The following is a 55,538-nucleotide window of genomic DNA, read 5'->3' as shown; positions in this document are numbered from 1 at the left end:
TCCCGCAAAGGAAACTGCCTGGATAATGCGGTAATAGAAAACTTCTTTGGAACTTTAAAATCTGAAATGTTCTATACTAAGAAATTTAAAACCATTGATGAGCTCAAAAAAGAAATAAAGAAGTATATCAATTACTATAATAACGACAGGATAAGACTTAATCTAAAAGGAAAGAGTCCCGTACAGTACAGAACTCTTTCATATAATAATATTGTTTAATTTTGTCTAAACTTTTGGGTGCAGTCTATCAATGAGCGGATTTTTTTATTTTGATACTGTATGTTTTTAATTAATCTCCATCTGAAAACATTGAGTTGGCCAGAGAGGTTACGACTGATAACAATATACTGAAGATGAATGCCCACCAAAAGCCATCTACCACCATACTGTCTATGAAATAATCTGCAATCAGGACGATTCCGGCATTGATTACCAAAGCAAAGAATCCTAAGGTAAGAATGGTCAGCGGAAGACCAAACAGGCTTAAAATAGGCTTTACAAATATGTTAAGAACCCCAAGTACAATAGCAAATATAATGGCTGAAGAAAATCCTTCAAAATGTACTCCCGGTAAGATTGTAGTTAAAAGATAAGCAACAATTGCTGTTATCAATAATCGGATAATTAAGTTCATTGAGTTATTTTTTAATGTTTATGGAGTATAAGGAGCAAAAGCCATTCCATTCCGGAAAAAAGAATTTCTTTAAAACCCTTTATTTAAGGAATATTTTATCTTTTATTTCCCTTAATATCTTATTTTATTTTCATCATGGTTACTAATGAAGTGGCTACATGACTTTCAGAATCAGAACCTTCGCTCTGAACGTAGATTTCCGTTCTCACCACAACAATTTTCCCTCCACCTTTGATGACATAGGATTTTGAAACCAAGGCATCTCCCATGGCAGGGCGAAGATAATTCACTTTCAGCTCCACGGTCACTACATAACAGTCTTCCGGATAGTGGCTCACAGCTGCATACCCTGAAGAAACATCTACCAAAGAGGCAATCATTGCACCATTGAACATTCCTGCTTTTCTGGTCATCATTTCCATTTTAGGAATCTTCATCGATATAAAATCGGTTTCTACTTCCAGCAGTTCTGCTTTATAGAACTGTAAGGTTTCCGAGCGGCCAAAGCTGTCTGTAATGAGTTTCTTTTTTTCTGGTGTCATGAATTTTATTTTAAACAAAGGTAAGTGCTATAGCGTTTTTGATCTCAATAATCCTAAAAATTTTTATAAAAAAACCGTTTCATCCCTCATGAAACGGTTAAGTTCAGGTTTTGAAGCCTGCTTACACAACAAGTGTTAATTTTTCTGATGAATCAGATGCTTTCAGATGATGATCTTCTTTAATCATATCAGCAGCTTTTTCACCAATCATAATGGTAGGCGCATTGGTATTTCCGGAAACCACATCCGGCATAATGGATGCATCGGCTACCCTTAATCCTTTTATTCCATATACTTTCAGTCTTGGATCCACTACAGACTGGCTATCGGTACCCATTTTACAGGTTCCAGTCATATGATGGTAAGTGGAACATGATTGTTTGATATAATCAATTACTTCTTCTTTTGTTTTTCCTTCTCCGGGATAGATTTCACCGTCATTCCATTCTTTCATTGCTTCTGTTTTTCCCATTTCACGGCATATTTCAACGCATTGATAAAGTGCCTCCAGATCAGATTCTTCAGAAAGATACATGGGATTGATTTCTGGTGATACAGCAGGATCAGAAGAAGTCAGTTTGATATATCCTTTACTGGCAGGTCTGATAAATCCGGCACAGAATGTAAAAGCGTTTTCTGGCCCTGTGAATCCAGAGCTATAGTAAGGAAGTCCCATAAATAAAGGCTGCAGATCCGGGAAAGCCATTTCTTCTTTGCTTTTCCAAAATAACTGAGCTTCCAATAGATTGGCTTGTGGGGCCGGGATCTCTTTTTTAGCTTTAAAAATAACACTGGTTAAAAGGTGATCCTGAAGATTTTTTCCAACTCCTTTCAGGTCTTTTACCACGGTGATTCCTACAGATTCCAGTTCTTGCTTTTCGCCAATTCCTGAGAGCATCAGAAGTTTGGCAGATTCTATCGTTCCACAGGATACAATCACTTCTTTTTCAGCTTCTGCTTCTACTAATTCACCATCTTTTAAATATTGGACTCCAATACATTCATCTCCTTCAAAAATTAATTTCTGAGCTATAGCATTGGTATGAATGTGCAGATTGGTACGTGATTTCACAGGATCTAAGAAAGCCTTGGCTGTTGAGCATCTTTTTCCGTCTTTTCCTGCAGTCAGATGATTAAGACCAGCGCCCCAGATTTCTTTATTAAAATCATCTGTCAAAGGGTAGCCCAATTCTTTACACGCTTCAATAGCACTTATTGAAATGGCATTTGGATGTTGAATGCGGCTCACAAAAAGCGGTCCTTCTCCACCATGAGTTTCATCTCCACCACCTTCATGGGTTTCAGATTTTTTAAAGTAAGGTAAAACACTATTCCAGTCCCAGCCCAAACATCCTTTATAAGCCCAATTATCATAATCCTGCTGGTGACCTCTGATATAGATCAATCCGTTGATAGAGCTTGAACCTCCCAATGTTTTACCACGGGGCCAGTACTTTGTATTTCCTCCTGCGTATTCCTGAGGAACGGTATGATAGGCCCAGTCTCTTTCACTGTTCCACGCAGCGGGCCATCCTGACTGTTCCTGTACTTCAGGAACTTTATCATGGGGTCCTGCTTCCAGAAGGAGTACATTAATATTTTCATTTTCACTTAGTCTGTTGGCTATTACAGCTCCTGCCGAACCGGATCCGACAATTATAAAATCGTATTTCATGTGTTTTTTTATTTGTTTTATTTTTTGATACTGATTACTTTAGGAACGGTAACGGCTTTCAGTCCTTCAATTCCGAATTCTACTCCATAACCGGATTGTTTTGCACCACCAAAGGGCACAAACGGGTTAATCGCTCCATGCTGATTGATCCAGACTGTTCCTGCTTCCAGTTGCACTGCTACTTTCTGAGCTTCGTCAAGATCATCGCTCCAAACAGAAGCTCCCAGTCCGTTTTCTGAGTCGTTGGCTTTGCTGATGGCTTCTTCCAATGTTTTGTATTTAATAATTGGCAGCACCGGACCGAATTGTTCTTCGTCTACAATTCTGTCTCCGTTATCTACATTCCCAACTAAGGTTATCGGAATAAAATATCCTTCCAGATCAGGTTTTTGTCCTGTAAATATAAAGTCAGCTCCGATATTTTCAGAATCAAGAATCAGCTCCTGAATTTTATTGTACTGCATTTTATTCTGGATAGGTCCCAGAACACTGGCTTCATCTGCGCCGTTCCCCATTGGAATATTGGAAGAATAATCTGCCAAAGCCTGAACTACTTTTTCATAATCGCTTTCATGAACGTATAGTCTCTTTAAACAGGCGCAGGTTTGTCCCATATTCAGGAAAGCACCCCAGAAAATATTATCAATATGCTTTGAGACATCAAGTCCCGGCAAAATAATTCCGGCATCATTTCCTCCGCATTCAAGGGTTAAACGGGCCATATTTTGAACAGAGGCTTCAATGACTTTTTTTCCTGTAGCAATGGATCCTGTAAACATAATTTTCCCAATTTCAGGATGTGAGGTAAGATACCCTCCTACTTCTCCTCTGCCGGTAATCACCTGTAAAACATCTTCAGGAAGTACAGTATTAATCACTTTTATCAATTCTAAACTACAATAAGTAGTATATTCTGAAGGCTTGATGATCACTGTATTTCCCATTCTGAGTGAAGGAATAATCTGCCAGATGGCAATCATCAAAGGCCAGTTCCAGGGAGCAATAGCAGCCACAATTCCAATCGGGTTTCTATATAAAACATCTTTTCTGGTTTCGTCTTCAAAAACAATTTCTTCTGGTAAGTCCAGTGATGCCGGAACTTGGGTCCAGCCTACACAGGCTTGCATTTCAAAATTGGCTCCCGGACCATTAAGTGGCTTTCCCTGCTCGCGGGTGATCCATTCTGCAAGGTGTTTTGAATTTTGCTGTAAAGCTTCTGCTACTTTTAATAAAATATCTTTTCTTTCTGAATCAGGTCTTGCTGACCATAGCTTTTGGGCTTTTTTTGCTTTCTCAATTTTAGCATCAATCTCTTCACGGGAAGTATTCGCTACTTCCCCTATAACTTCTAAAGTAGAAGGGTTTAATGATAAAAATGCGGTATCTGGAGTATGGGTTTCTTTGGCTACTGATATATTTTCCATTGTTTCAAATTATTTTGTACTTTTCGTAATTCGAAAATGGCAATAACATGATATAAATCATTTATCTATTCTCTATTTTTTTAACCTAAACTCTACCTATCATGGAAAAGATCGAAGAAAGAACTGTTTTCAGCATTCCTTTTGGTGAACTGAATGTATTTGAAACAAATGTAGTTTGTCATGATTTTCATTTCTTTTTTGAAAAGCCTGTCATCACGCTTATGCTCAGTGGCAATAAGATCATCCGCAGTGAGGAAGAAACTTTTGAGTTTAATGAAAGAAGTGTATTTATTCCACCCTGCAATAAGGAATTGAGTATAGACATCCATCCTGTTTTCAAAGAACCCACCAAATGTCTCGTATTAAATATTGAACAGGAATATATTGACAGTGTATTCTCTGAGGTTATTGAGAACTGGCATCCGGAATGGGACCGAACGGGAATTATGATGAAAGAGAATGCAGTGAAAAAGTTTGTAAGCTCAGATGAATCTTTGTGGAGAAGCCTTACCAATCTTTATAACAGAAGAATTGACGGAAGTCTCCATGGTACTTCAGATTTTCTTTTAAGCTTAAGCCTTAAAGAACTTATTTATGAGTTAATGAAGACCAATGCAAAACATATTCTTTTGTATTCCGACAAGACTGGAAATGGGCAGAGTGGATTGCAGGAAGTCGTTCATTTTATTAAGAACAACTACAAAGAGCCGATTACAATTAAGAAACTTGCAATGACTGCAGGAATGAGTGAAGCCAATTTGTTTAAGAAGTTTAAGCATTCTTACAACTGTACTCCGGTAGAATATATTATCCAGCTGAGAATAGAACATGCCAAGCAGCTTTTGATCAGCAACCCTGAAATCGGGATTAAAAATATATGCTTCGAATCGGGTTTTAATACGCTGGAATATTTTTATAGAAAATTCACCCAAATCACCGGAAAATCTCCGAAGAAATTTAAAATAGATTGATAAGGGGCAGAAGCTGGAAGCGAGAAGATGAAGTTACTACCATTCTTTTTATTGATGGTAGTTATCCTTATTAAATAAAGTAATTATCTTATGTACTGTAAAAAAGCATTCATTGTTTTAAGTTTTCTGTTATGCTGTATTTTTCATGCGCAGACGCTGCATTTGTATGGCGGTGCAGATCAGAATCAATATCTGGGATGCTTAAACTGTGATAATTTTGATAAAAATTCGATATGGAATAAGTTCAGTGATTATGGAAATGTCTTTAGTTCAAAATCTATCTGGAACACTTATGGAAATTACGGAGGTACATACAGTGCATATTCTCCATGGAATGCTTATGCTTCTTATCCTCCGGCAATTCTGGATCAGGATGGTAATTTCTTTGGGTTTCTTACGTTGAATCCTTATAAGTCCGACAGGTCTGAACTGGAACTGGCTATGATTTTATGCAAGCATCATGAGGAAATTAAGAAGGATGTTGCGAGTTGGTATGAGAGATTGTTCCGGTAAAACACCCCGTCAAGAATTCGCAGAAAAATGTAAGTCCGGATTCCTGCGGAATCTATGCATAGATGGGTTGGAAAACGCAAAGACGCAAGTTATTTCCTAAGCTTTATGTTTTAAGGCGCTAAGATTTTATCTCCGATAAAATAGCTTACTGTTACATAGTAGCTAGAAAATTAAAAGACGGGATTCTTTCAGAATAACAAATATAACGCTTAGTTTATCCGTACAGTTTGTCACTCCGTAGGAATCCAAATATGATATAATCTATACGTTTGGATAGCAGTCAAAAGACCACGGGTTCGAATCCCGTATTCTCCACTTGATAATTTTAATTAACTTATTTTTCCAGATAATAATTGACGATTTGGGTCCAAATATACTATTGATTAGCTCAGCTGAATCTGAAAGTCATCGCTTAAGCTCAAAACACCTTCTGTAAGAGCTTCCGGATGAGTGGCAAAGCCTTTCAACTTTGAAGTTTTTCCTTTTAACACCAGATCTAAAAGCTGTTTATCTGATAATTTTTTACCAAAAATTTCGAATGTAATTTTAAAGCCACAGTTTTTAAAATCGGAACAGCCTACGGCAGTTTTTCCTTTGATCAGATTGTGTTCTTTACATTTCGGGCATTTCGTTTCTTCCCAGGACTGAAGTTCTTTTTTCTGTGCAGGTTCTCTTTTTTTCTTCTCCTTTACTTCTTCTTTTTCTTCTTCCTGAAGGGTAATTACTTTTCCTTTCCCGTACACCACTTTTTCCGTAAGTTCTGTAACCATCTGAATGAGTTCTTCTTTGAAAAGATTGGCTTCATACTCTCCTTTTTCAATTTTACGAAGTTTTGATTCCCATTCTCCAGTCAATTCCGGGCTTTTCAACAACTCATCTTCAATGGTATCGATTAGCTGAATTCCGGTTTGGGTAGCGATGAGGTTTTTCCTTTTCTTCTCGATGTATTTTCTTTTGAAAAGGGTTTCGATGATGTTGGCACGGGTAGATGGTCTTCCGATCCCGTTGTTCTTCAGCATTTCACGCAGTTCTTCATCTTCTACCTGTTTTCCGGCAGTTTCCATGGCTCTCAGCAGTGTTGCTTCGGTGTAAGGTTTTGGAGGTGTTGTTTTTCCCTGGTGGGTCATTGGATCGTGGGGCCCGGTTTCTCCTACAGTAAATTCCGGGATGGTTTGTTCTTCCTCTTTTTCTTTTTCCTTATCGGTGGATTCTTCTTTGGGTTCTTTGGCGTAAACGGCTCTCCATCCTGCTTCAAGAACCTGTCTTCCGCTGGTTTTGAAAGGAATAGTTCCCACTTTTCCTTCTACCAAAGTATTGGAAATTTTACATTCCGGATAGAATACAGCAATGAAGCGTTTTGCAATCAGATCATAAATCAGTTTTTCTTCCCTGCTCAGATTCTGAGAAGGTGGAATTTCTGTAGGAATGATCGCATGGTGATCGGTTACTTTTGTATCATCGAAAACGGCTTTTGATTTCGGAATCGGAGCTTCCAATAATGGTGCAATCAAGTCCTGATAAGGATACATTTTTTGAAGAATACCCGTTATTTTCGGATATAAACTCTCGGATAGATAAGTTGTATCAACACGAGGGTAGGTAACGTGTTTCTTTTCGTAAAGACTCTGGATATAATTCAAGGTATTTTCGGCTGAATATCCGTATTTTTTATTGGCTTCTACCTGAAGACCTGTCAAATCGAAAAGTCGTGGATTTTTTTCTTTTCCTTCTTTAATTTCGAAAGAAACGATTTCAAATGGATTTACTTTAAGATATTCCAGTCCTTTTTCTGCACGTTCCAACGTTTTTAAACGATCAATCGCTGCATTGAAAATAACGTCACGGTATTTGGTTTTCAGTTCCCAATATTCTTCTGTAGTAAAGGCATCAATTTCTTTCTGACGCTGTACCAGCATCGCCAATGTAGGAGTCTGCACTCTTCCAATGGAAAGAACCGCTTTATTCCCTCCAAATTTCTTAGTGAAAAGTCTGGTTGCATTGATTCCCAATAACCAGTCTCCTATAGCTCTGGCATTTCCGGCCAGATACAGATTTTTATAATCTTCTGCTGGTTTTAAGCTCGCAAATCCTTCTTTAATGGCATCTTCCGTTAATGAAGAAATCCATAAACGCTGAATCGGTTTGTTGCATTTTGCTTTCTGCAATACCCAACGCTGAATGAGTTCTCCCTCCTGCCCGGCATCCCCGCAGTTAATGACCTCATCACATTCTTCGACCAGTCTTTCAATCACTTTAAACTGATTTTCAACACCTTTATTCGGGATCAACTTGATCCCAAAACTGTTGGGAATAATCGGCAGTGAAAAAAGATTCCAGGATTTGAACTGTGGACCGTAGTCGTGGGGTTCTTTCAGGGTACAAAGATGTCCGAACGTCCATGTTACGCAATAGCCGTTTCCTTCCATATAGCCTTGCTTAGGCGTGGTAGCGCCCAATACTTTGGCGATATCTCTGGCAACACTGGGTTTCTCGGCAATACATAATTTCATGAACTCGGGTTTATTGAAGGAGTGCAAAAATCGGGATTTTTTTTGACTTTTCAAATTTCGTTGAGGATTGGGGGCTTAGAGTTGAGAAAGAGTGAATTAAGTTTTGTATTCTAAAGATATAAATTTTTACAATATATTTTATCAATTTATTTAAACGCAAAGTTTTCATTGTCAACTATGCATATTTTAAGTAGGCTAAGATTTGAATCAACAAGTTTATTCGATGAAGCTTCTTCCTAAAATAAATTTATATGCTTTTAATTCTTTATGTTTTAATCTTAATTCAAAATTAGCACCTTTATAAAATATGACCGATGATCTATGATAAGTTCGGAAGTACTCCTTCTATTTTCTCACGCATTCCTTCGTATTGAACGGGAAGTTTCAGGTTGGTTCCCAATTCATTCAATGGTTCATCCACAGTGAATCCCAGATTATCTGTTGCTATTTCAAATAGAACACCTCCCGGTTCACGGAAATACAGTGAGTAGAAATAATCTCTGTTGATCTTCGGAGTGATGCTTAGTCCTGCAGATAAAGCTTTCTCACGATATTCCATCAACACATTATCATCTTTTACTCTGAATGCAATGTGGTGATTGGTTCCTGCTGCATTTCTACCTGCCGGAATGGTATCGTTTTCAATAATATCAACAATATTAGCCGTATCAATGGCATCTGTTGCCAATCTATATCTTTCCCCCTCGTGTTTCTGTAAATCATATCCTAAAATATCTGTCAGAACTTTGATGGTAGGATCAGCTTTCTTTAGAGTTAAAGTTACATTATAAAAACCTTTTAATGCGTTTTCATCTTTTATATCATCTGTTGTCCATACTTTTCTGTTGTCTTGAGTGGATGGCTCTATCAACTGTAACTGAAGTCCATCCGGATCTTTAAAAGAAATCATTTTTTCTCCAAATATTTCCCCTTCTTCTGTAGCAACATTCAAACTCTGCAAATGATTTTTCCAGAAGTCAAGACTTCCTTTGGGTACTGAATATCCGATGTGAGTCGCCATTCCGCTTCCATTAGTCCCCTTTCCTATTCCTTCCCATGGAAAGAAAGTAAGAATTGTTCCCGGAGTTCCGTTTTCGTTTCCGAAGTAGAAATGATACGTTCCCGGATCGTCAAAATTTACCGTTTTCTTTACCAGTCTCACTCCTAAAACTTTGGTATAAAAATCTAAATTTCTTTTGGCATTGTCTGCAATAGCAGTAATATGATGCAGACCTAATATTCTCTTGTCCATGTCTTTAATTTTGATGCTAAATTACAGTGAACGGAAATCCTGCACATTTAACTAGTTTAATAAATGTGAAAGCTCCATTTCGGGCAAAATCTTCAGTCCAGATTTGCATAATTATCAAAAAATTCAATTTATTTTATGTTTTTCACAACACCATAAACCATTCAATTTCTACATTATTTGAAGTAAAAAGCATAAAACATTGATAAACAGTTTTAAATAAGCAAAAATTAAAAACACATAAACAACTCAAATACAATCAATTAATTCATTAACGATAATTTAATATTCAAAAAGCCTACTTTTTTAGTGGACTAATAAAAATTATATTATATATTTGCAAACGTATTCAGGAAATAAAACAAAATGAAGGCAGAATTAAAATATAATTCAATAAAGAAACACACCATCAAAAATATGATGAAGGATATCTGTATGCCTATACATCAAGAATACTGTGGTTGACCTTACTTTTATTTAGATATATTTTCAAAGGCTTTACCACGTGGTAGAGCCTTTTTTCATTGAACACAACAACATTAAAAAAATAAAAATGAGCAATTCTAAAAACAAATGGTTAATTCCATTGGCGTTTACAAACATCTATGTGATATGGGGAATTACGTTTTTAGCTATTTCATTTGGCTTAAAAGGTTTTCCGCCATTCATCCTTTCGGGATTAAGATTTCTGGTTGCCGGAATTCTGATGATCAGTTATCTTCTTTCTAAAGGAGAAAAAGCAAATTCTCTGATCAACTGGAAGAAAAATGCCATTACCGGCATTCTTATTCTTACCGGAGGAACCGGACTTGTAGCCTGGGGAGAACAATATGTAACGGCTTCTGAGGCGGCTATTTCGATTGCAACCGGCCCCTTCTGGTTCATTGCTATTGATAAAAAGAACTGGAAATATTATTTTTCGGATAAATTCATTCCCATAGGATTGGTGATTGGTTTCGTAGGATTAGTTATGTTTCTAAAAGGAAGTGTAAACTCAAATGCTCATGCAATGGCAGACGGAAACCTACGGATTACAGCATTTATCGTTTTAGGATTAAGCTCCATCGCCTGGGTATTGGGTTCTTTATATTCAAAGAAAAATCCGGCTTCTCAATCTACGTTTATGAACATTGCACAACAGCTTATCGTAGCTGGATTAGCTTCTTTTTTAATCGCTTTTTTCAGAAAAGAATGGACTGATTTTTCAGTTTCTGCTGTTCCGTTATCGGCATGGTTTGGGGTTCTATTTTTGATCTTCTTTGGATCGATAGTCGCTTATTTGTCGTACATTTGGCTTCTGTCCGTAAAACCCGCTGCCTTGGTAAGCACCCATACCTACATCAATCCTATTGTAACAGTGATTGCAGGCTGGATTGTTGCCAACCAAAGCATCAATGGAGGTCAGCTGTATGGTTTATTCATCATATTGCTGGGAGTACTTCTAACCAATGTCACCAAGTATTTCAGGCTTTCAAAACGGTCCAAGGTCAAAATCAGAAGAGTAAGAAGATTTTTTAACAGAACAGGCAGACGATATCAGCCTATTTAAAAAAGTATATAAAATCAGAATGATAGAAATCAGAAACATATCAAAGACATTTCATCAGAAAAAACAGTCTTTCAAAGCACTGGATAAGGTGAGTCTTACTATAGAAAAAGGAGATATCGTAGGAATCATAGGATTTTCGGGTGCCGGAAAAAGTACCCTGATCCGTACCGTTAATCTATTGGAAAGACCAGATGAAGGACAGATTATTATTAATGAAAAGGATTTTACCAAGCTTAGCTCCAAACAACTGGCTGACGAACGTAAAAAAATAGGAATGATCTTTCAGCATTTCAATCTTCTTTCTTCGAGAACTGTTTTTGATAATGTAGCCTTACCTCTGGAACTGGATCATACCAGCAAAGACGAAATCAACAGAAAAGTAAACGAATTGCTGAAGATTGTAGGACTCGAAGATAAAGCCAATGATTATCCCAAAAGCCTTTCAGGTGGACAAAAACAAAGAGTAGCTATTGCCAGGGCTTTGGCCAATGATCCTCACCTTCTGCTTTGTGATGAGGCAACCAGCGCACTGGATCCGGCTACCACACAGTCAATTTTACAGCTTTTAAGAGATATCAATCAAAGACTGGGAATTACCATCCTTTTAATTACCCACGAAATGGAAGTCATCAAAGCGGTCTGCAACCATGTTGCTGTGATCAACAAAGGAAAATTATTAACAAAAGGAACTGTAAGCGAGATTATTTCGGACAAAGAAAACCCGATCATCCGCCAGTTCATCAATTCAGATATTATGACCCTGCCACAGGAACTCATCAACAGACTGCAGAAAGAACCTAAAGAAGGTTTATTTCCGCTGGTAGAAATAGAACTTAACGAACACATTAGTGTTGAACAAATACTTTCAACACTCTATAACCAATATAAAATCCCTTATAAATTGTTAAAGGCAGATGTAGAATATTTTGGAAATTCCAATTTTGGTAAACTACTTTTGCAACTTCAGGGTGAAGCTGAAGAAAACCAACAGGCGATCTATTTTTTCAACCAAAATAAAATTCAAAATACAGTAAAAGGATATGCTTAGTGATACAGTAATTGCCCTTTTGGCAAAAGGAACCTGGGAAACGGTTTACATGACATTTTTATCCGGATTTTTTGGATTCGTATTGGGACTTCCGGTTGGGATTATGCTGTTTTTAACCCGAAAAGATCAACTGTTGGAAAATCCATATTATCATAGAGGATTGTCTATTTTGGTTAATATTTTCCGCGCCATTCCTTTCATTATTTTAATTGTATGGATGATTCCTTTCACCAGAATTCTGGCAGGAACTTCTATTGGAGTGAACGCTGCTTTGGTTCCTCTAAGTGTGGGAGCTGCCCCTTTTATTGCAAGACTTGTAGAGAACAGCCTTATTGAGGTTCCTCATGGTCTTATCGAAACAGCCAGAGCATTGGGAGCTTCACCATTACAGATTATCAGAAAAGTATTGCTTCCTGAGGCACTTCCTTCATTAATCAATAATGCTACTATCACTTTGATTACTTTGGTAGGTTACTCTGCAATGGGTGGTGCTGTAGGAGCTGGCGGACTTGGACAGGTAGGTTACCAGTACGGATATATCGGGTATGATATTGTTATTATGAATACCGTTTTAATTTTGCTTGTTCTTTTGGTGTTTATCATCCAGTTTATGGGAGACAGATTGTCAAAAAGATTTGATCACAGGTAGTTTTGAGTGAGAGGGTTTGAGAGTTGGAGAGTCTGAGTATTTGAGATTCGGGGTACGAGTTTCGGGATATAGGGATGGAAAATGTAAAAACTTTTGGCTCTTTCGCTTCAATAGTATTTAAATAAAAAATAGAATGAAAAAAATAAAGATTTTTGGTGTATTGGCTGCAGGAATTTTGTTATTCAGTGCCTGCTCGGGAAGAAAAGATGATCCGAATTTTATCCGCGTAGGAATTACTTACGGACCGGAACAGGAAATTGCTGAAGTGGCAAAAAAGTAGCTAAAGACAAATACAATCTGGAAGTAGAACTCATTCCTTTCAATGATTATGTAGTTCCCAATGAAGCTTTGACCAACGGAGATATTGATGCCAATGCTTTTCAGCATATTCCTTATTTAACGGAGCAGTCAAAGCAGAGAGGCTACAACCTTGTACCTGTAGGAAATACATTTGTTTACCCTATTGTAGCTTATTCAAAAAAGATTAAAAATATCAGCCAGTTACAGGAAGGTAATACCATTGTCATTCCCAATGACCCTACCAACGGAGGACGTTCTTTACTTCTTCTGCAGAAAAGTGGTTTGCTGAAATTAAAAGCTGGTGTAGGGCTCCTTCCTAAAGTCACTGACATTACAGAAAACCCGAAACAACTGAAAATTATGGAAATTGAAGGCGCTCAGATTCCACGAGTTTTGGAAGACAGGGACGTTGTTGTAGGGATTATCAATAACAATTTTGCTGCTCAGGCAGGCTTGGATCAGGAAAAGCAAGGTGTTCTTGTAGAAGACAAAGATTCACCGTATGTAAATGTGGTAGTTGCCAGACAGGACAATAAAAACAGCCAGAAAGTAAAAAACTTTGTAAAAGCCTACCAGTCTCCGGAAGTGGAAAAGAAAGCCAAAGAAATTTTCAAAGGAGGAGCAGTGAAAGGATGGGATTGATGTGTGTTGGAGGGTTTGAAAGTTAGTGAATAAGAGGGTTTGAGTGTCAGAGTGTAGATTTCCTTCGGAATGGACAAACTACACGCTGTACCTATTATACTTCCGCCTTGTCATTTCGTAGGAATCTAGACACTATTAGGAGTGTTGGAGGGTTTGAAAGTTTTAGAGTTTTTACAGTGAAAGAATCTAGTTTTGGGTTTGGGATTTTGAGATAGGAGATTTCCGGATTCGGATTTTCGCTTTTCACTCGCTAGATTCTCTACACTTTTTTCGCCATTCCAGATAAAATATTTACTCATAAGCTGTCTGCAAATAAGCAGGCAGCTTTTTTATTTGCTGATTTTTTATTTTCTCAATTTGAGATAATAAAAATTTTCTTTATTTTTGCTGTAAATCAAATAGAAAGGCATTATGTTAAAGAAAACCGTCATTATAAGTTTACTCACCTTTATTTCTGCTTCTTATATGGCTCAGACCAATACTACCATACCCGTTTATTTAGATGAATCCAAATCTGTAGAACAGCGTATTCAGGATGCATTGTCAAGAATGACACTGGAAGAAAAAGTGGCTATGCTTCATGCACAGTCGAAATTTAGTTCACCAGGTGTTCCAAGATTGGGAATTCCTGAATTCTGGACAACAGATGGCCCTCACGGGGTACGTCCTGAAGTAATGTGGGACGAGTGGGATCAGGCCGGATGGACGAATGACTCTATTATCGCCTACCCTGCCCTTACAGCTTTATCCGCAACCTGGAACAAAAAAATGTCATGGAACTATGGGAAAGCATTGGGTGAAGAAGCCCGCTACAGAAAAAAAGATATTCTTCTGGGACCTGGGGTTAATATTTACAGGACTCCCCTGAACGGAAGAAATTTTGAATATATGGGGGAAGATCCTTATCTGACCTCAAAGATGGTGGTTCCTTATATCAAAGGAGTGCAGTCTAATGGCGTAGCCACTTCTGTGAAACATTATGCTCTGAACAACCAGGAAATGTTCCGTCATACGAGTAATGTGAATGTAGATGACAGAACTCTTTATGAAATTTACCTTCCTCCTTTTAAAGCGGCGGTAACAGAGGGTGATTCATGGACAATTATGGGAGCTTATGATATGTACAAAGGCCAGTATGCCAGCCAGAATCAGTATCTTTTAAATGATATTTTAAAGAAAGAATGGAATTATAAAGGGGTTGTGGTATCCGACTGGGGTGCTGTAAACAATACAGAGCAAGCCATCCACAATGGTCTTGACCTTGAATTCGGATCGTGGACCAACGGCCTTTCTAAAGGAACTAAAAATGCCTATGATAACTATTATCTGGCAAAACCTTATCTTGATTTGATTAAAGCAGGAAAAGTAGGCACCAAAGAATTGGATGACAAGGTAACAAGGTTACTTCGTCTTGCTTATAAAACGACAATGAACCGCAACAAGCCTTTCGGAAATATTGCTTCTGAAGAACATAAAGCTGTTGCTAAAGAAATTGGAGAAGAAGGAATTGTTTTATTAAAAAATCAGGGAAATGTTCTTCCGATTGATATGAACAAGGCTAAAAAAATAGCCGTTATCGGAGAAAATGCTATTAAAATAATGACTGTTGGCGGTGGTTCTTCTTCATTAAAAGTGAAATATGAAACTCTTCCTTTAGACGGAATTAAATCCAGATTCGGAAAACAGGCAGATGTACAATATGCGAGAGGTTATGTAGGAGATATCGGAGGTGAATATAACGGCGTAAAATCCGGACAGGACTTAAAAGACACCCGTTCTGAAGCTGAATTATTGAATGAAGCTGTAGAATTAGCTAAAAAATCAGACTACGTAATTTTCGTAGGAGGTTTGAACAAAGCAGACTTCCAGGACAGCGAAGGAAACGACAGAAAAAGCTATGGATTACCTTACAGCCAGGATAAAGTGATTGCTGCTCTTGCAAAAGCCAATAAAAATCTTGCCGTAGTATTAGTTTCAGGAAATGCTGTTGCAATGCCTTGGATCAAAGACGTTCCTACTGTTTTACAAGCCTGGTATCTAGGTTCTGAAGCAGGAAATTCAATTGCAGCAATTTTAGCAGGTGATGCCAACCCATCAGGAAAACTTCCGTTTACATTCCCGGTAAAACTTGATGACAATTCAGCCCATCAGCTTGGAGAATATCCTGGACAAAAAGATGAGTTGGCAGCAGGAAAAGGTAAAGATCAGAAAAACCCGATCAATATCACTTACAACGAAGGTATTTTTGTAGGTTACCGTTGGCATGATACTAAAAATATAAAACCTCTGTTCAGTTTCGGACATGGGTTGAGCTATACCAATTTTGAATTCGGAAAAGCAAAAGCAGACAAGACCACGATTTCACAGGATGGTAAAATTACATTTACAGTAACTGTTAAAAATACAGGTAAAAAAGCAGGAGCAGAAGTTGCCCAACTTTACATCAGCGATTTAAAATCATCCGTTCCGCGTCCAACAAAAGAGCTGAAAGGTTTTGAAAAAGTATATCTGAATTCAGGAGAGCAAAAAGAAGTGAGTTTCACGATTGATAAAACGGCTTTAAGCTATTTTGATGCTCAGAAACATGATTGGGTAGCTGAACCGGGAGACTTTGAAGCACAGATTGGAAATTCTTCCGATGCCATTAAAACGAAAGTGAAGTTTACGCTTAAATAACTGATCTATATAAAAAAATATAAAGAGAGGCTGTCTTATAAGAACAGCCTCTTCTCTTGAAATACCCACAGAAGCATACCCAGTGCCAGACTGAAAAGCCTATTAAATTCAGCCATGGCTACTCCTGTTATGAAAATCTTTAATGATTTCTCTTCAATTTCCACGTGATGTTGAAATGTGGAAGTCTTATTTTCTATTTCGGCTCTTCATATCATTCATCAAAGAATCTTCTTTTTTGATTTCCTTTAATTTCTGATTACCAAACGTCCAGTATAATCCCAGTCTTATACCTCTGGTATCGTTATAAGATGAGTTTTTATATACTATAGGGTATATTGCTTCATCATAATTTTTCTGACCTCTCAGCAAATCTGTCACAACAAGATAAGTGGTAAGATTAAGATGAGGAATTTTCTTCTGTAAAGTAATGCTTAGATTGTTTGTTTTTCCATGTTTGAAAAATCCATCATAAAAATCAGTTGAAAAAGAATAAGAAACCTCCGCAGCATATCCTTTTTTAAGGATAATCCCCAAAACAGTTCTGTTATCAAAAGCAAAATTGGTTTTCCCTTTCTCAAAACCTTCAAATTCCATGATCGGAAGATAGTTCACATTCGAATAGTTTTTAACAATATACTTATTATTGAAGACTTTGTTTAGAGCAAGACTTGCATACAGTGTCATCATTTTAAAATTGTTATATTCCTGCACCAGATAATCACCGCGTTTTACAATCAGAGTACTGATATAATTTGGAGAATAATTCATTCCCACAGATAACATCTGGTTTTTGTAGTACAGGGAGAGATCCACTTCATGCTCTATCTGCGGTCTCAGGTTGATATTTCCTGAAGTGTAAAGCATACTGTCATCACTATTCTTTCTTCTCAATTGATTCAGTAGAAAATAGTCTGGCCTGATAAGTGTTTTTTTATAACTGGTTTCTACCTGAAAATTATCTGAAAAGCTGTGCTGAACCAAAACATTTGGGTAAAATCCATCTATTTTGAATGAATTTGAAGTAATTCCTTGATCAAAAAAATTAGTAATATTACTTTCATAACGCATTCCCAGTCTTATATATGTTTTATTAAATTCTTTCTGTCCTTCTAAAAATAAAGCATATTGCTTTTCACTGTAATTTTGTACACTTTCCTGTGAATCAACATCATTTACCGTTATATTAATGGGATTATTGATGTCACTGTATGAAAACCTTCCTCCTGCAGACCATATTCCCCATTTTTTGTTTGTAGAGTATAATTGGCATTCCCAATATACATATTGATATTTCTCGAAGAGGAATCATCTATTCTGTTACCATCAAGGTAATAAGATTGCTGGTAAAAATAATTTCTGAAGCTGTTGTTTGTTTTTCTATTGGCATTTAAATATTCAAACTGAATATTAAGCTTTTGGGTAGCAGAATCATTTTCAAATTTATAATTAGCCTGAACATTTGTACTTCGTCCCAAATCTTTAAACATGGAATTGTATTTAAAAATAGAATCCTTTCTGGAAACCCTTTCTGCTGTTGGCAATCCATTATCTGCATTAAGCTCGCTCTGTGTATTGACAGGATTATACTCTCCATAAATGCTGAATTTATTCCTTTTGTCTGCAAAATAATTCACCAGTAAAGAATAAATATTAGTAGATTTCTGAATATCCTGGTTCTGAGCAATATCCCAGATATTATTTTTGTATTCCCTCTCAGCATTCATCTCTGTAAGGACATTGGCATGCGTACTGCTTAAAAGTGTATTGATTTCAAATTTCTCAGATTTATAATTCAGATTCAGATTCTGAGCCATATTCATCTTTTTGGTAAAACCAAGGCTGGAGCCAATTCCTAATTTCAAACCTTCAATATTACTGTTCACGAGATTAATCTTAATGATCGACTGCTCATCAGCAGGATAAGAAGAATCCGGAGTTCCGATTACTTCAATGTTTTTTATCAGCTTGGCAGGGATAGACTCAAGATAGTTTTTAAGTTCTATACCCGACAAGCGGAGCTTTCTGTCATTGATATATACAGTGGTATACTTTTGTTTAATTTTTATTGTTCCCTCCTCAGAGGCATCTGCGTATCCAGAATTTTTGATAAACTCCCAGCTGTTACTGGCATCTGCAGTAGCAGTCCCGGCAGGTGTAACGATTATTTTTCCGTTTTTAAATTTTACTGCAGAGCGTGTAATCTTGATTTCGTCAATTTTCTTTTCATTTTTTAAGGTGTCTTTTTGTTGTGCGGAGGTTAATATTACTATCAATGAAGATAGTAATATTAAAGCTCTGCTGGTTATATGATGAAGATAAATCATGATGTTGCTGCGATTGGTTTTTTGGAATCTTCAAGGTTTAAGAAGGCGCTTAAGTTTAAAAGGATCATTAACGCTCCGAAGAAATATAGATTCATAGCGATGATAATTCCGGTGTGCAGAGCTACTACCATCCAGATAAACACTTTTCTCGTGCTCTTCTTCCACATAAAATAAGGATAAAATAACTCAATAATGATGGTTGAAATCCCTATAAATATTGGAATAATCGGGAAATCCACAAAGATATCATAACTGCTGTTATCCAATATATAAGACTGGAATCCAGGAAGATGTAATGCCTTCCAGATAGATTCTCCGTTCCACCAGTTCATCCCGAATGCTTTATCCAATCCTGAAGTAAAGTAAACTATACTCATGTGCATTCTCAGAAGATTCCTGAAAGGTGTAGGATTAATATCATTATATTTAAATATTTTAGAATCCAGAGAGTAGAAACTTCCCAAAGGAAACAGAAGACAGTAGAACATGGCAATTGTCTTGAAGAAATCTATCCCATACATAAAAGTACTGGAAGATTGAAAAATAAGCAGGTGAAGGATCAGGATAATCCCCGCAGAGAGTCTGCTCATGAATCCTGCTGTTAAAGAAATACATGCCAAGATATACATTACAATATATCCCATTATTACAGAACTTTCCGAAATATTCATGGTTCCTAATAATTTGATTACAAAGAAGAAAGATGGCATTTTCTCAGACCCTAGAAATCCTACGACTTCCAGTGGTATAAGCCCCTGATCTGTAAAAAGAAGATTAAAATCAGTAAGCGTGGAAACAAAGTGCACTAAGAAGAATAATCCCATGGAAATTCTAAAAAATGCAAAGAACAGTTTATCTTCCGGTTTATATTCGTTGAAGAATTTATAAAATTCAGTTGGAAGCAATGTGGTTTTTCTTAATAGGCTTAGCATCGATGTCAAGGAGTTTAATTAGTACTGGTTTAGTTTTATTTTCTGTTTTTATTTCCTGCAGCATTGGGTGGTGGTGCAGATAAAGTGTACAAGAAACGGTGTAGGTATCAGGATTATATTCCTTATAATAATATCTTCCGATACTTTTGATGAATATATCAAGGAATTCACCGTATTTGTCAGATTCATTAAATTCTGTAGATTTTTTTTCTGCATCTTATTTTCCAGAATCGTCAGTCTGTCCTGAAAGTATCCTAATAAAGTATGATATCTGTTGAGTCCTTCCTTAGATTTGAATGGCGGGAAATAAGATTCTTTCACAAGATTCCTGTTTTTGTCATATACAGATATTTTTAAGATATAGGAACTGGCTACATTGGGAGCAAAGAATCCGTATCCTGCGTTGATCCCCGCAATAGCCTGATACTGCTGAATAAGAGAAATAGAATTAAATTCTCTAATGCCTTCTTTTGTATCTTTCAGAACGGCTGTCAAATCATTTTCTACATACGAGGTTGATTTTTCATAGGAATCAATTGTACTTGAAGTACATACAATCAGTATTAGAGCAATATGAACCATACTGAATATGAAGAAGAGTTTTGGGTATTTCATAGTAAGTAGTATAAAAAATTAATGTCTAAATATTGCAGCTGTCATTGTCACAATGAATTGGGATGATTTTCCGGTTTACAGCAAGCTGTATGTAAATTCCCTGTCCAATTTTTGTAATGTTCAGAAACCAGAGAGCCGGAAATAAGGGCCATAGCAAAGGCAGGGTTGCCAATATTCTGAAAATAGATTCATAGCCATAGGCCCAGGTAGTAGTGTAAGAAGCCATTTGTTTTTCAGCAAGAACCATATCAATTCCTTTTATGGCTTGTCCTCTTTCTCTGAGAGAGCGAAATTCTACCTGATCCAACCAGTCTATTTTTTTACAGTCTTCATGAATCGGGTGCAGCGTGGGCACCAGCTATCATAGTATACGATTAGCTTTTTCATCATTTAGTTTTTGGGAAGCTGTTTTTTTATGAAAGCCTTTATTCTGCCGCTATTATTCAAGATCTTCAATCTGAAAGTACTTTCACTTGAAGCTGTGTTTACCACATAAAATTCATTGGCAAAATTGATTCTGGTTTTTACAGAGTCATTTTTAGGAAGAACTTTAAGTTCATTACTGCTGTTCATATATTTCAGATCGCTTGTCTGGGAAGGGTTATACAAAACAACCTCCAGGTCTTCTTTTGATGAATTTTTGATCTTAAGATTCTGCTGTGCAGGAATTGCCCAGTGGTTACGGTAGATGTGTCTGCCTCTTTCCATTTTAAATGAACAAAGAAAAACAACAGTACCTATGATTAATAGTAAATACAAATAAAGGCTTTTCATAACAGTGATTATTTATAGGTTGATACAATTCTACCCAGATCCATTTCTGGAGTATCGATGGCAGATACAATTTTAGTTTCGAAAATGCTTACAGCATCTCTTTTGATACAATTATCTACGGAACATTCTTTTTTGAAAGATTTGTTGGTGATAACAGTGCTTTTGATGAACGCTCCTACTTCAGTCTCTAAAGACATATTTCTGCTAAGAGTATCATACTTGATCTTATCAGTATCGTCTGATACTTTGTCAAATGATAATAAAGAAACTGTTGTCAGTAATAAAGCAGGTAGTATTAAGATATATTTTTTCATAAGGTTTAAAGTTTTTTAGGAAACACATTCAGTTGAGAAGTTCAACTGAATGTGCAGGTTGAATAATATTATTTGTAGTTTTCTACAACTTTGTTAAGAGTAAGAATAGGATCAATAGAAGTGCTGATCGCTTTTTCACTGGCTACACTTACAGTTTCCACTGTTTCTTTAGAAAGAATTGTTTTCTTCGTTTTTACTGTTACAGAGCTGCTAACTGCAGTTCCACCAATAACTTCTATAGAAGAAAAATCATTTGTGTTTCCTTTTCCGTATGTTAAAGAATGATCTTCTGATGTCCAAGAAGAAAGAGCTAGAGGAACGATGGCTAATCCTGCTAATAATAGTTTTTTGTAGTTGTTCATGATAAAATTGTTTTAGTTGTTATTTATAATCGTTTAGAATGTCATTGAATGAGCGTGCAGTTTCAAGAGAGTTGCTGATTGCTTTTTCGCTGGCTACACTTATCGTTTCCACTGTTTCTTTAGAAAGTACTTTCTTTTTAGTGTTTACTGTTACAGAGCTGCTTACAGCTGTATTTCCAATAATCTCTACAGTAGAACCAAGCTTGGCTTCTTTGTTTCCAAACTGAGTAGATGGCTCTTCTGATGTCCAAGAAGATAGTGCTAGAGGAACGATGGCTAATCCTGCTAATAATAGTTTTTTGTAGTTGTTCATGATAAAATTGTTTTAGTTGTTATTTATAATCGTTTAGAATGTCATTGAATGAGCGTGCAGTTTCAAGAGAGTTGCTGATTGCTTTTTCGCTGGCTACACTTATCGTTTCCACTGTTTCTTTAGAAAGAACTTTCTTTTTAGTGTTTACTGTTACAGAGCTGCTTACAGCTGTATTTCCAATAATCTCGATGGTAGAACCAAGGTTGGCTTCTTTGTTTCCATACTGAGTAGATGGCTCTTCTGATGTCCAAGAAGAAAGGGCTAGAGGAACGATTGCCAGTCCCGCAAATAATAGTTTTTTGTAGTTGTTCATAATAAAAATTGTTATTAATTATTTTTTAAAAAGTTTTTTAGTTTTAGTAGCGGTCTCAAATGTTACTGATAGGTTTTTACAATATCTTCTATAGAAAGAGCATTTGAGGGATCAAGGGTTTTGGTAGTGATCACCACCTTTTCCTGAGAAGGTCCTAGATCAAACTTATCTGTAACATCCAACATCGTTTTTTTATTTACCTTAGACTGAACTACAACCACATTGGCCTCTCCTATTGTTTCATTTTGAGAAAATGTTTGTTGTTTTTCAGAGTTCCGGAAATCAGATTCGGAAGTGTTGGAATTCCAGGAAGAAAGAGCAAGAGGTACGATTGCCAGTCCTGCAAGGAGCAGTTTTTTTTGTTGTTTCATATAATAAATGTTTAAAATGTTTTTCAGATAGTTATTTTTAGACATACCTCTCACTGTTTCTCTTATTGAAAAAGAAATAGGTATGTGATTTTTTAAATTTTGATTTTTTTAAGGCTAGATAAAGACTACTTTTCCACCGATAAGAATAAACGGTCTTTTTGAATTTATCTGATGATCATTTTCCAAGGCAGTAAGATAGATTCCGTCCTGATACCTACTTGTGAATGACAGTGTATTATTAACAACAGATTTCGTCTCTTGCTTTTCCCAACTGTTGTCTGCAAATCTGTAAAGAGTATACGAAGTGCCATCCTGCAGCTTTGAACCGATTATTTTCTCTGCCAGAGCATTGATATCTGCTGTATTTTTATGATGAGAGGCCAGATTTTTCATTCTTTCCGCCACAGACTCTGCCTGAGAAATACTAATGAGTGATTTTTTAGATTTATCAAAGGATAATAATTTCCCGTTTTTATCAACATAGAAAAGAGACTTCTTCCCCGAACTTTCAGGAGTATGAACCAGATACAGCGCTCCTACCCCTACTTTATCAAATACCTTCTGCTTATGTTTTGGACTAATTGCGGCTACTGGAAGCCATTTGTTGAAACAGAACACAGAAAGTAACCCAAGCTCTGTTTTATCATTATAAAAGCCATTCACATTATATTTGATAGTCTTAGTATACTGATCTGTAACGTCAATATCTGAATAGGTAGAGGTAAATCCCATTTTACTAAGAGTTTTATAATATTTTAAATAGACTGAAGCAGTATCCGGTACAAATCCTCTTCTGTATACTTTAGTAATTGTATAAGAATTATGAAGACTGTCTTTTATAGTATTGATAATTCTGGTGGGATTGAAATTCCCTATGTTTTCTGTTCCTCCTGAGAAAGGAAAAGATTTTTTCTCATTAATAACCAGAGCATTCCAGGCTTTCCCTCCATTTACATTTCCCCAAACCGGAGCATAGTCTATGGTTACCGGTAATCCGTTTGCTTTATTGATGTAATTCGCCAGATTTACCATCGCAATATCTGAACCTTTATTTTCTTTCTGCAACTGAGCAAATGACCAATAATCTTCCTGTGGGAAAGGATCAGCATACGGCATTTTTACATTCTTCAGTTTATTGTTTAAATAATTAACTGATTCAATTACAGATTTTTCAGAATTCAGTGTATAACTAGAAGGAAGTTCATAGTTTTTCAGCACCATTTCTCTCCAATTAAAATCATCTGAAAAATTCACTTTATACGGAAGAACAAAATTGATGAAGCTGTAATCTGAGATAGCATTAGACTGAATCAGTTCTTTAGATTTATTATAAGAAAGCTCTACGTTTTCTTTAATATCAGCATCTTTAATCCATTTTGAATCCTGCTCCTGTACACCTTCTGCATTGATATGAAAATTTAAAATAGCATTTTTCTTTAGAAATTCAAAAGCATTCTTATAATTAATGCTTTTATCATTGTTTATAATCCCATAAGTATTGGTCTTATCAGAACACGATACCAAAGTGCAGACACCCATGGCAAGCAGTAAGTTTCTTTTATTGAATATAGATGTTTTTTGAATTTTCATGATGAGCTATTTTATTGTGTTGTTTTTCTTTTACAATATTATTTATTCTGAAAAACAAATGGACTACACCATCGTGTAGTTCGCTACTACACGATGGTGTAGTTTTTATATAGACTTAGAATTAGGTTTCAACTTCTTCATTCTGGCAGCACAAAAATTCATCCTTATAGAAGTAATATTTCTCTTGACAATATTCTCTATCAATACAAAAGCAGATTCCGGTTTGGAATCTGCTTTCATTTTTATCTAACAAATCTTGAGTTATTTTCCACCGCCACTGTTTTTCTCTACGTCGGTTTTTGTATTTTCTTTTACCTTCTGGTTTCCGAAACGTTTTACAAAAGTAAGGGAAACACCGTACCAGTCCCATTTTGAATATTCTCTGAATGTTCCGTCCGGGCTATAAGTAGTATTATCACCATAAGGTCTTTTAAAAATATTCATTAGCTGCATGCTCAGCTCCATCTGAGTTTTCGGGAATATTTTGGTCACAGAAATGTTATGGAATACGTTGGTATTGTTTGCATAAGAGTTCCCGTTGTTCTGATTGGCAAGCTCTACCCACGCGCTTAGGTTAATATTTTTATTGAAAAGATTCGTGTAAGATACGTTTGCTGAAGCCCCCCAATAACTGATATAATCTTTACCTCCCAACTTATTTTTCTCATTAAAATCTTTATTATTAATATAATACCACCCGAACCCGGCATTTACATTCAGTTTATTTTTCAGGAAGTTCTGATTGGTGTTGGCAAAAAGATAATATTTTTCAACTTTTCCATCGAAGTTCCCAGGCAATGAAACTGTTCTTCCGTTTTCCGTCACGTAAGTCGTCCAGTAATCCTGATTGGTGTGCATATATCTTGCAGAGATAAAGTACTTTTTCAGAATTCCTAATTTCATATACAATCGGTCATTCGGATTGGGATTCAGATAAAGATTTCCTCTGGAATACGTTCCGTTAATTTCAGGAACGAGGAAAGGATTAAATTCAGAATACCACGGTCTCCAGATCGTTCGGTTATAGGTAAGACTCAAGTCAAACTTCTCTGAAAAGCTGTACTTCAGCAATAGATTGGGAAGAAAAGTTCCATATGAATCTCTTCTCTCTGTACCTGCAACATCCTGTCTTACTTTATAATCAATATATTCATAACGAACCCCGATTCTTGTTTCTAATTTTTTGAAGAATGTTTTGCTATAGTTGGCATATAAAGAGCTTAAGTTGTCCTCATAATGGAAGGTATCATTTCTCGCAAGATTATAAAATTCGGAGTTAACATCTGCCATACTGAATCCGTAAAGGCTATTAGGAATGGTGTGGTTGTTAATTTCTGTTTTCCCTCCTACTTCTATGGTACCTCCGGATTTTCCCAGAGGCTGAGTATAATCTACTTTCAGATAATAGTTGCGCATCTGATTTGAACTGATCACTCCCAGCTGCTGAGCAGAGCTCCCTGTCTGATTATTAATCTGCTTATCAATTAAATTATCATTGTCATTACTTGAGTAATTGGTTCCTAAATTAATATCTAAGATTCTGTTCTTTTCTTTATCATAATACTTGTAGAAAGCATTGGTTCCAAGGTTACGATTGAATCCCCAGTTATTCTGTGTCTGAATGAAAGAGTCTCCAGGCTCTCCATTATTGAAGATCATTCCATTAGATTCTGCCAGAGACAAATTTCTGCTCTGTGAATACTCCGCTACAAATCCGATATTATTTTTATCATTCAGTTCAAATTCTGAAGTGGAAGAAAGAGAGGGACTTTCGTTTCTCATCACGTTCTCCAAATTGAACTGGGTCAGTTTATTAGTGGTATAACGGTTATCCCATGTCTGAGTCTTTTGCACATAGTTTCCGCTATTGTAACCTCCTATAAAAGTTTGGGTAAACTTTTTCTTATGGTAATTCAGGTTGAAATTGGTGTATTGTGAGTTCTTCGTGCTTTGTCTGTTGTTGAGAGAGATACTTCCTTTTATTCCTTCGTCATCTCTTTTTTTCAGAACAATATTGATGACAGATCCTGAAGTTTCATAACGGGAGGAAGGGCTGGTAATCACTTCAATTTTCATCAGGTTGTCAGCCGGAATTGTTTTAAGATATTCCTTTAATTCTTTCCCTGTAAAAACAGATTTTCTGTCGTTGATGTATACCGTAACCATTTGCCCTTCGGCTTTTACATCATCATTATTGTCAATACTTACCAAAGGAGTCATTCTCAGAACATCCCAAGTTGTATTTCCTGCCAGAATTGCACTGTTGGCTACATTGAATACAGTTCTGTCTATTTTCGATTCTACGGTCGGTTTTCTGGCTACCAGTGTAACAGCTTCTATTTCTTTTGCATTTCCTTTTACAGTATCCTTTGCAGCCGGAGCCGAAGCTTGCTGAGCCATTACAAATGAACCTGCTAATATCGCTATTGGAAATATAATTACTTTCATGTGAAATTATAGTTTTTCTATAAGACCATTATCTTCACAACTTTGTTACATCAAAAATTAAAATAAATATCTAATTTCCAACAAAATACCAAGAACACTTTTAAACATAAATTAAAAAACAATATAAATTTTTCAAAAAATCAGTTTAATATAAATCACTTTCATAATAATTATTCTTAAAAATAGTTTTTATCTGTAATTTAAATTTTATTAAAAAAAGTTTTAAAATTGATCTTAAACTCATGATTTTTTTATGAACAACCTATAAAAACAAACTGATCATCCTCAGATTTTCAAAAAACAGGCTTATAAAAAAGGCCCGGATCTCACCCGGGCCGCTAGCAATAGCAAATTTACAAGGAATAATATTAAAAAATATATGCTAGTTTAAATTTTCAAAATAGTGGATAACACCTACTTCGGGCAAACGAAAGGGATCTTTATTAAAGTCAGACTCCCTATTGTTACTGCTTTCCAGGAAAGAATTACTGAAAAGTGCATAAGAAGGCTGTTCTGCCAATCCGTTTTTCAAAAGTTGATGGGCTTCCACAATGGTTTTTCCATAGAGTTTTCTGAAGTTTCCAATATTGTATTGTGAAAAAGATCCGTAATGAACAATAAATTTAAGAGCCAGATCAATTTTGGTGCTTAAACTCTTACTCAGCTCCTCTATCTTTCTGTTGAAGGCGCTTCTCATCTTCCACAGCATTTTTGAAATACTCTGGTAAGACGGATTTTCATCATAACGGTAAAATAAAATGGCATCTCCCTCAATCTCGGAAATTTCAAAATACTGATCGTTCACATCAATCAGTGTAGACAGTAATTGTCGCACAATATACTCGCCGGTGTACAATTTTGTATTGAACACAAATTCGGTAAATCCGCTGAAATCCGGAATGAGAATGATCCCCTCTTGTATATTTGTCTTCATAATGATTATGGATTAAAAACCTGCTTCGTCATTAGAGACGAAGCAGATTCAATTTTACTTTATTGCCATCCGCCTCCTACAGAACGGTAAAGCGCAGTAATGGCATTCAGTCTCTGGGTTTTCAGAGAAGCCAGTTCCAGTTCTGCCTGAAGTTTATTTGTTTGTGCGATAATCACTTCTACATAAGTTGCTGAATTATATTTAAATAATAAATCCGCCTTCTTCACTGCTTCACCTGATTTCACTGCCAGTCCTTCTGCAACTTTCTGCTGTTCTTCCAACTTTTGAATCTGTATCAATGCATCAGAAACTTCGCCCACTGCTTTTAAAACAGACTGCTTAAAGTTAATTTCTGCCTGATCAGCCAATACTTTAGACTGCTCATATTGGGTTTTCAGCTGTTTTCCATTTAAAATAGGCTGTGCGACTGCTCCAGCCACCATTCCGAAAAGTGATCCCGGAACACTGAACCATTTACTGATCTGGAAGGCATTCACTCCTCCCTGTGCGGTAATATTCAAAGAAGGATACATGCTCATTTTTGCCACATGGATTGCAGCTGCACTTTTTCTGACTTCAAGTTCTGCTGTTTTGATATCAGGTCTATAGCTTAACAATTCTGACGGAACTCCTGTGGCAATCTGATCCGGAGACTGAACGTTGTTCAGACTTGCACTTCTTTCAATTTTCCGTGGCATAGAACCGGTCAACAAACTCAAAGCATTTTCCTGAGTGATTACAGAGCTTTCAATAGCGGGAATTGATTTCAGAATCTGATCTTTCACAATTTCCTGCTGTTGTACTGCTAATGCTGTTGTCAAACCAAGTTCCTGCTGTTTGGTCAGAAACTTCAGGGTATTCTCTGCATAAGCCATATTGGATTTTGTAATTTCCAACTGAGTATCAAGCATCAAAAGATTGTAATATCCTTGTACAACCGCAGATACTACTTGTGTTTTTACCGCTTTTGCCGCTTCCTGTGTTTTAAGGTATTCTACCAAAGCCTGTTCTTTTCTGCCTTTGATTTTACCCCAGATATCAGCTTCCCATGAGAAACTCAGAGAAGTTGTATAATCTTCCATATACCTTTTTCCCATAAACTGTCCGGCCATCATTCCGTTCATACTGTTATCTGAAGGACGGTTGATATTGGCATTGGCAGAAGCACTTACCGTTGGGATATTAGCCCATTTGCTCTGATTGTAAGCCAGTGATGCAAATTCTATCTGCTTCAAAGCCATCTGAAGATCATTATTCTGCACCATTGCTTTATCAATTAATCCTACCAACACTGGATCTTTGAAGAAATCTTTATAACTTATTTTAGCAATATTCTCCTGAGAATCCGCCACAATACTATCACTTCTGAAAGCTTCAGGCATTTTTATTTCAGGCTGTTCATATTTCTGAACCTTACAGGAGATTGCTGTTCCGGAAATGAATGCGATATATGCTATATTTTTAATTTTCATTTTAAAATCATTTGAATTAATATTCCCAATCTGCATCGGTTACTACTCTTCCGTTGATTCTTTCATGCAATGCCTGGAAGACCACGAAAAGAACCGGAACTACAAAAATCCCCAGAATAGTTCCGAAAAGCATCCCTGAAATGGCTGCATATCCGATAGAATGGTTCCCCATTGCTGAAGGCCCCACCACGAATAACAATGGCAGCAATCCTGTTATAAATGCAAGGGAAGTCATTAAAATAGGACGCAGACGGGCTTTTGCTCCTTCTACTGCAGATGCGATAAGGCTTTTCCCTGCTCTACGTCTCTGAATCGCAAATTCTACGATCAGGATACCATTCTTCGCCAGCAATCCGATGAGCATTACCAATGCAATCTGTACATAAATATTATTGGAAAGTTCTGCAAACGTAATTCCTACAAACACTCCGGAAAGTCCTACCGGAATTGCAATCAACACCGCTAATGGAAGGATATAACTTTCATACTGCGCAGATAAAAGGAAGAATACAAATACAATACATAATCCGAAGATCATCACAGATTGTGAGCTCGAACCTGCTTCTTCACGGCTCATTCCTTTATAATCGTACGTATATCCCGGAGGAAGCACCTGCTTACTCACTTCTTCAATGGCTGCCATAGCCTGTCCGGTACTGTATCCCGGAGCTGCCATCACGGTTAAATTGGAAGAATTAAATAAGTTAAAACGATCTACTACTTCAGCTCCTGTCACCTGTTTCAGACTAACCAATGTATTGATCGGAACCATCTGGCCCAGATTATTTTTAACGAAAATTCCATTCAAAGATTCTTTATCCTGTCTTGTTTCCGGCGTAGACTGCACCAATACTCTGTAATATTTTCCGAATCTATTGAAATCAGAAGCCTGAATACTTCCATAATAGCCTTGCATTACTCCCAACACATCAGAAACGTTTACTCCAAGCTGAGCAGATTTCACTTCATCTACAAGCACTTCAAACTGCGGATAAGTAACATCAAACGTCGTAAATGCTACGGCTACCTCAGGTCTCTGCATTAAAGCACCCATCATTCCGTAAGAAATATTTCCTAAATTCTGAAGTTCCCCGTTGGTACGGTCCTGAAGTACAAGCTCCATTCCGCTGGTATTACCGAAACCGTCTACCGTTGGCGTATTGATCACAAGGAAATTGGCTCTTTTATCCTGAGAAAGCATTCCCTGGGTTTGTCCGATGATGTCATTGATATTATTGACAGGCCCTCTCTCACCTCCTTTTTTTAATTTAACGAAAATAGAAGCTGCTGAAGATGACATGGAACCACTGAATAAGTTCAGTCCGTCTACCGAAATCACTTTGTCCACTGCCGGATTTTTCATCAATAAATCTTCCGTATCAGAAACCACTTTAGAGGTTCTGTCCTTTGAAGCTCCGGGAGCAAGGTTAGCGGTTACAATAATGAAACTCTGGTCTTCATCCGGAATAAATCCTTTAGGTGTTGTCATCGACATCCATGCAAACAATCCTCCGAAGGCTACAATAATGATCAACGCCACCCATTTTCTTTTTAAAAGGAATAATACCGCTTTTCCATAACGGAAAGTCAGTTTATTGAAGCTTGCATTGAACCCTGCAAAGAAACGGTCTTTGAAATTCATTTTTTCATGCGTTCCCGGATGGTGTTGTTTTAAGAATAAAGCACACAAAGCCGGACTCAACGTCAATGCGTTAATTGCTGAAATTACAATCGAAATCGCCAGTGTCAGTGCAAACTGTTGATAGAATAATCCCGTAGAACCACTCATAAAAGCCACCGGAACGAATACCGCAGACATAATTAACGTGATGGAAACAATAGCTCCTGTGATCTCGCTCATGGCAGACATGGTAGCCGCTCTTGGGTTGAGTTTTTTATGTTCCATCTTGGCATGAACTGCCTCTACAACTACAATCGCATCATCTACCACAATACCAATCGCAAGCACTAATGCGAACAAGGTTAAAATATTGATAGAGAACCCGAAAACCTTCATAAAGAAGAATGTTCCTACAATAGATACCGGAACTGCAATGGCCGGAATCAATGTTGAACGGAAATCCTGAAGGAAGATATACACTACAATAAAAACCAGAATAAAGGCTTCTATCAGGGTATGAATTACCTGTTCTATCGATTGATCCAACGCATCTTTTGTAGCATAAGGAATTTCATAATCCATTCCTGCGGGAAAGGATTTTTCCAGTTCTTTCATTCTTTCCTGAAGGGCGATCTGCACTTCATTGGCATTGGATCCAGCCATCTGGAAGATCGCCATCGTTACGGATGCTTTTTTATTATAATTGGAAGAAACTGTATAACTATACGCTCCGAATTCTACTTTGGCAATGTCTTTTAATTTTAAAACAGAACCGTCATTCAACGCTTTGATCGTGATATTTTCATATTGTTCAGGTTCTGTAAATTTTCCTTTGTAACGAAGAACATATTCCATAACCTCTTTACTTCTTTCTCCTAATCTTCCGGGTGCTGCTTCAAGGTTTTGTGTCTGAATAGCACGGGAAACATCAGATGGCGTAAGATTGTAAGAAGTCAGTTTATTAGGATCCAGCCAGATACGCATGGAATAATCTTTATTTCCGTATACCATGGCATCTCCTACTCCTTTTACCCTTTAAGTTCAGGAACAATATTAATTTTCGCATAGTTTTCAAGGAAAAGATCACTCATCGTACCGTCTTTACTGGTCAAAGAGACCATGGCAATCATACTGTTCTGCCTTTTCACCGTAGTGATTCCAGCCTGAATTACTTCAGCAGGAAGCTGGTTGGTCACCTGTGCCACTCTGTTCTGAACATTAATAGCGGCCTGATCAGGATCTGTTCCCAATTTGAAAATAACAGTAATACTTAATGTACCGTCATTACTTGCTGTAGAAGTAATATAATCCATATTTTCCACTCCATTGATGGCATTTTCCAATGGCGGTGCTACAGACCTTGCAATAGTCTCAGCATTGGCTCCCGGATAAGCAGCGGTTACCATAACGGTAGGTGGCGCAATATCCGGAAATTTTGTAATCGGAAGACTTACCATCCCGACAATCCCCAGAATAACAAGCAATACGGATATCACCGTTGCCAGTACGGGTCTTTTTATAATTTTCTTTAACATGATTTCTTCTTAGGATTTTTTCTGTTGAGCATTTTTCTTTTGTGCCACGACAGGAGTTCCCGGCTGTAGACGGTCAAAACCGCTGGTGATATACTCATCTCCTGCTTTAAGTCCTTTGGCTACAATGAAATTATCCCCGGCTTTTCCATTCACTTCAATCGGAAGCATTGCCGCTTTCCCGCCTTGAATAGCAAACACAAAAACTTTATCCTGAATGGTTCTGGTAGAAGCAATCGGAAGTAAAACAACATTGCTGTAGAACTGATCCAGTACAATTTTTCCGGTGTTTCCGCTTCTCAAAAGATTATTGGGATTGTTGAATTTTGCTCTTAGCGTGATAGATCCGGTTGTTTTATTAAACTGACCTTCCACCGCATCAATCTTTCCTGTTTCTGCATATTTTTCACCTCCTGAAAGCAATAATGAAACGGCAGGTGTATTTTTGATGACCTCATTAATACTGCTTCCGGCGTACTGTTTCTGAAAGTTATTAAAATCATTTTCGCTCAAGCTGAAATACGTATACACCTGATGAATGTCTGATAACAGAGTAATCGGATCCTGATTACCCGGCGTCATTAAACTTCCCAGACGACAATTGAATCTTCCGATAAATCCACTTACGGGAGCTTTAATGGTAGAGAAATTAAGATTGATTTTTGCAGATTCAATGGTTGAGGTAGATTGACTTACCGCTCCTCGTGCTGCATTATAAGCTGCTTCAGCTTCTTTTACCTGAATTTCAGAAACCATTTTGTTTCTGAACAGTTCTTTTTTTCTGTCTAGATCAATTTTAGAAGTGGAAAGATTCGCTTGAGCGGTAATCAAAGATGCCTGAGCGCTTTTCAGCTGTTCACGGAAAACCTGATCTTCAATTTTGAATAATGGCTGACCTGCTCTTACAAAATCACCTTCATCTACAAAAATTTTGCTTAAATATCCTGTTACCTGAGGTCTGATTTCCACATTGGAAACTCCCTCGATAGATGCTGCATATTCTCTGGAAACAGAAGCGTCTCCCTGCGTTACTTTTGCCACAGGGAGTTCCGGCGCCTGCTGCTGATAGCCCTGGTTTTGATTATTTTTCCTGCACCCTGTCAATGCGATCAGTGAGAGGAAAAGTAGAGTCGATTTTTGAATAAAAAATCTTTGCATAACAATAGTCCTTTTAAATTTTCCGCACAAAAATCGAACGAAAAAAATTCAATAGGATTATTCGAAAAACTCCTTGTTTTGTCAAAAAGACTCCTTATTTTGAAAAACATGAGAAATATCATTCATAAACAATATAAATGACACTATTTACTATTTTTAATCAAAATAATAGTTGAAATTTGGTAAAAAGACGTCTTAAAATTATAAGACACTGATTATCAATACAGATCATCTTTCCTGTATTCCAATGGAGATCTTGCCGTATGTTTTTTGAAGAATTTACTGAAGGCTGCCTGATCTGAAAAACTCAGCTTTGCCGCTACCTCACTGATATTCAGATTCGGATTTTTCAGCAATAGTCTGGCTTCCACAGCCAAAACCTGATGGATAATATCTCTTGGTGATTTAAACACTGTTTTATTAATCACCTTCGTTAGGTATTTACGACTAATGAAAAGTTTATCTGCATAGAACTGAACATTATGTTCTTCTTTGAAATGATCCTGAACAAGCTTAAAGAAACTGGTTGTCAGCTCATCCTCTCTGTGGGTCACCGGATGGGGTTTTTCCGTTTTCTTGAAATAATTGTCAATTTCATAGATTACCAGCGAAAAGTGATGCCAGATCATTTCGTTGAAATAATAATTCTCTTTTTCCTTGTCATTTAAAACCTTAAGCTCATCGAGATGAAAATTCAGTTTTCTGTACACATCCGGTTCATTTCTGATGATGTGAGTAGGATCCGAAGACAGGCTTTTCAGAACGTTATTTGACTTATAATTAAAACCCGCATCGGATATAAAATCCAGAGAAAAGAAAATGTATTTTGCATTGTAATCTTCAGCAATTTCATCAAGCCAAAATGTTTCCAGCATGGGACAAAAAACAATGTCGCCTTCGGTTACGCTATAACTTTTATCATCCAACCTGAAGGTAACACCTCCTTTCTGTATCATAAAAATGCAGAAATAATCAGAACGGTAAGGCATATTAGGTTGTATGATGTAGTTTGCCTTATCAATTTCCATCACCACAAACTCCTTGATTCTAAGGTCAAACTCCACTTGCTGAAGCACTTCATCAAAGGCCAGCTGAGAAACAAAATCAGGTTTTGGATGGGATTTTTTAGGCATTGGAAAGAAAATTAAACACGAAGGTAGTGGAAAAAAGGAAAAAGAGCCAAAAAGCCCAATAATCGATTTCACTTTTTATTGTTTGCTAAACAACAACCAGCAGTTCTTTATCATATCCGTTATATTTTTCATCAATGTAGCCATGAGGATTACATATGATTTCTGTTTCTCCAATTTTATATCTGCACGGCGTATGGATATGCCCATGAATCCAGTATAAAGGCTGGTATTCTTTAATTAAATCTTCTAAATCTGAAGCATAAGCTGCTGTTAACGGATCTTCTTTGTAATGTTCAGGAACTGATTGTATGCTGGGTGCATGATGGGTAACGATTATATTTTTTAGTCCTTTTGATTCTTCAAGGCTTTCTTTTAACCATTGTTTTGAAAGCTGATGGATTTTAAAAGTATCTAAAGTTCTCATTTTCGAATAAGAAGGATCTCTTTTGATCATTTTATAATCGTTCATTTTGGGCTGACAAAGCATTCCGTACTGAACAGGATTTCCAAAGATTGAAAAATCCGTCCATAAAGTTGCGCCATGAAAACGAATTCCATCAATATCTACAAATGTATTTTCCAGCACATGAACATTGGTATCCAGTGCTGCTTCCTTAATTTTATTGAGTGTTTTCGGGTATGAGCCTTTATAGTATTCATGATTTCCCAACACATAGATTACAGGTTTATTAGGTATTGCTTCTTTAATCCATTCTATTCCTTTGATTCCCAGATTGACATCACCTGCCAGCACAACCATATCTGAGTGATCAAAACATAATTCCGTACTTCCAAATTCCCGATGAAGATCGCTGATGACCTGTATTTTCATGATATATAGTAAACAGCAAAGGTAATAAAGGGAAGCAGAATGGCAAAAATCAAAAAAAAGAACCGACACCTCAGCACCGATTCTTTCCTCATATAGTTTGTATATTTTTAAGGCCGCTTGTTATGAAACGGCCACTTCTGCCTGCTTCACTTTTACGCTTTTCAATATAAAATAGAATAGCATTCCAAGGGCTAATAAAGCATAACTGATCAAAATAATCAGATTCAGGCTTCCTACAGAAAGTTCTGATGGAAAAATCTGACTCATCAACGTCATGAACGACAATCCAATCCCAGCTCCCAGAAAGTAACTTGTAGAGCTCAAACTTGATGCCAACCCGTAATGTGCAGATTCCACATCCTGAATTCCCATTACTGAAAGTGCTGTAAAACAAAATGTCATTCCTACTCCGGAGATACACGCAGCTCCCAATAAGACCATTGTTAACGGATGTCCGGTATAAACAGAAATCAAGAGTAACAATCCTCCAATCAGCATAAAAGACCATCCTAAAACTCCCATCTGGGAAGAGCTCAGACGTTTTGATACGTGTGGCAGAATAAATTTAGCCGTCAAAGCAGAAAGAATACTGAACGGAACAAGCATTAATCCTGCAGAAGCAGCACTAGACCCCATATCTTTCTGAAGCATCAGTGAAATAAGAAATAAAAAACCGATAAAAAACGCTCCCAAGGTAAAGAATACCGCATTAGAAACTACCAGGGACTTATGCTTAAACAGTTTTAAATCTACCAAAGGTTCTGCCACAGATTTTAAACGGTAGTACACCATAACAAGCAGAACTAATGCTAAAACCAAAGAACCTATTATCAGGAAAGGCTGTTCTTTGATATGAACCAGTTCATGGGTTCCATAAGTCAGACTTAACAACCCAAGGACCATCAATATTCCTGAAACCATATCTGTTTTCTGAGCGGTTTCGCTTTTTCATCTGTCGGCAGATAATAGTATGATAATATCAATGTGATTAAAAGAATAGGAACGTTAATCAGGAAAACCCAATGCCAGCTTAAATAAGTACTGATAATTCCTCCTACGGAAAGTCCGCTTCCTGAACCAATAGCAGCAAATGAACTGAAAATTCCGATAGCACGGTTTCTTTCCTGTTCTCCTCTGAAGGTATTCGTCACAATGGATAATGCTGAAGGCATCACTAACGCAGCTCCCAATCCCTGTAAAGCACGAAAAACCGCCAACACTTCAAAGTTTTGAGATAATCCTGCTCCTAACGAAGTCAGCATAAAAATCAGCGCTCCCAGAAGAAACATTTTCTTTCTTCCGATCTGATCTGAAAGCTTTCCTCCAATGATCAAAAATCCGCCAAAAAACAATACATAAAGGGTCTGCAGCCACTGAACAGTTTCTGCTCCAATCTGAAACTGCTGCTGAATAGAGGGAATAGTTAAATTAATAATGGCAATATCCAACGCCTCTACAAATGTTCCTACCGATGCTAAAATTAATATTAAATTCTTCCTTGTATCCATATTTCAAATTTCCTGCAAAATTAAAATTAACAGAACATATTTAAAAATTTAACCTTAAATTTGGAACGATACTTAAAATTTTAAATATTCAAAAGAACAAAATACCTTATCTACCAGAAAAAACCTATAAAAACAGAACAAAATGGCAACTGAAAATTATATTCCAGATGAAAAAGACTTATCTATCCTCCGTCTGCTTCAGAAAGATGCGAAGATGAGTGTCCGTGATATTTCGGCAAGGATCAATTTGAGTCCTACGCCTACCCATGAGCGCATCAAACGTATGGAAAAACAGGGAATCATTAAAGAATATACTGCTGTGGTAGACCGTAAAAAGGTCAATAAAGGGATGATGGTAATCTGTATGATTGCTTTGAATGTTCACAATAAAAAAACTGCGGGAAAATTTATTGAAGAAGTCAGTAAATTGAAAGAAGTTGTAGAATTTTATAATATCAGTGGAGATTTTGATTTTATGCTGAAAATTCTTGCTCCCAATATGGATGAGTTTCATGAGTTTTTTGTCAACAAATTATCAGAAATTGAGGGAATTGGTCAGACTAAAAGTATTTTTGTGATGAACAGCATTAAGGAAAGCGTTCAGATTGTTTAAACTAAAAAGCAGCCATGTTAAGTACACAGCCGCTTTTTTATTTTAAACACAATATTCCGAATCATCTTATTATTTATTTCCAGTAATTCCAGACTGATCCGTCAAATACTGCCAGAGTTTTGCTGGCTGTATCATAGCACATCATACCCGGATAAGGATTTTTTACATTAAGATGTGGTGTTGCTATTTTAGGAAGAATCATAGCTTTATTCTGAGATTCCAGAACCAATACGCCATCGGCAGAACTTGTAGCTTCTCCCATAATGACTCCTTTCCCTGTTTCTGCAGAACTATTGGCCATAATTGCACTTGAATTACCGGCATCTGATAAGGACTTCCAGACATCATTTTCGTAGACTTTTACTTTTTTATCTGTAACATCAAAGATGAATGTTCCGTTCACTAACGTTCCTGTGGGAAATCCTGATGTAGCAGGAAGAATTAATCCTTTTGTATTTTCGGATACATTATTAAAATCCAATACTGTACTGTTTCCATCTACCGCCTGTTTACCAATAGCTACCTGAGCAAAGAATGAGTTGAAAATGACCAAAGCAATTGCTATACTTATATTTCTTATATTTTTCATACTATTTATCGGTTAGATTAATCATTACAGCTTCTTTGTACACATTTCCATTCAGTACCGTTGTAAAGCTTCACACATTTATCCTGAATATCATAGAGAAGCATTCCTTCTTTCGGTTCTGCGACGACATCTCCAGATTGTGGAGTCTGGCTTACATGCTTAACTCTGGTAATGACAAAGCCTTTATTTTTTGATTCCATAGCCAGAAATCCATTAGGAATATTTTCAGGCCATGAATCGCTTTTCTGCTGTACCGTAATTCCGAATTTGGTAAAACCATCAGGTGTCCCTGAAATGCCAGGCTTTGTACAAAACCCATCGATCTCATCAATAATTAAAGGAGCATTTCCACAACTAGATTTATCTTCAGACAATCCTTCAGGCCACAGAGAAGGACACATGGCTTTGGTTGCATTCGGTCCGCAGAAACTGGAATTTCCCATTCCTAATCCTGTTACGGATCCCATCACAATAGCTACGATCTGGCGGTCATCACTGATGATGGAAGCTCCACCTCCACCACTTACGTCTGCTTTTGCAATGCAATATGCTCTTCCGGTAGGAATACCTACGTATTCAACAGAAGGATAGGTTGTAGACTGCTGGGTAAATGTTCCACAAATTTCTACCACACTGCTTGTTCCCATCTCAATAACAGAAGTTGTTCCGGGATAAAAACCACCAAATGACGGGTCTTCCTGAACCACTGATCCTACAAGGGATAAGAAGGATTTAGTTCCTAATGTAATTTTTGAATTGTTCTGAGATCCGAAAGTTCCCACTTTCACTGTTCCTGTAGACTTAACACTTGCTCCGTCACCAATTTCCAACACTCCATCTACCTGAATGCTATTCGATTGAAGTTGTCCTGATTGAATGATTAGTGTTGCTCCGTTTGGAATGCTGATATTGGTACTTATACTGAGGTTTCCGTTGAGGCAATAGGTATTTCCGCTTGTGATTGCTTGTCCGGTATAAGGAATGCACTGCGCATCAATCATTGCACTGAAGACAAGCATTAATAAAAAAGATAATTTTTTATTAATATTTAAAAAAAATAGGTTATTCATATGCATTTATAATATTTTAACAAATTATTACTGCTTAAATAAAAAATATTTAAATTTTCAACATCATCGATGCTCTATTGAACAATTAACATACCAAACAGGTGTTTAATTTTTTGATCATTATATGATATTTTACCAGCATCCATTATTTCCAACCAGACCCAAAAACACTCATAGATGCTGCACTGCAACAAACTGTACGCTTTGAATACTCCTCTTATTTAAAAGAATTATTTTGCATCATTTTAAGTTTTTAACAACATCTTTCTTCTCCATTTAAGGATGTTTAATAAAGGACTTCTGTATTTTGATGAAGTACGCCTTGTTTTTAAGTGAATAAAACAATAGATAATCTGAATAACAGACGTCAATGAAAATTCACATTAAAAACCGTAAATTTGCAGCATGAATAACGATACGATATGTGCACTGGCTACGGCCAATGGAATAGGTGCTTTAGGCATCATCCGTGTTTCAGGAAATGAAGCTTTATCTGTAGTTCAGAAAAGTTTTCCGGCCAAAAATCTGGAAAAACAAAAATCCCATACCATTCATTACGGTTATTTTATGGATGAAGAGGAAGCTATTGATGAGGTGATGCTTTCAATTTTCCTGGCTCCGAAAAGTTTCACCACTGAGAATTCTGTAGAGATTGCTTTTCACGGCTCTCCGCATATCGGAAAACGTATTCTTGAAACCCTGATCAAAAACGGTGCGAGAATGGCCAAAGCAGGAGAATTTACTCTTCGTGCTTTTATCAACGGCAGAATTGACCTTTCTCAGGCGGAAGCGATTGCTGACGTGATTGCTTCTGAAAATGAAGCTTCGAGAAAAGTAGCTATCAATCAATTGAAAGGAGGAATTACCAACGAAATCTCTTTTTTAAGAACTGATCTTCTGAATTTTGTTTCTTTAATTGAACTGGAGCTTGATTTTGCAGAAGAAGATGTAGAATTTGCTGACAGAAGTGCTTTAAGCGGATTATTGGATAAAATTGAAGCCAAATTAAATTCCCTGATTGAAAGCTTCCAATACGGAAATGCCATTAAAAACGGAACTGCTGTTGCCATCATCGGAAAACCGAATGCCGGGAAATCTACACTGCTGAACTCCCTTTTAAAGGAAGAAAGAGCGATTGTGAGTAATATTGCAGGAACAACGAGAGATACCATTGAAGAGGTTCTTCATATTAAAGGTCATGCCTTCCGATTAATTGATACCGCAGGGCTTCGTGAAACAGTGGATGAAATTGAAGCAATCGGGGTGAAAAAAGCTAAAGAAAAAGTAGAAAACGCCAATATTTTGGTGTATCTGGCTGATGCTGCTACCGAGGATTTTTCTGAGGATATTGAAATGATTCAATCCCTGTTAAGAGAAGACTTGAAGCTGATTATCTGCGCGACAAAAATTGATGAAGTCACTCCTACCAAATACGAAACGGTAGAAGATATTTTCAGAAACGCTATTTCTCATGATTTTGATTTCATTAAAATATCAGCAGTTGAAAATCAAAATATTCAGGATCTGAAAAATGAACTTTCTTCGTATGTGGAGCATTTAAAAACTGAAGAAAATAATGTTGTGATTACCAATCAACGGCATTTTGAAGCCTTAAGAAAATCTCTGGAGGCTGTTGATAAAGTGAAAGAAGCTATTTCTTTCCAGATCTCTACAGAATTACTGGCATATGAACTAAGAAATGCACTGGAACATCTTGGAGAAATTTCCGGAGAAGTTACCAATGATGAAGTACTTGGCAATATTTTTTCTAAGTTCTGTATCGGCAAATAGAAATTACAAATCATTGATATACAGAAAGTTACCGATTTAGATGTTATTTTTATAACACGCTGATTTAATGTGACTTATGGAAATTTTAAGTTTCTAATGTTAGAATTTTTGTCCCTTTTCTTGTCCCTTTGACATTAAAGCACAAAATTTGAGCAAAAGAAAATTGAATTGTTATAGAATTTTATTGTCTAGTATACTCTAATGAGTATTAGATGGTCTTTAAAGATGACTAGTGTATTCTATATACTCTTAATTTGGAGAAATTATTAATTTTTCAAATCCAAACGTGCTGATTTGTAAAAATTGCTGTCTAATTTAAAAATACTTCAATCGAAATGAGCAAAGAATGTTTAACTATTTTTTCTCAAATTAATCTATTCTTTGGGATAGATTTTGCATTCGTTTAAATTGTATTGATCCTGAATAAAAGGAGTATAATGACACCCAAAATGTCATTATTGAAGCCTCTGGCCTAAAAAAGCATCCTTCTTGACTTAAAGAGATCTGATCATGACCTCAACTATTAGAATTGAAAAAGTCTGCCAATATTGTGGCACAAAATTTATTGCCAAAACAACCGTTACCAGATATTGCAGTCATAGCTGCAATAAAAAAGCCTATAAACTCGAACAAAGAAATACAAAAATAGACTATGCCAGATATGCAGTTCGCAATGTTGAAGAACTCAAATACCAGTCTATGGGCCCTCCGGTATACCTTACCGTTAGAGAAACTTCCGCAATATTAAAATGCAGTACAAAAATGGTGTATTTCTTAATCAGCACTGGCCGTTTAAAAGCCATTAACCTATCCGCGAGAAAAACAAGAATCAAATTACAGGATCTAGCACTAATTAATTAAAGTCAATCAATAACATCTATTACAAAAAATTGGCTTGATGATATTTTAGAGGGCTTCAATAGCTTTTGCTATGAGTCGATTTGACAATACCAACCATAATCTAATCCTTAATACCAAAATCATGACAATTGTAAAGTTACGCTTTAAACCCATAAGCAAAGAAAGACAAAGCTTATTTTTAGACGTTCATCCCCCTGTCCAAAGTGAAACAACGGGAAAGCTACTTAGAAAATTCTATCTTAAATTATTCGTTTACAACAGTCCAAAATCTGAGACTGAAAGACTTCATAATAAAGAAACAGTTTCTTTAGCACAGCATGTATGTCTCCAACGACAAATTGATCTACAAAACGCTGATTATGGTTTTGTAAATAAACCAAAATTCAACTCCAATTTTATAGAATTTTTCCAGGCAGAAGCTGACAGAAGACCTAGCTCAATTCACTGGAGTATGGCTGTTGCTTATTTTAAAAAATTTGCTGGCGGGGTATTTTTGTTTAAACATCTTAATGAAACACTCTGCGAAGGATATAAAAATTACCTATTATCCTCACCTTCCATCGGACGCTCAAAAAGAAAAATTCAAAAGAATACAGCAGCTGCCTATTTCTCAAGGTTCAAATCTGCTTTAAAAAAGGCCTACAGAAATAAATTCATTTCAGCAGATCTGGGTAACGTTATTTATAATATTAAAGTCGATGATTCGCACCGGCCCTATCTTTTTAAAAATGAATTGCAAAAAATGGTTGACGCTGAATGTAATTCTCCAATAGTCAAAAAAGCAGGTCTGTTTTCTGCATTAACAGGACTTCGTTATTGTGATATTGAAAATCTAATGTGGAGTGATATACAGGGAACATCTGGAAATTATTATATTTTATACAAACAGAATAAAACAGGAAAGGCAGAATACTATCCGGTTTCCGATGACACCCTATCTGTGCTGGGACCTCAAGGAGAAGATGGTATAAAAGTTTTCGAAGGCTTAAAATATGATCTTGTAATAAAATATCTTCCCCAATGGCTTAAAAATGCTGGAATAGAGAAACATTTTACATTCCATGGTTTTCGCCATACATTCGCCACTTTACAGCTGACATCTGGTACGGATATCTACACGGTCTCAAAATTATTAGGTCATAAAGATGTTAAAACCACAGAGGTCCATGTGAGAATTGTTGATGAATTGACCAAAAGCGCCTCTGAAAAAATCAAATTGGATCTAAATAATAAATTCTAATAGTTCTGGGATATAGAAAGATAGTTTTTTTAACTAAGTGATACTTTCCAAAATCTAATATTATTTATTAAATAGTCCATATATTTATAAAATAAAAGAGTCTTTAGTAGACTAATATTTTTAGTAAATTAGCAGACAATTTTCATTTTTGAGTAAATTCCATGACTATAACATATCTTGTTGAGAAGTATCATGCAAATAGAGCAACCTATTTAAGAGCGGATTATAATGAAACACAGTTGCGTGTAGATTTTGTAGATCCCCTTTTTGAGTTGTTAGGCTGGGATATAAAAAATAATCAAGGTAAGTCCACTAATGAAAGAGAAGTACTAGTCGAAGAAGGTCTCCGTGCAGATATAGATAGCAATACAAAAAAACCTGACTATACATTCAGACTCTTTGCCGAAAGAAAGTTCTTTTTAGAGGCAAAGAAACCACATGTGAAAATAGATACTGATCCTGCTCCAGCAAAACAGATCCGTCGTTATGGATTTACTGCCAAACTCAAAATATCTGTTCTCTGCAATTTTGAATATCTTGCTATCTATGACTGCTCTCAGCTTGTTGACAGTAATGACTCCGTCACAAAAGCGCGGATAAGTCTCTATCATTACACGGAGTACGAAGATGCTTTTGAAGACATAAAAAAGCAATTGGGGCATGAAGCTGTTTACTCAGGATCTTTTGATGATACGTGGAAAAACATCGAACAACAGATCAAATTGCATGGTGTAGATGACTTATTCCTAAAACAGATCAACGAATGGCGATTAATACTTGGCAGAGACATATATGCCAATCAAAATCAGCTTAGTGAAGTCGAATTGAATGATATTGTCCAAAGATATATCAACAGCATTATCTTCTTGCGTGTCTGCGAAGATAGAAACCTAGAAGTATATAAAACTTTGCTTCATTTTGCGACTGAAGAGAATTATAATGCGTTGATTGACTTATTTCATCAAGCGGACCGAAAATATAATGCTGGGCTCTTCAATCATCCTTTGACCGCAGCAATAATAACCAACAATAGCTCGGCTTTCTGGACAATAATCAAGCAATTATATTTTCCAGAAAGTGTCTACTCGTTTGCCGTCTTCTCTTCAGATATTCTCGGTAATATCTACGAAATATTCCTTGGCGAACAGCTCAAAATAAAAGATAGCGAGATAACACTTGAAAAAAAACCTGAAAATATTGACAGGGATATTGTAACGACACCTACTTTTATCATTCGCGACATACTCGCCGAAACGGTTACGAAACATTGTGCTGGTAAAACAGATGTCGAAATCTTCGATTCCACCTTTGCAGACATCGCCTGTGGCTCTGGCGCATTTTTATTGGAGACATATCAATTGCTCCATGATACTTTAGTCGATTATTATTTAGCGAATAATCCAGCAGAATTAATTCAAACAGGTATCAATATTTATAAGCTTAAGTTTGAGACGAAAAAGAAGATCGTTACCAATTGTATTTTCGGTGTTGACAAGGACTTTAATGCGGTGGAAGCTTGTAAGTTTGGCCTTTTGCTCAAACTGCTGGAAAACGAGGATCATAATACCATCCCTACTCCTGCCTTACCTAGTCTCGACAGTAACATCTATTTTGGAAATAGTCTATTAGACAGCTCTGCAACATCACCTGCTAATGAACGGGACATAAATCCTTTTGATTTTGGTGCTGCAAAATTTGATGTGATTATAGGTAATCCGCCTTATATGGCTACGGAGCACATGAAACAATTTACACCTTTAGAGTTGCCACTGTACAAAAAGCTATATTCGTCGGCCTACAAACAGTTCGACAAATATTTCCTATTCATTCAAAGAGGTTTTGATCTGCTTAAACCAAATGGAACATTAGGTTATATTGCACCAAGTAAATTAGCAAAAGTTGGGGCTGCGAAAGAGCTCCGAAAATTATTGGTAGCCAATAGAGCCATTTACAAAATTGTCGGATTTGGTGCTAACCAGCTGTTTGAGGACAAAACAACATATACTTGTCTGCTATTCCTAAAAAAAGCTGATCAACCAAATTTAAGTTATCTAGAAGTTCAATCGTTAAGGAGTTGGCGCACGAGAAATATAGCACCTGATAACTATGATATAGTCGATTTTAATAAACTCAATGATGAAGGCTGGGTACTTATTCCTGGTAATTTAAAAGCTACATTTGAATCAATAGAAAAACAATCGGCGACATTGGAGACCTTGATAGGCTCAGAAAATATCTATAACGGTATTCAAACCAGTGCCAATAACATCTATATACACAATGCTATCCGTGAAGATGACAAGTATTATTATTTTCAAAAGGATAGTTTGGATTGGCAAATTGAAAAAATACTGACGAGGCCGTACTTCAAGACAGCAAGCGGTCGAGACAATCTTAATACCTATCGCCCATTTGCACCAAATGCTTTTGTTATTTACCCTTATCTAAAGATTGCCAACAATATTCATTTTGTAGAAATCGATCAGTTAGAAAATGATTATCCCTATGCTTTTGCCTTCTTAAATCATTATAAGGAAATGCTGAACAATCCAAAGAGGGATATCAAGCCTACACCTGAAACGGATAATGAGTGGTATCGCTATGGCAGACACCAAAGCTTGGATAAATGTGACGTACCTGCCAAAATTATTGTCGGAGTACTTTCGCAGGGTAACAAATATGCGATTGACTACTATGGCACACTGATTTCTTCGGGGGGAACAGCAGGCTATTGTATGATTACTCTACCTGACAATTTTCAGTATTCGATCTATTATATCCAGGCGCTTCTGAATTCTAAATATCTAGAATGGTTTTCAGCACTCCGAGGTGAAGTCTTCAGAGGCGGGTATATTGCACGGGGAACAAAAGTATTGAAACGTCTTCCGATCCGAAGGATTAACTTTGCAGACGCAACAGAAAAAAGATTACACGACGAAATTGCCGCTACGCAAGAAACATTGATCCATCTGCAAGGTGAGATCGATAAAAACAATAGTAATCAGCGGGAGCTTATTCCCTTGCAACGTCGATTTGACAACGAGAAAAAGAAATTGGACGCTACTTTAAAAACATTATATAACTTGGGAGAACAGGACAACCTGATCCCTTTAATTTCGGAATTGTATGCAGCTTATTAAAAATGCCACCGAGGAGAAGTTGAGGGGTGGCTTTTATACACCGAACCTTATTGCGGCTTTTATGTTAAGATGGGCACTCAATGGTCATGACGACTTGGATATTTTAGAGCCAAGCTGTGGTGATGGTGTATTTTTGGAAGAAATACGAAACGGCGGTTACCAATACAATTCGGTAAAAGCCATTGAATTTGATGAAATCGAGGTCGAAAAGGCCAGAGATATTGCACTGAATAATGCAGAAGTAATTCATGATGATTTTCATAATTTCTGTATCAATACTGATCAGCGTTTTGATGTTGTTATCGGAAATCCGCCTTATATACGCTATCAATATTTTAATAAACAACAACAGGAATATGCTGCTGAAATATTTGGACGTGCAAATCTAAGATATTCCAAACTGACCAATGCCTGGGTATCATTTGTTGTTGGATCTTCTCTCATACTAAAGGAAAATGGAAAGATTGGCTTTGTGCTTCCTGCTGAAATATTGCAGGTCTCATATGCGCAGACATTACGTGAGTTTTTAGCGCATTATTATAACAAGATCAATATTATCTCTTTTGAGAAACTGGTCTTTCCTGATATACAGCAGGAAGTAGTACTATTACTTTGTGAAAAGAATGATACGGATACTCACTTAATTGAACACCTGGAATTGCGCGATGCTGATGCGCTTCAAAATCTGGATATCAACCTACTTGAGAGGCCACATAAGCGGATTGATTTCAGATCTAACAAATGGACCTTTTATTTCTTGGATCAGGAAGAAATAGATTTTTTAGAAGATTTACAAGAGGAGGCAATTATTCCAAAATTAGGAGAGTTTGCAAAGGTGGAAGTAGGTATCACAACTGGAGCAAATCCGTTTTTTACAGTTCCCCTTTCAACGGTAGAACAATATAACCTGGAGCAATATGCTAGACCGCTTGTTGGCAGAAGCGTGCAAGTGCCTAGTGCGATCTTTACCGAACAGGATTGGCAGCTCAATCGTCAGATGGAAGCACGTACACACTTACTCGCTTTCCCAAAAATGCAAGACTTAAACGGTTCTGTCGGCGCGCGAGAATATATTGCCAAAGGAGAAGAGCAAGAGATCAATAAGGGCTATAAATGCCGTATCCGTGAAGAGTGGCAGATAGTACCTTCTCTTCGCGTATCTGATGCACTTTTTATTCGCAGGAATAATATCTATCCGAAACTTATCATTAACGAAGCCGGAGCCTATACAACGGATACCATGCACCGTGTAACGGTTCTAGCGAATGCAGAGATAACCGCATTGACAGCCAGCTATTATAACTCCTTGTCGCTGGCATTTGCTGAGATATGTGGCCGAAGTCATGGTGGCGGAGTCTTAGAGCTAATGCCAAATGAGGTTGAAGAAATCCTATTACCTTACCATGCCAACAACGCAGAGCTGTTGCCTGAAATAGACCGTTTGATAAGAGCTAGAACGGATATCCGAGAAATCCTAGAAATAACAAATCAAAGGATCCTTCGCGATAATTTTGGTTTCACTGAGGCCCAAATCAAATTAGCCGATAGCATTTGGCAGAAACTGTCATCAAGAAGATTGAACAGAGGGAAATAGAAATATAGCAGGCGTATGTTATTAGCATTTATAAAACAGTAATTATGACTTTAAAAGATTCGATTTTAAGAAGTTTAGAAGAAATTGGCGGTTTGACAAATTATCAGGTGGTTTGCCAACATATCATCAGCAATAATTATTACGATTTTAGAGAGGCTCTTACTCCTGCATCTACTGTATCTGCACTGCTGGGGAATTTTATCCGCGAGGGGGATATACGTGTAAAACGAATCAAACAAAAGGGAGGTGTATATTCCTATTACCTAGCAAAAAATGAAATGCAGATACAGCAAAGCCAATTGGAAGGTGAATCTGTCGCTACTGAAAAGATAAATGCTAAAAAAACCTATACTGAAAGGAGCTTACACAAACTATTATCCAGCTATCTAAAATCGTCAGGGGTTTACACTAAAACGATATTCCATGAGCAATCTAATGCCAAAGACAACAATCAAGTCTGGACACATCCAGACATGGTAGGAATAAACTTTTTAAAGCTTAAGAGTTCTCATAGTCAAAATTTATTGAAATCCATTAATAAAGCCGATACTTTTAAGCTGCGTGCCTATGAACTAAAAAGGGAGATAAATAGCGACAATGATTTAAAGAAAGCCTATTTCCAAGCTGTATCCAACTCAAGCTGGGCAAACTATGGATATTTAGTTGCATTTGAATTTGGAGATAGTCTTCATGATGAAATAAACAGACTCAATCAATCATTTGGTATTGGAATTATTGAGCTCAATGCTAACCCTTATCTAAGCAAGATCCTTTACCCAGCACGCTATAAGGAGATTGACTTCAAGACATTAGACAAACTTTGTGAAATGAACGCTGAGTTTGGCAAGTTTATAGAGCATGTGGAAAGATTCCTTTCTGTTGATGATCGTTATTATAATGCCACTGAAAAAGAATTTGATAACTATTGTGATACTGTATTTGAAAACGACACCGAAGTTGAGGAATACTGTATCAAAAACAAAATCCTGTTTGAAAATCAAGTTTTGTAATATAGGTGTACAGTTAATTTAATTATCCTTAAAATAATTGTATACTTCACTAATTTTACAATAGAACACAAGGTTGGCCAATTGGAGTTAAAAAAGAAGTTAGTTTTCTAGCTCTAGTCACCGCTACCCTTAATACAAGTTTGTCCTGTTCGATTCGCTTGGGGTCTGGGTTAACAATGGGATTATATAATTCCTCCCAAATAATTACTTCATCAAATTCCTTTCCTTTGGATTTGTGAAGATTCATTACAAATATCCCCGAATACTTTCTATTAGTCATGGCAAAATGTTCTTGAGTAAGAGCCTCTTCAACGAGAAAGGAAGCCATCTGGTAGGATTGGGTAGTTCTCCAGTTTTCACTTAGTTTTTCCAATAGTATTGCTCCTTTATTAAGCAATCTTAAATAAAGTGCATCCTCATAGATACATCTTAAAATTTCATGTTTGGAATCCTGAAAAAGATTCCTCACGAGAAGCCAGTCTTTGTCAGGACTTCCGCTAAATATGATTTTATTTCGGTCTGTAATTATTTTTTGAATATCATCTATAAGAAGTTTTTTCTTTGAGCCTACTATCTTATCACCATGTTTGTAAGATTCCATAAAAGCGATTGATTTTAGATCAGCTTGACTTATTTTGATACCTTTTCTGCCTTTTATATGTTGTATAATACTTTGAATCAAAGCTCTTATGTTCCAATCGGTGACAGGCTCCATAACTTTTGCAATAACTGAAGCCGCAAGTGAGGGGCCTTCAGGGTCGATGATGACTTCATGAAATATTTTCTTTGAATTAAGGTAAGAGGAAATCTTCAGAGTGTCACTTTTTCTTTTCACCAAAATAGCAAGGGACCAATCGTTATTATCATAATTATTCTTACGTTTAAATGCGTCTTGTATTTTTAGAAATAATGGTAGCTTTAAATCAGACCTATAATATTTATATTTTATTACGTGTACATTCTTATAGGTTTTACCTTTATTTTGACCGGTTAGTAAATCATCCCCAAATTGAATAATATCTAATCCATTGCTCCTGTTATTTTCTTTTCCCAGATCGACTTTTAGTCCATTAAAATGAGAATTATATTCAGGAATTCTTTTTACGGAGGCGCCTCGAAATTCAAATATTCTTTGATTAAGATCAGCTAGTGCCATTATTTTAGAATTTCTTCCCAGAAGTTTTATAATATTCCATTCATTTGAATCTGTATCTTGGAATTCGTCTACAATGATATAGGGATAGGTATCAGAAATAATTTTTTGAATCTTTTCTGACCGTTGCAGTATTTCAGCTACTATTTCCGCAAAAAGGTCAAAACAAATTATTCCATCATCGTTCAAAAGCCTATGCTTATAAGCTTCTGCCTCTTTTCGATCTTGAAAACCCGCGATTTCGGCTGCAAAATTATGAGGATTTATTAGCTTGAATTGTCTGTGTTTGTTTAACAGGTATCCATAGGATTGGATGATGGACCAGGCAAAACCGTGATAAGTATTGATTTCGAGCTCCTTCTTCTCCATATTATTTAACAGAAGTTTTGCCTGTTCATCAATTCTTGAAATAGTTGCCCTGGCAAAACTTAAAAATAAAATTTTCTGATTTTTATTCAAAAGCCCCTGTTGAAATATGGAATGCGCTTTTAATAATGCAAGGGTTGTTTTCCCTGCACCTGGCCCTCCTTCTACTAAAATATGCCCTTGATAGTTCAATACAGATTCCCTTTTTGAGCAAATAATCATAAAGCCATTTTTGCTAAATTATATCCAATATATTTTTAATTGTCACCAAGAAACCACGAATAGTTCCAGATATATGATCCTCATTTTCACATAATTCTATAAGTTCCGAGGAACCTCTACTTGCTTTTGACTGTTTAAAATAACGGCCAAGAAATTTCTTGATTTCAACTGGATCGTTTGGGTCATTTGCTGCTGTTAAATTCATGGGAATCTCATCGTTCTCTATAAGTTGAAGGTAGAATTGAGTTAAAACTGAATCATCTGTTTCTTCTAATAAGAGATCCTCGATCCCTTTGTAAGGAATCTCAAAGCCGCATAGGACATTATCTTCTATTTTTTAAGGTTTTCTGGTTTTTGTTTATCAAAAACAGCAAACACATCCTTGCCGAGCTTTTTAAATAGCTCGCCAAATAGAGGAATATTATTTTCCGATTCAGCATTAAAAATAGCAATACCCATTGCTTCCAAGGATGAATATTCAGCCGGATTAATTTCGCTTAATCGTCTTGCAATGGCAGGGTACAGGATAGATTCGGTACTTCCTTCAGCAATCAATATCCGTTTGGCCAAAAGAGCTTCCGCAAAACCTGACCGGAATTGTGCATTATAATTTTTTGGCCTGACGTGTTTAGGAAATGATATAAAATCACTTCGTTGTTTTCCTGCATCATCTCTTTTTAGAAGGATAATCTGCTCTGGCGCAAATTCTTCTAGGACAAATGGTGAATGGGAAGTAAATATTGCCTGGGTTGATTTCTGGCGGATATGATGGATAATTCGTTTTTGTGTATAGGGTGGAATGGCAATCTCTGGCTCTTCCATCGCAAAAATCACTGTTTTTTTGCCTCTGCTATCATCGAAAGTAGTGCTAGTACCATTGTATTCACTGTTCCAGTTCCTTGATGATGAAAAGGAGCATTATAACCACCTTTTCCAGTAGCTAAAAAACAGTTAAAGTTTTTCTTAAATGTTCCCGTGTTAGATCAGAAACCTTAAGGATTGGAGCTTCTCCCCAATCTGCCGGAACAAATTCTTTTAGAGCTTTTTGGACATCTGATAACACATCTGAAATACCAAGTTGAGGATCTGCGGCAACTTTAATTTCCCGAAGTTGTTCAAGTAGACTTTCCCACATTTTTGGTCTTAGCTCTTTGATCCTTAAAATAATATCTAGAAGTGAGCCCCTTTCCATACTTAAGGCTCGTGAACCTGTTCGAAGTGCTCTTAAATATAAAAAACCACATTCTCTTTTATCAATTTTCGTAAATTTTGATAATGTACCATCTTGTTTTTCTATTGAAGAGAAAAAAGTTTCACCAACAAAATCATCTTCTTCGATATCATACCTTCCAACAAACTTAACCCGTAATGCACTTAAAATACTAGGTTTATCTATATTGTCAATTTCACCTTCAACTAATAATTTTGATTTTTCGGTATCCCAAAATTCTAGATAAGCATTAAACCTTCTTGATTGTTCCTCTTCAAGGTCAGTCAGAATTACTTCGATTTGGATTTCATTAGGGTTTTCTTCATTTGGCATATAAATCCCATTGTAAAAATCATGTTCATCGATTACGGGGATTCTATTTAATCGATCTGGGCCAAGGACAAGATCAATAGCTTCCAATACGGTAGATTTTCCTGCATTATTATCTCCAATTATTACATTATGTCCATTAAAAAAAATTTTAGAATAAGAAATTCCTCTGAAGTTCTGTATTTCAACTAAAGCTAATCTCATGAAATTTAAAATCGGTTAAGTTTCCTGTTAAGGCACAACTTATTTTTAGAACTTTTGAATCAGTTCTCAATTCTTACTTGTTATTATTCTGAAATTTAGTACCTTTGATATAGCTATTATTGGTTTGTGAGTATTTATCCCTTATTTGTCCCTCAATGGTGATAAAAGTCTGATAGTAAGGCTTTCCGAAGTTTTGTATCGGGAAGTAATCGCCATTTTCTAAGCACCATAATACAACGATACAACCCGCATTAATAAAGGAAAAACAGAAAGTGTTAAGTGACATTTTCTGACATTTGTTGACATATTTTATACCACTAAATGTGATACTCCGTTGTTTTTAATCTCTAAAAAAATGAATTTTAGGATACCCTAAGAGAAATTTAAACGGTAAATAATCGTAGATACACGCAAATACCGCTAAATACAGGGAGAGATTATTAACATACAGAAAATCGGAAAGTATCAAATGAGCAGTAACATTAGGATTGAGAAGATTTGTATCTTCTGTAAAGAGAAATTCATCGCTAAAACATTCTCTACAAAGTATTGTACTCACAGATGTAATCAAAAGGATTATAAGAAAAAAGTAAAGGAAGAAAAAATCCGAAAATCAAAAGAAGAATTTCAAACAGATATAAAACTTAAAGAACTGAAAGTTGTTTCTATTGAAGATGTTCAGAAGAAAACATATCTTACTATAAAGGAAGTCTGTTTATTAATGAATATCTCTGAATCTACAATCAGAAAACTGATTAAAAACGGAGAACTAAAAACAATCCGTGTAGGGAAGAAACATTTTCTTTTGAAATCAGAATTAAATAATATCAGTTGAGATAATTCTTCAAACATTCAAAATTTACAATGTTATAAATTCATAAATCGTTTTAAAAGTATTTTTAATGGAATTATACAGATGAACTAATTTAGAATGTTGTAACTTCTTTAAAATCGTAAATGGTGTTTTGACTGCTATTTTCTTAATAGTTTTGTCCTCTTAATTATTCTTTGCTAAAATTTCACTCCCTATATGTATATAGTATATACCATTGAAAATGAATATATTATATAAGTATATATTATATATATAATATGAGAGATATTATAAAGAGGATATTTTGTAGTAGTAATTTATTAGAGTAAAATAACAATAAATACAACAAATAACATATATAAAAAAAGGAATTCAGCCGAAAACTACTGATTTTTAGGGAGGTTAAAGAAAATTAAGTAGTAGATTTTAATCCGAAGAGGAGTTTACTGCTATGAGGTTTAAAATTTAGTAGTTGATTTTCAATTTTATCAATGATGATATTATCAAATGATATTATTAAACAAAAAATTAGATGTGTTCTCAATGATGAAAATATAAATACGATGAAATTTATATTGAAGATTATTTAATGTGGAGAACAAAGTGAAAAATAAGTTTATAGAGTTGTTGTGATTTAAAAATAAAAGTAAGGACTTTAGACCACCTTACAATTGAGGTGGTCGAAAATTTATTTAACAATGTAAAGAGAATCCAAACGAGAAGTTTGGATTTTTGTGTTTAAAATTAGGTGAGTAAAGGATATAGACTACCACTACTTAACAGCTGTTAGAATGTGGTTAGTTTCACATAGAGAAAGTAAACTTATGATTTATAAATCTATATAATTAGGTTAATACCAAACGTTTACTGTTGTTTCCGAATCGACTTAGGGGGAATGTTACATCACAATTCGTAACAAAATCTAAGGAAATGAGAGTTTATTTAAGAACAAGAGAGGGACAATTAAGTAAAAAAAGTATTGAGAAAGGACGTGTGAAAATGAACAGCCTGTACTTACTTTATATTGACGAAAATAAAAAAAGAACAACAGATTGGTTGAGTTTATATGTTTATGATAAGCCAAAAACAATTCTGGAAAGGGAACATAACAAAGAAACTCAACAACTTGCTGAAACTATAAAGGCTCAAAAGGTATTGGAGTTTAATTCGAGAAAACATGGATTGGTTAGTAGTGTGAGTGGTAAGATTGGATTTCTGAACTACTTTAATGAACTGGTAGAGAAAAGATATGAGACAGAGGGAACATACGGAAATTGGTTTAGTACTTTGAAACATCTAACAATTTTTTGTAAAGGAGTAGATATTCAGATTTCCAAAATAGATGAAACATTCCTGGAGAGTTTTAAGGAGTATCTTTTGAAAGAAAAAATATCTAATAACGGAGGGAGATTATCACAGAATACAGCGTTATCATATTTTAATAAGGTAAGAGCAGCTCTTAAAGAAGCATACAGAAGTAAGATGATTTCTGAAAATCCTATGGTTAGAGTAAAATCTATAAAAGAAGAAGAAACCAACAGAGAATACCTCACCTTGGAAGAATTACAAAAATTGGTGAAAACCGAATGTGAAGTACCAATTTTGAAACAATCATTTATTTTCAGTTCACTCACAGGTTTAAGATTTTCTGATGTAAAATCTTTGAAGTGGAAAAATCTCTACTACGATTCTGAAAATGGTTGGATTTTAAAATATACACAACAGAAAACTAAAGGAGTAGAAAATCTTCCGATAAGTGAACAAGCGGTAAAACTTCTTGGAGAAAGGAAAGATGATGATGTATTGTTGTTTGAGAATTTAACGTACAGTGCTTACCACAATAAAAAATTACACAAATGGGTAAAGGAAGCAGGAATCGATAAACACATCACTTATCACAGTTCACGACATACTTTTGCTACACTACAATTAACGATGAATACAGATATTTATACAGTTAGTAAGTTATTAGGACACCGACATCTGAAAACTACAGAAATCTATGGAAAAGTAATAGATAAAAAGAAGATAGATGCTGTATCTAAAATTCCTGATTTATATTTGTAGAAAATATAAATAACAATGGATTATTATGATGAAACGGGTAATTTGATTGAGGATGAGGATTTACTTTTTCAAATGTTAATACCGTCTTCTTACGATTCTCAAGGAGTAGATGATGTTATTATTGATTTTCATAATGTTAAACACATTTACGATTTGTTAATCGAAGATGAGGAAAGTTTGGATAAAGATTCGGTTTTGAAAATTAATGATGAATTATACGGAGTAAAAACTACTTATTGTACGTCTTCAAACCAACTTAGACATTTTGGTTTAAATCCTTAAGGAGGATTTTCGGTTTATAAATTTACTAATTTTTGTTGGTTATATATTTGTCTT

The 55,538-nt window shown here is 36.1% G+C and carries 50 protein-coding genes and 2 pseudogenes; 18 read left to right on the top strand and 34 right to left on the bottom strand.

The window, feature by feature from the left end:
* Window positions 1–219 (top strand): IS3 family transposase (locus BOQ62_RS11835; protein ID WP_164976702.1); only part of this gene is annotated, 219 nt, incomplete at its 5' end.
* A 70-nt stretch (window positions 220–289) separates the two neighbouring features.
* Here BOQ62_RS11835 and BOQ62_RS11830 read toward each other — a convergent pair.
* The 4 genes from BOQ62_RS11830 to BOQ62_RS11815 all read right to left on the bottom strand — a co-directional run bounded on the left by BOQ62_RS11830 (window position 290) and on the right by BOQ62_RS11815 (window position 4,275).
* Window positions 290–634: a phage holin family protein gene (locus BOQ62_RS11830; protein WP_129039721.1), complete on the bottom strand. Its 345-nt coding sequence runs from the start codon at window positions 632–634 to the stop codon at window positions 290–292.
* Between the two features lie 119 nt (window positions 635–753).
* Window positions 754–1,176 carry a PaaI family thioesterase gene (locus BOQ62_RS11825; RefSeq protein WP_129039719.1) on the bottom strand — a complete coding sequence of 141 codons (423 nt, stop codon included), beginning with the start codon at window positions 1,174–1,176 and terminating at the stop codon, window positions 754–756.
* Between the two features lie 121 nt (window positions 1,177–1,297).
* On the bottom strand, window positions 1,298–2,851 hold the full coding sequence (locus BOQ62_RS11820; protein WP_129039717.1) for a GMC family oxidoreductase: 1,554 nt from the start codon (window positions 2,849–2,851) through the stop codon (window positions 1,298–1,300).
* Window positions 2,852–2,868: 17 nt separating this feature from the next.
* Window positions 2,869–4,275, bottom strand: a complete 1,407-nt coding sequence (locus BOQ62_RS11815; protein ID WP_129039715.1) for an aldehyde dehydrogenase family protein — start codon at window positions 4,273–4,275, stop codon at window positions 2,869–2,871.
* A 101-nt stretch (window positions 4,276–4,376) separates the two neighbouring features.
* Here BOQ62_RS11815 and BOQ62_RS11810 point away from each other — a divergent pair, with 101 nt between their 5' ends.
* The gene (locus BOQ62_RS11810) at window positions 4,377–5,246 is read left to right on the top strand and encodes a helix-turn-helix domain-containing protein (protein ID WP_129039713.1); all 870 of its coding nucleotides are present in this window, start codon (window positions 4,377–4,379) and stop codon (window positions 5,244–5,246) included.
* 90 nt (window positions 5,247–5,336) lie between these two features.
* Entirely contained in the window at window positions 5,337–5,759 is a 423-nt protein-coding gene (locus BOQ62_RS11805) for a hypothetical protein (RefSeq protein ID WP_129039711.1), read from the top strand.
* A 383-nt stretch (window positions 5,760–6,142) separates the two neighbouring features.
* On the opposite strand, the gene BOQ62_RS11800 is transcribed toward BOQ62_RS11805, so the two are convergent.
* Entirely contained in the window at window positions 6,143–8,269 is a 2,127-nt protein-coding gene (locus BOQ62_RS11800) for a type IA DNA topoisomerase (protein ID WP_129039709.1), read from the bottom strand.
* 319 nt (window positions 8,270–8,588) lie between these two features.
* Window positions 8,589–9,521, bottom strand: coding sequence for a ring-cleaving dioxygenase (locus tag BOQ62_RS11795; protein ID WP_129039707.1), 933 nt, complete (start codon window positions 9,519–9,521; stop codon window positions 8,589–8,591).
* Between the two features lie 550 nt (window positions 9,522–10,071).
* Between BOQ62_RS11795 and BOQ62_RS11790 the strand changes: the two genes are divergently transcribed.
* The 5 genes and pseudogenes from BOQ62_RS11790 (at window position 10,072) to BOQ62_RS11770 (ending at window position 16,382) form a co-directional block, all read left to right on the top strand.
* On the top strand, window positions 10,072–11,067 hold the full coding sequence (locus BOQ62_RS11790) for an EamA family transporter (protein ID WP_129039705.1): 996 nt from the start codon (window positions 10,072–10,074) through the stop codon (window positions 11,065–11,067).
* 19 nt (window positions 11,068–11,086) lie between these two features.
* Window positions 11,087–12,115, top strand: coding sequence for a methionine ABC transporter ATP-binding protein (locus BOQ62_RS11785; RefSeq protein WP_129039703.1), 1,029 nt, complete (start codon window positions 11,087–11,089; stop codon window positions 12,113–12,115).
* Window positions 12,108–12,764 carry a methionine ABC transporter permease MetI gene (metI, locus tag BOQ62_RS11780; protein ID WP_129039701.1) on the top strand — a complete coding sequence of 219 codons (657 nt, stop codon included), beginning with the start codon at window positions 12,108–12,110 and terminating at the stop codon, window positions 12,762–12,764. The genes BOQ62_RS11785 and metI overlap by 8 nt, the downstream gene beginning before the upstream one ends.
* A gap of 133 nt (window positions 12,765–12,897) precedes the next feature.
* Window positions 12,898–13,706 (top strand): annotated as a pseudogene (gene metQ / locus BOQ62_RS11775) (methionine ABC transporter substrate-binding lipoprotein MetQ).
* Between the two features lie 465 nt (window positions 13,707–14,171).
* Window positions 14,172–16,382 carry a glycoside hydrolase family 3 C-terminal domain-containing protein gene (locus BOQ62_RS11770; protein WP_410494191.1) on the top strand — a complete coding sequence of 737 codons (2,211 nt, stop codon included), beginning with the start codon at window positions 14,172–14,174 and terminating at the stop codon, window positions 16,380–16,382.
* A 186-nt stretch (window positions 16,383–16,568) separates the two neighbouring features.
* Here BOQ62_RS11770 and BOQ62_RS11765 read toward each other — a convergent pair whose 3' ends face one another.
* The 21 genes and pseudogenes from BOQ62_RS11765 to BOQ62_RS23205 all read right to left on the bottom strand — a co-directional run bounded on the left by BOQ62_RS11765 (window position 16,569) and on the right by BOQ62_RS23205 (window position 36,928).
* On the bottom strand, window positions 16,569–17,570 hold the full coding sequence (locus BOQ62_RS11765) for an outer membrane beta-barrel family protein (protein WP_262708330.1): 1,002 nt from the start codon (window positions 17,568–17,570) through the stop codon (window positions 16,569–16,571).
* Window positions 17,561–18,655, bottom strand: a complete 1,095-nt coding sequence (locus tag BOQ62_RS11760; RefSeq protein ID WP_129039695.1) for a hypothetical protein — start codon at window positions 18,653–18,655, stop codon at window positions 17,561–17,563. The genes BOQ62_RS11765 and BOQ62_RS11760 overlap by 10 nt, the downstream gene beginning before the upstream one ends.
* 47 nt (window positions 18,656–18,702) lie before the next feature.
* Complete coding sequence (locus tag BOQ62_RS11755; RefSeq protein ID WP_129039693.1) at window positions 18,703–19,638, bottom strand: HTTM domain-containing protein; 936 nt, start codon at window positions 19,636–19,638, stop codon at window positions 18,703–18,705.
* A 48-nt stretch (window positions 19,639–19,686) separates the two neighbouring features.
* Entirely contained in the window at window positions 19,687–20,253 is a 567-nt protein-coding gene (locus tag BOQ62_RS11750) for a hypothetical protein (RefSeq protein ID WP_129039691.1), read from the bottom strand.
* 25 nt (window positions 20,254–20,278) lie between these two features.
* The gene (locus BOQ62_RS11745; RefSeq protein WP_129039689.1) at window positions 20,279–20,608 is read right to left on the bottom strand and encodes a hypothetical protein; all 330 of its coding nucleotides are present in this window, start codon (window positions 20,606–20,608) and stop codon (window positions 20,279–20,281) included.
* A gap of 35 nt (window positions 20,609–20,643) precedes the next feature.
* Window positions 20,644–20,961, bottom strand: coding sequence for a hypothetical protein (locus BOQ62_RS11740; RefSeq protein ID WP_164976736.1), 318 nt, complete (start codon window positions 20,959–20,961; stop codon window positions 20,644–20,646).
* A gap of 74 nt (window positions 20,962–21,035) precedes the next feature.
* Complete coding sequence (locus BOQ62_RS11735) at window positions 21,036–21,341, bottom strand: hypothetical protein (protein ID WP_129039685.1); 306 nt, start codon at window positions 21,339–21,341, stop codon at window positions 21,036–21,038.
* A gap of 68 nt (window positions 21,342–21,409) precedes the next feature.
* On the bottom strand, window positions 21,410–21,703 hold the full coding sequence (locus tag BOQ62_RS11730; RefSeq protein WP_129039683.1) for a hypothetical protein: 294 nt from the start codon (window positions 21,701–21,703) through the stop codon (window positions 21,410–21,412).
* Window positions 21,704–21,722: 19 nt separating this feature from the next.
* Window positions 21,723–22,016, bottom strand: a complete 294-nt coding sequence (locus tag BOQ62_RS11725; RefSeq protein ID WP_129039681.1) for a hypothetical protein — start codon at window positions 22,014–22,016, stop codon at window positions 21,723–21,725.
* 19 nt (window positions 22,017–22,035) lie between these two features.
* Window positions 22,036–22,329 carry a hypothetical protein gene (locus tag BOQ62_RS11720; protein WP_129039679.1) on the bottom strand — a complete coding sequence of 98 codons (294 nt, stop codon included), beginning with the start codon at window positions 22,327–22,329 and terminating at the stop codon, window positions 22,036–22,038.
* Between the two features lie 62 nt (window positions 22,330–22,391).
* On the bottom strand, window positions 22,392–22,700 hold the full coding sequence (locus BOQ62_RS11715; protein ID WP_129039677.1) for a hypothetical protein: 309 nt from the start codon (window positions 22,698–22,700) through the stop codon (window positions 22,392–22,394).
* Window positions 22,701–22,814: 114 nt separating this feature from the next.
* Window positions 22,815–24,290 (bottom strand): hypothetical protein, encoded by a 1,476-nt coding sequence (locus tag BOQ62_RS11710; RefSeq protein ID WP_129039675.1) that lies wholly within the window; start codon window positions 24,288–24,290, stop codon window positions 22,815–22,817.
* 261 nt (window positions 24,291–24,551) lie between these two features.
* The gene (locus tag BOQ62_RS11705; RefSeq protein ID WP_129039673.1) at window positions 24,552–26,738 is read right to left on the bottom strand and encodes an outer membrane beta-barrel family protein; all 2,187 of its coding nucleotides are present in this window, start codon (window positions 26,736–26,738) and stop codon (window positions 24,552–24,554) included.
* A 382-nt stretch (window positions 26,739–27,120) separates the two neighbouring features.
* Window positions 27,121–27,672, bottom strand: coding sequence for a DUF2652 domain-containing protein (locus BOQ62_RS11700; protein WP_129039671.1), 552 nt, complete (start codon window positions 27,670–27,672; stop codon window positions 27,121–27,123).
* A 59-nt stretch (window positions 27,673–27,731) separates the two neighbouring features.
* Window positions 27,732–29,144, bottom strand: coding sequence for an efflux transporter outer membrane subunit (locus tag BOQ62_RS11695; protein WP_129039669.1), 1,413 nt, complete (start codon window positions 29,142–29,144; stop codon window positions 27,732–27,734).
* 16 nt (window positions 29,145–29,160) lie between these two features.
* Window positions 29,161–32,300: pseudogene (locus BOQ62_RS11690) on the bottom strand (efflux RND transporter permease subunit).
* Window positions 32,301–32,309: 9 nt separating this feature from the next.
* Window positions 32,310–33,455 carry an efflux RND transporter periplasmic adaptor subunit gene (locus BOQ62_RS11685; protein WP_129039667.1) on the bottom strand — a complete coding sequence of 382 codons (1,146 nt, stop codon included), beginning with the start codon at window positions 33,453–33,455 and terminating at the stop codon, window positions 32,310–32,312.
* A 218-nt stretch (window positions 33,456–33,673) separates the two neighbouring features.
* Window positions 33,674–34,588, bottom strand: a complete 915-nt coding sequence (locus BOQ62_RS11680) for a helix-turn-helix domain-containing protein (protein WP_129039666.1) — start codon at window positions 34,586–34,588, stop codon at window positions 33,674–33,676.
* Between the two features lie 85 nt (window positions 34,589–34,673).
* The gene (locus tag BOQ62_RS11675) at window positions 34,674–35,420 is read right to left on the bottom strand and encodes a metallophosphoesterase (RefSeq protein WP_129039664.1); all 747 of its coding nucleotides are present in this window, start codon (window positions 35,418–35,420) and stop codon (window positions 34,674–34,676) included.
* A gap of 120 nt (window positions 35,421–35,540) precedes the next feature.
* Entirely contained in the window at window positions 35,541–36,341 is an 801-nt protein-coding gene (locus tag BOQ62_RS23210; protein WP_228413999.1) for an MFS transporter, read from the bottom strand.
* Window positions 36,323–36,928 carry an MFS transporter gene (locus BOQ62_RS23205; RefSeq protein WP_228413997.1) on the bottom strand — a complete coding sequence of 202 codons (606 nt, stop codon included), beginning with the start codon at window positions 36,926–36,928 and terminating at the stop codon, window positions 36,323–36,325. Before BOQ62_RS23205 ends, BOQ62_RS23210 begins: the two co-directional genes overlap by 19 nt.
* Before the next feature lie 142 nt (window positions 36,929–37,070).
* Here BOQ62_RS23205 and BOQ62_RS11665 point away from each other — a divergent pair, with 142 nt between their 5' ends.
* Entirely contained in the window at window positions 37,071–37,541 is a 471-nt protein-coding gene (locus BOQ62_RS11665; protein ID WP_121488409.1) for an Lrp/AsnC family transcriptional regulator, read from the top strand.
* Window positions 37,542–37,614: 73 nt separating this feature from the next.
* Here the strand turns inward: BOQ62_RS11665 and BOQ62_RS11660 are convergent, their stop codons facing one another.
* Complete coding sequence (locus BOQ62_RS11660) at window positions 37,615–38,130, bottom strand: hypothetical protein (protein ID WP_129039662.1); 516 nt, start codon at window positions 38,128–38,130, stop codon at window positions 37,615–37,617.
* 17 nt (window positions 38,131–38,147) lie between these two features.
* Window positions 38,148–39,200, bottom strand: a complete 1,053-nt coding sequence (locus BOQ62_RS11655; protein ID WP_164976735.1) for a hypothetical protein — start codon at window positions 39,198–39,200, stop codon at window positions 38,148–38,150.
* Window positions 39,201–39,605: 405 nt separating this feature from the next.
* Between BOQ62_RS11655 and mnmE the strand changes: the two genes are divergently transcribed.
* The 6 genes from mnmE (at window position 39,606) to BOQ62_RS11625 (ending at window position 48,836) form a co-directional block, all read left to right on the top strand.
* Window positions 39,606–40,991, top strand: coding sequence for a tRNA uridine-5-carboxymethylaminomethyl(34) synthesis GTPase MnmE (mnmE, locus tag BOQ62_RS11650; RefSeq protein WP_129039658.1), 1,386 nt, complete (start codon window positions 39,606–39,608; stop codon window positions 40,989–40,991).
* 510 nt (window positions 40,992–41,501) lie between these two features.
* A complete protein-coding gene (locus BOQ62_RS11645; RefSeq protein WP_129039656.1) occupies window positions 41,502–41,852 on the top strand; it encodes a helix-turn-helix domain-containing protein in 351 nt (116 codons plus the stop codon).
* A gap of 121 nt (window positions 41,853–41,973) precedes the next feature.
* Window positions 41,974–43,092 (top strand): site-specific integrase, encoded by a 1,119-nt coding sequence (locus tag BOQ62_RS11640; RefSeq protein ID WP_164976734.1) that lies wholly within the window; start codon window positions 41,974–41,976, stop codon window positions 43,090–43,092.
* A gap of 161 nt (window positions 43,093–43,253) precedes the next feature.
* Entirely contained in the window at window positions 43,254–46,232 is a 2,979-nt protein-coding gene (locus BOQ62_RS11635) for an Eco57I restriction-modification methylase domain-containing protein (protein ID WP_129039652.1), read from the top strand.
* Window positions 46,219–47,826, top strand: a complete 1,608-nt coding sequence (locus BOQ62_RS11630; RefSeq protein ID WP_129039650.1) for a class I SAM-dependent methyltransferase — start codon at window positions 46,219–46,221, stop codon at window positions 47,824–47,826. The genes BOQ62_RS11635 and BOQ62_RS11630 overlap by 14 nt, the downstream gene beginning before the upstream one ends.
* Window positions 47,827–47,870: 44 nt before the next feature.
* Window positions 47,871–48,836, top strand: a complete 966-nt coding sequence (locus BOQ62_RS11625) for a hypothetical protein (protein ID WP_129039648.1) — start codon at window positions 47,871–47,873, stop codon at window positions 48,834–48,836.
* Between the two features lie 55 nt (window positions 48,837–48,891).
* Here the strand turns inward: BOQ62_RS11625 and BOQ62_RS11620 are convergent, their stop codons facing one another.
* The 5 genes from BOQ62_RS11620 to BOQ62_RS11600 form a co-directional block, all read right to left on the bottom strand.
* Window positions 48,892–50,577, bottom strand: a complete 1,686-nt coding sequence (locus BOQ62_RS11620; RefSeq protein WP_129039646.1) for a UvrD-helicase domain-containing protein — start codon at window positions 50,575–50,577, stop codon at window positions 48,892–48,894.
* 13 nt (window positions 50,578–50,590) lie between these two features.
* Window positions 50,591–50,782 carry a hypothetical protein gene (locus BOQ62_RS11615; protein ID WP_129039644.1) on the bottom strand — a complete coding sequence of 64 codons (192 nt, stop codon included), beginning with the start codon at window positions 50,780–50,782 and terminating at the stop codon, window positions 50,591–50,593.
* A 125-nt stretch (window positions 50,783–50,907) separates the two neighbouring features.
* Window positions 50,908–51,399: an ATP-dependent nuclease gene (locus tag BOQ62_RS11610; RefSeq protein ID WP_129039642.1), complete on the bottom strand. Its 492-nt coding sequence runs from the start codon at window positions 51,397–51,399 to the stop codon at window positions 50,908–50,910.
* A 118-nt stretch (window positions 51,400–51,517) separates the two neighbouring features.
* Entirely contained in the window at window positions 51,518–52,321 is an 804-nt protein-coding gene (locus BOQ62_RS11605; protein ID WP_129039640.1) for an AAA family ATPase, read from the bottom strand.
* Window positions 52,322–52,394: 73 nt separating this feature from the next.
* Window positions 52,395–52,607: a hypothetical protein gene (locus BOQ62_RS11600; RefSeq protein WP_129039638.1), complete on the bottom strand. Its 213-nt coding sequence runs from the start codon at window positions 52,605–52,607 to the stop codon at window positions 52,395–52,397.
* Between the two features lie 183 nt (window positions 52,608–52,790).
* On the opposite strand from BOQ62_RS11600, the gene BOQ62_RS11595 reads away from it, so the two are divergent.
* The 3 genes from BOQ62_RS11595 (at window position 52,791) to BOQ62_RS11585 (ending at window position 55,484) form a co-directional block, all read left to right on the top strand.
* Window positions 52,791–53,156 carry a helix-turn-helix domain-containing protein gene (locus BOQ62_RS11595; protein WP_129039636.1) on the top strand — a complete coding sequence of 122 codons (366 nt, stop codon included), beginning with the start codon at window positions 52,791–52,793 and terminating at the stop codon, window positions 53,154–53,156.
* A 909-nt stretch (window positions 53,157–54,065) separates the two neighbouring features.
* Window positions 54,066–55,202 (top strand): tyrosine-type recombinase/integrase, encoded by a 1,137-nt coding sequence (locus BOQ62_RS11590; protein WP_129039634.1) that lies wholly within the window; start codon window positions 54,066–54,068, stop codon window positions 55,200–55,202.
* 15 nt (window positions 55,203–55,217) lie between these two features.
* Window positions 55,218–55,484: a hypothetical protein gene (locus BOQ62_RS11585; RefSeq protein WP_129039632.1), complete on the top strand. Its 267-nt coding sequence runs from the start codon at window positions 55,218–55,220 to the stop codon at window positions 55,482–55,484.
* The last annotated feature ends 54 nt before the right edge of the window (window positions 55,485–55,538 follow it).

It is taken from the genome of Chryseobacterium sp. CH21, from assembly GCF_004119445.1.
Taxonomy (GTDB): Bacteria; Bacteroidota; Bacteroidia; order Flavobacteriales; family Weeksellaceae; genus Chryseobacterium.
The sequence above is the reverse complement of the archived record's forward strand: the minus strand, read 5'-3'. Positions and strand labels throughout refer to the sequence as shown.

Bases quoted from the DNA above. Each gene is read 5' to 3' on its own strand.
- BOQ62_RS11830 (WP_129039721.1), bottom strand. From the start codon at position 634: ATGAACTTAATTATCCGATTATTGATAACAGCAATTGTTGCTTATCTT.
- BOQ62_RS11825 (WP_129039719.1), bottom strand. From the start codon at position 1,176: ATGACACCAGAAAAAAAGAAACTCATTACAGACAGCTTTGGCCGCTCG.
- BOQ62_RS11820 (WP_129039717.1), bottom strand. From the start codon at position 2,851: ATGAAATACGATTTTATAATTGTCGGATCCGGTTCGGCAGGAGCTGTA.
- BOQ62_RS11815 (WP_129039715.1), bottom strand. From the start codon at position 4,275: ATGGAAAATATATCAGTAGCCAAAGAAACCCATACTCCAGATACCGCA.
- BOQ62_RS11810 (WP_129039713.1), top strand. From the start codon at position 4,377: ATGGAAAAGATCGAAGAAAGAACTGTTTTCAGCATTCCTTTTGGTGAA.
- BOQ62_RS11805 (WP_129039711.1), top strand. From the start codon at position 5,337: ATGTACTGTAAAAAAGCATTCATTGTTTTAAGTTTTCTGTTATGCTGT.
- BOQ62_RS11800 (WP_129039709.1), bottom strand. From the start codon at position 8,269: ATGAAATTATGTATTGCCGAGAAACCCAGTGTTGCCAGAGATATCGCC.
- BOQ62_RS11795 (WP_129039707.1), bottom strand. From the start codon at position 9,521: ATGGACAAGAGAATATTAGGTCTGCATCATATTACTGCTATTGCAGAC.
- BOQ62_RS11790 (WP_129039705.1), top strand. From the start codon at position 10,072: ATGAGCAATTCTAAAAACAAATGGTTAATTCCATTGGCGTTTACAAAC.
- BOQ62_RS11785 (WP_129039703.1), top strand. From the start codon at position 11,087: ATGATAGAAATCAGAAACATATCAAAGACATTTCATCAGAAAAAACAG.
- metI (WP_129039701.1), top strand. From the start codon at position 12,108: ATGCTTAGTGATACAGTAATTGCCCTTTTGGCAAAAGGAACCTGGGAA.
- BOQ62_RS11770 (WP_410494191.1), top strand. From the start codon at position 14,172: ATGGCTCAGACCAATACTACCATACCCGTTTATTTAGATGAATCCAAA.
- BOQ62_RS11755 (WP_129039693.1), bottom strand. From the start codon at position 19,638: ATGCTAAGCCTATTAAGAAAAACCACATTGCTTCCAACTGAATTTTAT.
- BOQ62_RS11750 (WP_129039691.1), bottom strand. From the start codon at position 20,253: ATGAAATACCCAAAACTCTTCTTCATATTCAGTATGGTTCATATTGCT.
- BOQ62_RS11740 (WP_164976736.1), bottom strand. From the start codon at position 20,961: ATGGAAAGAGGCAGACACATCTACCGTAACCACTGGGCAATTCCTGCA.
- BOQ62_RS11735 (WP_129039685.1), bottom strand. From the start codon at position 21,341: ATGAAAAAATATATCTTAATACTACCTGCTTTATTACTGACAACAGTT.
- BOQ62_RS11730 (WP_129039683.1), bottom strand. From the start codon at position 21,703: ATGAACAACTACAAAAAACTATTATTAGCAGGATTAGCCATCGTTCCT.
- BOQ62_RS11725 (WP_129039681.1), bottom strand. From the start codon at position 22,016: ATGAACAACTACAAAAAACTATTATTAGCAGGATTAGCCATCGTTCCT.
- BOQ62_RS11720 (WP_129039679.1), bottom strand. From the start codon at position 22,329: ATGAACAACTACAAAAAACTATTATTTGCGGGACTGGCAATCGTTCCT.
- BOQ62_RS11715 (WP_129039677.1), bottom strand. From the start codon at position 22,700: ATGAAACAACAAAAAAAACTGCTCCTTGCAGGACTGGCAATCGTACCT.
- BOQ62_RS11710 (WP_129039675.1), bottom strand. From the start codon at position 24,290: ATGAAAATTCAAAAAACATCTATATTCAATAAAAGAAACTTACTGCTT.
- BOQ62_RS11705 (WP_129039673.1), bottom strand. From the start codon at position 26,738: ATGAAAGTAATTATATTTCCAATAGCGATATTAGCAGGTTCATTTGTA.
- BOQ62_RS11700 (WP_129039671.1), bottom strand. From the start codon at position 27,672: ATGAAGACAAATATACAAGAGGGGATCATTCTCATTCCGGATTTCAGC.
- BOQ62_RS11695 (WP_129039669.1), bottom strand. From the start codon at position 29,144: ATGAAAATTAAAAATATAGCATATATCGCATTCATTTCCGGAACAGCA.
- BOQ62_RS11685 (WP_129039667.1), bottom strand. From the start codon at position 33,455: ATGCAAAGATTTTTTATTCAAAAATCGACTCTACTTTTCCTCTCACTG.
- BOQ62_RS11680 (WP_129039666.1), bottom strand. From the start codon at position 34,588: ATGCCTAAAAAATCCCATCCAAAACCTGATTTTGTTTCTCAGCTGGCC.
- BOQ62_RS11675 (WP_129039664.1), bottom strand. From the start codon at position 35,420: ATGAAAATACAGGTCATCAGCGATCTTCATCGGGAATTTGGAAGTACG.
- BOQ62_RS23210 (WP_228413999.1), bottom strand. From the start codon at position 36,341: ATGGTTTCAGGAATATTGATGGTCCTTGGGTTGTTAAGTCTGACTTAT.
- BOQ62_RS23205 (WP_228413997.1), bottom strand. From the start codon at position 36,928: ATGGATACAAGGAAGAATTTAATATTAATTTTAGCATCGGTAGGAACA.
- BOQ62_RS11665 (WP_121488409.1), top strand. From the start codon at position 37,071: ATGGCAACTGAAAATTATATTCCAGATGAAAAAGACTTATCTATCCTC.
- BOQ62_RS11660 (WP_129039662.1), bottom strand. From the start codon at position 38,130: ATGAAAAATATAAGAAATATAAGTATAGCAATTGCTTTGGTCATTTTC.
- BOQ62_RS11655 (WP_164976735.1), bottom strand. From the start codon at position 39,200: ATGAATAACCTATTTTTTTTAAATATTAATAAAAAATTATCTTTTTTA.
- mnmE (WP_129039658.1), top strand. From the start codon at position 39,606: ATGAATAACGATACGATATGTGCACTGGCTACGGCCAATGGAATAGGT.
- BOQ62_RS11645 (WP_129039656.1), top strand. From the start codon at position 41,502: ATGACCTCAACTATTAGAATTGAAAAAGTCTGCCAATATTGTGGCACA.
- BOQ62_RS11640 (WP_164976734.1), top strand. From the start codon at position 41,974: ATGACAATTGTAAAGTTACGCTTTAAACCCATAAGCAAAGAAAGACAA.
- BOQ62_RS11635 (WP_129039652.1), top strand. From the start codon at position 43,254: ATGACTATAACATATCTTGTTGAGAAGTATCATGCAAATAGAGCAACC.
- BOQ62_RS11630 (WP_129039650.1), top strand. From the start codon at position 46,219: ATGCAGCTTATTAAAAATGCCACCGAGGAGAAGTTGAGGGGTGGCTTT.
- BOQ62_RS11625 (WP_129039648.1), top strand. From the start codon at position 47,871: ATGACTTTAAAAGATTCGATTTTAAGAAGTTTAGAAGAAATTGGCGGT.
- BOQ62_RS11620 (WP_129039646.1), bottom strand. From the start codon at position 50,577: ATGATTATTTGCTCAAAAAGGGAATCTGTATTGAACTATCAAGGGCAT.
- BOQ62_RS11615 (WP_129039644.1), bottom strand. From the start codon at position 50,782: ATGAATTTAACAGCAGCAAATGACCCAAACGATCCAGTTGAAATCAAG.
- BOQ62_RS11610 (WP_129039642.1), bottom strand. From the start codon at position 51,399: ATGGAAGAGCCAGAGATTGCCATTCCACCCTATACACAAAAACGAATT.
- BOQ62_RS11605 (WP_129039640.1), bottom strand. From the start codon at position 52,321: ATGAGATTAGCTTTAGTTGAAATACAGAACTTCAGAGGAATTTCTTAT.
- BOQ62_RS11600 (WP_129039638.1), bottom strand. From the start codon at position 52,607: ATGTCACTTAACACTTTCTGTTTTTCCTTTATTAATGCGGGTTGTATC.
- BOQ62_RS11595 (WP_129039636.1), top strand. From the start codon at position 52,791: ATGAGCAGTAACATTAGGATTGAGAAGATTTGTATCTTCTGTAAAGAG.
- BOQ62_RS11590 (WP_129039634.1), top strand. From the start codon at position 54,066: ATGAGAGTTTATTTAAGAACAAGAGAGGGACAATTAAGTAAAAAAAGT.
- BOQ62_RS11585 (WP_129039632.1), top strand. From the start codon at position 55,218: ATGGATTATTATGATGAAACGGGTAATTTGATTGAGGATGAGGATTTA.